At 57.2% G+C, this 57,671-nt stretch carries 50 protein-coding genes and 1 pseudogene (1 of these 51 running past the window's edge); 17 read left to right on the forward strand and 34 right to left on the reverse strand.

All coding sequences use genetic code 11. The annotated features are described in order from the left end of the window. Positions 1 to 218: lipid A-modifier LpxR family protein (locus NLU14_RS09520; RefSeq protein WP_338040788.1), on the reverse strand; the 218-nt coding region annotated here is incomplete at its 3' end. Between the two features lie 290 nt (positions 219 to 508). On the opposite strand from NLU14_RS09520, the gene NLU14_RS09525 reads away from it, so the two are divergent. Then, a complete protein-coding gene (locus tag NLU14_RS09525) occupies positions 509 to 760 on the forward strand; it encodes a hypothetical protein (RefSeq protein WP_275706003.1) in 252 nt (83 codons plus the stop codon). Positions 761 to 852: 92 nt separating this feature from the next. Here NLU14_RS09525 and NLU14_RS09530 read toward each other — a convergent pair whose 3' ends face one another. Beyond that, on the reverse strand, positions 853 to 1,950 hold the full coding sequence (locus NLU14_RS09530; protein ID WP_275706004.1) for a CapA family protein: 1,098 nt from the start codon (positions 1,948 to 1,950) through the stop codon (positions 853 to 855). A 77-nt stretch (positions 1,951 to 2,027) separates the two neighbouring features. Then, a complete protein-coding gene (locus NLU14_RS09535) occupies positions 2,028 to 2,726 on the reverse strand; it encodes a glutathione S-transferase family protein (RefSeq protein WP_275706005.1) in 699 nt (232 codons plus the stop codon). Positions 2,727 to 2,842: 116 nt separating this feature from the next. Between NLU14_RS09535 and NLU14_RS09540 the strand changes: the two genes are divergently transcribed. Further along, a complete protein-coding gene (locus tag NLU14_RS09540; protein WP_275706006.1) occupies positions 2,843 to 3,730 on the forward strand; it encodes a LysR family transcriptional regulator in 888 nt (295 codons plus the stop codon). A 52-nt stretch (positions 3,731 to 3,782) separates the two neighbouring features. Here NLU14_RS09540 and NLU14_RS09545 read toward each other — a convergent pair whose 3' ends face one another. Together NLU14_RS09545 and NLU14_RS09550 are read right to left on the reverse strand one after the other, a co-directional pair. After that, the gene (locus NLU14_RS09545) at positions 3,783 to 4,538 is read right to left on the reverse strand and encodes an SDR family NAD(P)-dependent oxidoreductase (RefSeq protein WP_275706007.1); all 756 of its coding nucleotides are present in this window, start codon (positions 4,536 to 4,538) and stop codon (positions 3,783 to 3,785) included. 47 nt (positions 4,539 to 4,585) lie between these two features. After that, on the reverse strand, positions 4,586 to 5,329 hold the full coding sequence (locus tag NLU14_RS09550; protein WP_275706008.1) for an SDR family oxidoreductase: 744 nt from the start codon (positions 5,327 to 5,329) through the stop codon (positions 4,586 to 4,588). 173 nt (positions 5,330 to 5,502) lie between these two features. Here NLU14_RS09550 and NLU14_RS09555 point away from each other — a divergent pair, with 173 nt between their 5' ends. Then, on the forward strand, positions 5,503 to 6,399 hold the full coding sequence (locus NLU14_RS09555; protein ID WP_275706009.1) for an AraC family transcriptional regulator: 897 nt from the start codon (positions 5,503 to 5,505) through the stop codon (positions 6,397 to 6,399). 39 nt (positions 6,400 to 6,438) lie between these two features. Here the strand turns inward: NLU14_RS09555 and NLU14_RS09560 are convergent, their stop codons facing one another. Next, positions 6,439 to 6,978 carry a CGNR zinc finger domain-containing protein gene (locus NLU14_RS09560; RefSeq protein ID WP_275706010.1) on the reverse strand — a complete coding sequence of 180 codons (540 nt, stop codon included), beginning with the start codon at positions 6,976 to 6,978 and terminating at the stop codon, positions 6,439 to 6,441. Positions 6,979 to 7,180: 202 nt separating this feature from the next. Here NLU14_RS09560 and NLU14_RS09565 point away from each other — a divergent pair, with 202 nt between their 5' ends. Then, complete coding sequence (locus NLU14_RS09565) at positions 7,181 to 8,104, forward strand: alpha/beta fold hydrolase (protein ID WP_275706011.1); 924 nt, start codon at positions 7,181 to 7,183, stop codon at positions 8,102 to 8,104. Between the two features lie 39 nt (positions 8,105 to 8,143). On the opposite strand, the gene NLU14_RS09570 is transcribed toward NLU14_RS09565, so the two are convergent. Next, the gene (locus NLU14_RS09570) at positions 8,144 to 8,953 is read right to left on the reverse strand and encodes a thioesterase family protein (RefSeq protein WP_275706012.1); all 810 of its coding nucleotides are present in this window, start codon (positions 8,951 to 8,953) and stop codon (positions 8,144 to 8,146) included. A gap of 350 nt (positions 8,954 to 9,303) precedes the next feature. Next, positions 9,304 to 10,188: a LysR family transcriptional regulator gene (locus NLU14_RS09575; RefSeq protein WP_275706013.1), complete on the reverse strand. Its 885-nt coding sequence runs from the start codon at positions 10,186 to 10,188 to the stop codon at positions 9,304 to 9,306. A gap of 102 nt (positions 10,189 to 10,290) precedes the next feature. Between NLU14_RS09575 and NLU14_RS09580 the strand changes: the two genes are divergently transcribed. Further along, positions 10,291 to 11,463 carry an MFS transporter gene (locus NLU14_RS09580; RefSeq protein ID WP_275706014.1) on the forward strand — a complete coding sequence of 391 codons (1,173 nt, stop codon included), beginning with the start codon at positions 10,291 to 10,293 and terminating at the stop codon, positions 11,461 to 11,463. Between the two features lie 108 nt (positions 11,464 to 11,571). Continuing rightward, positions 11,572 to 12,843 (forward strand): MFS transporter, encoded by a 1,272-nt coding sequence (locus tag NLU14_RS09585; protein WP_275706015.1) that lies wholly within the window; start codon positions 11,572 to 11,574, stop codon positions 12,841 to 12,843. Between the two features lie 21 nt (positions 12,844 to 12,864). Here NLU14_RS09585 and NLU14_RS09590 read toward each other — a convergent pair whose 3' ends face one another. Next, positions 12,865 to 14,328: a malate:quinone oxidoreductase gene (locus NLU14_RS09590; RefSeq protein ID WP_275706241.1), complete on the reverse strand. Its 1,464-nt coding sequence runs from the start codon at positions 14,326 to 14,328 to the stop codon at positions 12,865 to 12,867. A gap of 13 nt (positions 14,329 to 14,341) precedes the next feature. Continuing rightward, entirely contained in the window at positions 14,342 to 15,274 is a 933-nt protein-coding gene (locus tag NLU14_RS09595) for a LysR family transcriptional regulator (protein ID WP_275706016.1), read from the reverse strand. A gap of 105 nt (positions 15,275 to 15,379) precedes the next feature. Between NLU14_RS09595 and NLU14_RS09600 the strand changes: the two genes are divergently transcribed. Further along, complete coding sequence (locus tag NLU14_RS09600; RefSeq protein WP_275706017.1) at positions 15,380 to 15,979, forward strand: FMN-dependent NADH-azoreductase; 600 nt, start codon at positions 15,380 to 15,382, stop codon at positions 15,977 to 15,979. 11 nt (positions 15,980 to 15,990) lie between these two features. On the opposite strand, the gene NLU14_RS09605 is transcribed toward NLU14_RS09600, so the two are convergent. The 9 genes from NLU14_RS09605 to NLU14_RS09645 all read right to left on the reverse strand — a co-directional run bounded on the left by NLU14_RS09605 (position 15,991) and on the right by NLU14_RS09645 (position 27,494). Next, entirely contained in the window at positions 15,991 to 17,223 is a 1,233-nt protein-coding gene (locus NLU14_RS09605) for a permease (protein ID WP_275706018.1), read from the reverse strand. A gap of 24 nt (positions 17,224 to 17,247) precedes the next feature. Next, the gene (locus NLU14_RS09610) at positions 17,248 to 18,237 is read right to left on the reverse strand and encodes an XdhC family protein (RefSeq protein ID WP_275706019.1); all 990 of its coding nucleotides are present in this window, start codon (positions 18,235 to 18,237) and stop codon (positions 17,248 to 17,250) included. A 5-nt stretch (positions 18,238 to 18,242) separates the two neighbouring features. Further along, entirely contained in the window at positions 18,243 to 20,579 is a 2,337-nt protein-coding gene (locus NLU14_RS09615; RefSeq protein ID WP_275706020.1) for a xanthine dehydrogenase family protein molybdopterin-binding subunit, read from the reverse strand. Continuing rightward, positions 20,576 to 21,037 carry a (2Fe-2S)-binding protein gene (locus NLU14_RS09620; protein WP_275706021.1) on the reverse strand — a complete coding sequence of 154 codons (462 nt, stop codon included), beginning with the start codon at positions 21,035 to 21,037 and terminating at the stop codon, positions 20,576 to 20,578. The genes NLU14_RS09615 and NLU14_RS09620 overlap by 4 nt, the downstream gene beginning before the upstream one ends. A gap of 179 nt (positions 21,038 to 21,216) precedes the next feature. Next, entirely contained in the window at positions 21,217 to 22,416 is a 1,200-nt protein-coding gene (fdhA, locus tag NLU14_RS09625) for a formaldehyde dehydrogenase, glutathione-independent (RefSeq protein WP_275706022.1), read from the reverse strand. A 161-nt stretch (positions 22,417 to 22,577) separates the two neighbouring features. Next, positions 22,578 to 23,861 (reverse strand): NAD(P)/FAD-dependent oxidoreductase, encoded by a 1,284-nt coding sequence (locus NLU14_RS09630; protein ID WP_275706023.1) that lies wholly within the window; start codon positions 23,859 to 23,861, stop codon positions 22,578 to 22,580. A gap of 50 nt (positions 23,862 to 23,911) precedes the next feature. Next, positions 23,912 to 25,432, reverse strand: coding sequence for an aldehyde dehydrogenase (locus NLU14_RS09635; RefSeq protein WP_275706024.1), 1,521 nt, complete (start codon positions 25,430 to 25,432; stop codon positions 23,912 to 23,914). Between the two features lie 20 nt (positions 25,433 to 25,452). After that, positions 25,453 to 26,358 (reverse strand): dihydrodipicolinate synthase family protein, encoded by a 906-nt coding sequence (locus NLU14_RS09640; RefSeq protein WP_275706025.1) that lies wholly within the window; start codon positions 26,356 to 26,358, stop codon positions 25,453 to 25,455. Positions 26,359 to 26,519: 161 nt separating this feature from the next. Further along, positions 26,520 to 27,494 carry a LysR substrate-binding domain-containing protein gene (locus NLU14_RS09645; RefSeq protein WP_275706026.1) on the reverse strand — a complete coding sequence of 325 codons (975 nt, stop codon included), beginning with the start codon at positions 27,492 to 27,494 and terminating at the stop codon, positions 26,520 to 26,522. 180 nt (positions 27,495 to 27,674) lie between these two features. On the opposite strand from NLU14_RS09645, the gene NLU14_RS09650 reads away from it, so the two are divergent. Continuing rightward, positions 27,675 to 28,727: a proline racemase family protein gene (locus tag NLU14_RS09650; RefSeq protein WP_275706027.1), complete on the forward strand. Its 1,053-nt coding sequence runs from the start codon at positions 27,675 to 27,677 to the stop codon at positions 28,725 to 28,727. 30 nt (positions 28,728 to 28,757) lie between these two features. On the opposite strand, the pseudogene NLU14_RS09655 reads toward NLU14_RS09650, so the two are convergent. From NLU14_RS09655 to dctP, 4 genes and pseudogenes are all read right to left on the reverse strand, one after another. After that, positions 28,758 to 29,390, reverse strand: a pseudogene (locus NLU14_RS09655) (Ldh family oxidoreductase); the annotation flags it as partial. A 40-nt stretch (positions 29,391 to 29,430) separates the two neighbouring features. Further along, complete coding sequence (locus NLU14_RS09660) at positions 29,431 to 30,729, reverse strand: TRAP transporter large permease (protein WP_275706028.1); 1,299 nt, start codon at positions 30,727 to 30,729, stop codon at positions 29,431 to 29,433. A gap of 45 nt (positions 30,730 to 30,774) precedes the next feature. Next, positions 30,775 to 31,290 (reverse strand): TRAP transporter small permease, encoded by a 516-nt coding sequence (locus NLU14_RS09665; RefSeq protein WP_275706029.1) that lies wholly within the window; start codon positions 31,288 to 31,290, stop codon positions 30,775 to 30,777. 72 nt (positions 31,291 to 31,362) lie between these two features. Continuing rightward, positions 31,363 to 32,394, reverse strand: coding sequence for a TRAP transporter substrate-binding protein DctP (gene dctP, locus NLU14_RS09670; protein WP_275706030.1), 1,032 nt, complete (start codon positions 32,392 to 32,394; stop codon positions 31,363 to 31,365). A gap of 253 nt (positions 32,395 to 32,647) precedes the next feature. Between dctP and NLU14_RS09675 the strand changes: the two genes are divergently transcribed. After that, a complete protein-coding gene (locus NLU14_RS09675; protein ID WP_275706031.1) occupies positions 32,648 to 33,676 on the forward strand; it encodes a GlxA family transcriptional regulator in 1,029 nt (342 codons plus the stop codon). 73 nt (positions 33,677 to 33,749) lie between these two features. Here NLU14_RS09675 and NLU14_RS09680 read toward each other — a convergent pair whose 3' ends face one another. From NLU14_RS09680 to NLU14_RS09725, 10 genes are all read right to left on the reverse strand, one after another. Then, positions 33,750 to 35,348, reverse strand: coding sequence for a BCCT family transporter (locus NLU14_RS09680; protein ID WP_275706032.1), 1,599 nt, complete (start codon positions 35,346 to 35,348; stop codon positions 33,750 to 33,752). A gap of 119 nt (positions 35,349 to 35,467) precedes the next feature. Beyond that, positions 35,468 to 36,100 carry a substrate-binding periplasmic protein gene (locus NLU14_RS09685; RefSeq protein WP_420845053.1) on the reverse strand — a complete coding sequence of 211 codons (633 nt, stop codon included), beginning with the start codon at positions 36,098 to 36,100 and terminating at the stop codon, positions 35,468 to 35,470. Positions 36,101 to 36,266: 166 nt separating this feature from the next. Beyond that, positions 36,267 to 37,064 carry an electron transfer flavoprotein subunit beta gene (etfB, locus tag NLU14_RS09690; RefSeq protein WP_275706034.1) on the reverse strand — a complete coding sequence of 266 codons (798 nt, stop codon included), beginning with the start codon at positions 37,062 to 37,064 and terminating at the stop codon, positions 36,267 to 36,269. Then, complete coding sequence (gene etfA, locus NLU14_RS09695) at positions 37,057 to 38,346, reverse strand: electron transfer flavoprotein subunit alpha (RefSeq protein ID WP_275706035.1); 1,290 nt, start codon at positions 38,344 to 38,346, stop codon at positions 37,057 to 37,059. Before etfA ends, etfB begins: the two co-directional genes overlap by 8 nt. Continuing rightward, entirely contained in the window at positions 38,346 to 40,274 is a 1,929-nt protein-coding gene (locus NLU14_RS09700; RefSeq protein ID WP_275706036.1) for a (Fe-S)-binding protein, read from the reverse strand. The genes etfA and NLU14_RS09700 overlap by 1 nt, the downstream gene beginning before the upstream one ends. Before the next feature lie 170 nt (positions 40,275 to 40,444). Then, positions 40,445 to 42,508 carry a dimethylglycine demethylation protein DgcA gene (gene dgcA / locus NLU14_RS09705; protein WP_275706037.1) on the reverse strand — a complete coding sequence of 688 codons (2,064 nt, stop codon included), beginning with the start codon at positions 42,506 to 42,508 and terminating at the stop codon, positions 40,445 to 40,447. A 2-nt stretch (positions 42,509 to 42,510) separates the two neighbouring features. Next, positions 42,511 to 43,044: a DUF5943 domain-containing protein gene (locus tag NLU14_RS09710; protein ID WP_275706038.1), complete on the reverse strand. Its 534-nt coding sequence runs from the start codon at positions 43,042 to 43,044 to the stop codon at positions 42,511 to 42,513. A gap of 2 nt (positions 43,045 to 43,046) precedes the next feature. Further along, on the reverse strand, positions 43,047 to 44,024 hold the full coding sequence (locus tag NLU14_RS09715; protein WP_275706039.1) for a dipeptidase: 978 nt from the start codon (positions 44,022 to 44,024) through the stop codon (positions 43,047 to 43,049). 218 nt (positions 44,025 to 44,242) lie between these two features. Then, on the reverse strand, positions 44,243 to 45,394 hold the full coding sequence (gene gbdR, locus NLU14_RS09720) for a choline metabolism transcriptional regulator GbdR (RefSeq protein WP_275706040.1): 1,152 nt from the start codon (positions 45,392 to 45,394) through the stop codon (positions 44,243 to 44,245). 202 nt (positions 45,395 to 45,596) lie between these two features. Then, positions 45,597 to 46,724: an FAD-binding oxidoreductase gene (locus NLU14_RS09725; RefSeq protein WP_275706041.1), complete on the reverse strand. Its 1,128-nt coding sequence runs from the start codon at positions 46,722 to 46,724 to the stop codon at positions 45,597 to 45,599. A 283-nt stretch (positions 46,725 to 47,007) separates the two neighbouring features. Here NLU14_RS09725 and NLU14_RS09730 point away from each other — a divergent pair, with 283 nt between their 5' ends. From NLU14_RS09730 to purU, 8 genes are all read left to right on the forward strand, one after another. Next, positions 47,008 to 48,279 carry an aromatic ring-hydroxylating oxygenase subunit alpha gene (locus tag NLU14_RS09730; protein ID WP_275706042.1) on the forward strand — a complete coding sequence of 424 codons (1,272 nt, stop codon included), beginning with the start codon at positions 47,008 to 47,010 and terminating at the stop codon, positions 48,277 to 48,279. A gap of 196 nt (positions 48,280 to 48,475) precedes the next feature. Further along, the gene (glyA, locus tag NLU14_RS09735; RefSeq protein ID WP_275706043.1) at positions 48,476 to 49,738 is read left to right on the forward strand and encodes a serine hydroxymethyltransferase; all 1,263 of its coding nucleotides are present in this window, start codon (positions 48,476 to 48,478) and stop codon (positions 49,736 to 49,738) included. A gap of 64 nt (positions 49,739 to 49,802) precedes the next feature. Further along, complete coding sequence (locus tag NLU14_RS09740; protein ID WP_275706044.1) at positions 49,803 to 51,185, forward strand: L-serine ammonia-lyase; 1,383 nt, start codon at positions 49,803 to 49,805, stop codon at positions 51,183 to 51,185. A gap of 205 nt (positions 51,186 to 51,390) precedes the next feature. Next, entirely contained in the window at positions 51,391 to 52,644 is a 1,254-nt protein-coding gene (locus tag NLU14_RS09745) for a sarcosine oxidase subunit beta family protein (protein ID WP_275706045.1), read from the forward strand. 14 nt (positions 52,645 to 52,658) lie between these two features. Continuing rightward, entirely contained in the window at positions 52,659 to 52,961 is a 303-nt protein-coding gene (locus NLU14_RS09750) for a sarcosine oxidase subunit delta (protein WP_275706046.1), read from the forward strand. Between the two features lie 11 nt (positions 52,962 to 52,972). Further along, a complete protein-coding gene (locus tag NLU14_RS09755; protein WP_275706047.1) occupies positions 52,973 to 55,993 on the forward strand; it encodes a sarcosine oxidase subunit alpha in 3,021 nt (1,006 codons plus the stop codon). Further along, the gene (locus tag NLU14_RS09760; protein WP_275706048.1) at positions 55,986 to 56,651 is read left to right on the forward strand and encodes a sarcosine oxidase subunit gamma; all 666 of its coding nucleotides are present in this window, start codon (positions 55,986 to 55,988) and stop codon (positions 56,649 to 56,651) included. The genes NLU14_RS09755 and NLU14_RS09760 overlap by 8 nt, the downstream gene beginning before the upstream one ends. A gap of 14 nt (positions 56,652 to 56,665) precedes the next feature. Continuing rightward, entirely contained in the window at positions 56,666 to 57,532 is an 867-nt protein-coding gene (purU, locus tag NLU14_RS09765) for a formyltetrahydrofolate deformylase (RefSeq protein WP_275706049.1), read from the forward strand. 28 nt (positions 57,533 to 57,560) lie between these two features. Here purU and NLU14_RS09770 read toward each other — a convergent pair whose 3' ends face one another. Next, positions 57,561 to 57,671, reverse strand: the final stretch of a protein-coding gene (locus tag NLU14_RS09770; RefSeq protein ID WP_275706050.1) for an MFS transporter. The gene runs 1,095 nt beyond the window's last position; the window shows 111 of its 1,206 coding nt (coding positions 1,096-1,206); its start codon lies off the right edge, out of view; its stop codon occupies positions 57,561 to 57,563.

The following is a 57,671-nucleotide window of genomic DNA, read 5'->3' on the forward strand; positions in this document are numbered from 1 at the left end:
AGAGCCTGGCTGACGCGGGAAACCGGGTTGCTGATGAATTCCTTCGAGTTGGAGGAATAGGTAATCGCCACGCCGGCGGTGTAATCCCGATCTGTCTGGGTTGGAGCGAAGAGATCGTTATCCATGGAGAGAGCCACTACCGAGTCAGCGGACTCAGCGTGGGCGCCCGAGGCCAGAACGGCGGCTGCCAGAGAAAGCGCCAAAAAACGAAAATTCATAGCCAGCTCCAAAAAATGCGTCGGTGAAGTTAGCTGCTATTTTTCGACTGACTGGCCCTCAGGACTAATTAAGCGTTGATATTCAAAACATCACTGAAACTTATGAATAGGTAGTTATACGTTCATTATGTTCGCTGTCAGGCTGAGGATCATCATAAGGAATGATGTGTACCATACCGTTTTAGAATTATCCCGCGCCATTCTCCGGTTCCATACTTCGCTCATCTGATATCAAGTCGATCCTCGACCTCGGTCTCAGCTGAAATCATTCAGACCCTGGAGAAATTAAAATGCGCAAAATTGCACTGTTTACTCTCGCTTCACTTTTTACCGTCGCCGCCCTGCCCGCACACGCTACCTTGGCAGACCGCAAATCAAACGAGCCCCGCTCCGAGCAAGCTCAGCCCGCTCCCTATAGCGGTCAGATGGTGATTCGCGGTGAAATTCAGGATCGCGACGCAAAAAATGATACTGCCGAACCGGCCCCGTACAGCGGTCAAATCGTTATCCGTGGTGAAGTACGTTCCAAAAGCCAAGGTTGATCTTTAGAGGTTTCATTTGCGTCCTGGCACCAGGGACGGTGCGTTTTATCTAACTCCTGCGGCGCTACCGGTGGCGATTCAGCGGGCCTGGGTCAGTAAAGCTCAAGCAAGTTATCTCCCCTGCTTCGCACATCAACGCCAAATTCCCGGCTGGCCTCCGCCAATCGATCGCCCAGCCACTCCAAGTCTTCTGCTGCGGGGTGATGCAGCGCAAAGCCGCTGGTTTCCAGTACTGCCATATCCAGGTGTTGGAGGTCGCCGCGTTGATCCAGCACTGGAAAATAGATTACCCGCAGCTCCGGACGAAACGCTTCGTGGCCGGAAATCCCCTCGTAGTCGTTGATCAGGTCGCCGCAACCGTAAAGGATCAGTTTATTGCGATAGACCTCGATACCCTTGGGGTGGTGGGATGAGTGGCCGAAGACCAGGTCCACGCCGGCTTCATCAATCAGTGCATGGGCGAATGCCTGGTGTTCTTCCGGCACATCGTAGCCCCAGTTGTCACCCCAGTGCACGGAATAGACGACAACATCATCATCCCGGCGCATGGATCGAACGACCCGCCCTATTCCGGATGCATTTCGTGCTGAGAGGCCCCGTAGTAAATGGACGCCGGGGCCACGGGAGGTGGCTGCCCAGCCTGGGTCAATTCCACTATCGGTGTGTCCTCCAGCAAATACCAGTACCCGCCCCTGCCCTGTTGGCTGTACTGCCGGTGTCACCGCTTCCTTGAGTTCGGTTCCCGCGCCTGCGGTCTTGATCCCGGCACCGCGAAGAACGCCCAGCGTTTCCAGCAGTCCGTTCTCACCCCAATCCAGTACATGGTTGTTTGCCAGGGTACAGACATCCAGTTGCGCCGCCTGCAAACACGTCACGTTGGCCGGATGCATGCGGTAGTTGATGCCTTTGCGCTGGTGATCGGCACTGGTGGTGACCGCCGTTTCCAGGTTGGCAATGCTTACATCCGGCGACATTGACTGCATCAACGGCAAGGCATCACCCCAGATATAACCGGGTTCGACATTGCGGGGAATTGGCCCGTGGCGCCTTTCCGCCAGGACAATATAATCCTCAGCCGACCACACCACGGATTCAAACAGGATGGGGTCGACGGACCTGGGCATGATCTGGTCGATGCCTCGGCCAGTCATCACGTCACCGCATAATAGTAGGCGCAAGCGATTCGTCATCCTTGTTGCCAGGCGGTGAGCAGTTTCCGTAAAGGTACGGAGTGTCACCGCTCGGGGCGTTGATCTACGTTGCTGGTTTAGGCTCTTTTAACAGTACTGTCGACATCGGTGCAAGCCATCAGTTGCGACATATAACTACCCCTCTTCCGAACAAAATCCAATAGACGATCCGGGTAATCAAAGGTGACCGCTTGCCCGACTGACTCGCGAGCCCTTAAATGGCTTCTCCACACCTGAATTTTCTCTACGTTGTCCAAAATACCCAGGTCCAACGCAGACTCAAACACGTCGAAATACCTGAAAATCGGGCCGTAGACGGCATCAATGATCTGAAAGTTCTCCCCGTAGAAATAAGGACCGCTGCCCAGCCGTTCCTCTAATTGCCCGAATCGTGCCCGTAACGTGTTACGTGAGGCATCAAACTCTTCCAGTGTCGGTGCGTTATATAGTTGGGCAATGCCACTCAACAGGCTGGATCCGAATTCTATCCAGGCTCGGTGATAGGCACGCTCCAATGGGTCCTCCGGATGCAGCGAGCCCGGTGTAACCTCATTGAGGTATTCGCAGATCACAGCAGACTCGAAAAGGGATTGTCGTTCGCCCACCACAAGCACGGGCACCTTACCCAGCGGGGAAATCTCCTGAAACCAGTTTGGCTTGTTGGCCAGGTCAATGTCGGTGCGACGATAGGGAATTCGTTTTTCACTCAGAACGATGACCGAGCGTTGGACGTATGGGCACAGTACATGGGTGATTAGCTCGAACTCGCGAGTCATAGACGGTTCTCCTTGTTGGATTCAGGTCAGGTTCAGTATCGCGCTTGCACTGGGCGAGTAACATTCGCAAAATCGGAAAGGTAGAATTGCAAGTTTGCAAATTCAGGGAACATCAAATGGACTGGAACTCACTCAAAGTCTTTCTCGCCATTGAACAAACTGGCTCGCTGGCTGGCGCGGCCCGAGTACTGGGCGTGAACCACTCGACCGTGTTTCGACGGTTGAACGCCTTCGAGAAAGATTTGGATGCCCGCCTGTTCGAACGCCTGCCTGGCGGTTACGTGCTAACTCCTCTGGGCGAGGAGTTGAAAGACATCGCCAATCGCGTTGACGGGGCCTTTAACGATATGGAACGTCGAATAGCGGGTCGCGATGTGCAGCCAAAGGGCAAAGTCCGGATTACCGCGCCCAACAACCTCGCTTATCGATACCTGCCGGATTATCTGGCCGAGTTGAACCAGGATTATCCGGAGATCACGGTCGAATTGCTGGTCAGCAATCTGGAAGTCAACATGAACAGCCGACAAGCAGATATCGCCGTCAGGGTAACGGATGTGCCACCAGAACATCTGGTTGGCCGGCAAGTGTGCTCCATTGGGTGGAGTGTTTACGGCAGCCCCAGCTACCGGGATAACCATGGCTTCCCGACCGGCCTGGACGGCTTGCAGTATCATCTACTCATCGGCGCCAGCGGCAGCATGCAGGGACTACCGGCATTTGTCTGGTTGGAGCGCACACTCGCGCAATGCATTGCTGCGCGCAGTGACGACCTGGTGGCCATGTCCTGGTTAGCCCAGAGCGGCCATGGTTTGGCTCTTTTACCGGATGATCAACAGCGACCGGAACTTGAGGCCCTGTTTGCTTTCCCTCCGGGGAAGACATCAAATCTGTGGCTATTGACGCATCCTGATCTACGCGAAGTGGAGCGCATCAAGCTGGTTATGCGATACCTCACAAAGGCTTTCGCCGAGGACCAACGTCTTGGAGGTTTGGGCACAAATTAAAACTGGAGGGTCTAGAAAAAGACCCTCCGACGGCTTTCTATTGCCTGACCGATCAGATCCCCTGGCCACCCGACACTTCAATCCGCTGTGCATTGATCCAGCCGGCGTCGTCATCAAGAATCGCAGCTACCGCACCGCCGACATCATCCGGTAAGCCGACGCGGCCCAGGGCGGTCATGGCGGCCAATTGTTCATTCACTTCTGGCGTGTCACGCACATAACCTCCACCGAAATCTGTCTCAATCGCTCCCGGAGCGATCGTGTTCACGGTAATGCCTCTTGAGCCAAGTTCTTTCGCCATATAAACGGAAAGCGTTTCGAGCGCGGCTTTCATCATGGCGTAGGCTGAAAAGCCGGGAATCGCCATGCGCGTCAGGCCAGAGGACACATTCAGTATACGGCCACCGTTTTTCACGACAGGCAGCAACGTTTGTGAGAGGAAGAAGGGCCCCTTGATATGCTCATTCACCATGCGGCCGAACTCCTCCTCCGTAATGTCCAGGTAGTCCTTGAATACCCCGGTACCCGCATTATTGATCAGGTAGTCAAAGTCCTTGCGGCCCCAGTGCTTATTGAGTGTATCGCTGACCTGCCTGGCAAACTGAGAAAAGCTCTCTGAATTGCCCACATCAAGTTGCATGGCCACTGCTCTCCGCCCCATAGACGTGATGGTCTCAACGACGGCTTCCGCCTCATCCTTCCGGCTATGATACGTCAGGATGATATCCCTGCCTTTTTTGGCCAGATGCAATGCCATGTTTTTACCGAGGCCGCGGCTGCCGCCGGTGATCAGTGCTATTTTCGTCATGGTTATCTCCTTGGATTTAATGAAGACAGTCTTGAGTTGTGTTGGCGTTAAAAGGCATGACCGTGGGAAGCCACTGTTCGTACAATCATCTCGTTCACGTCCACTTCGGCTGGCTGGGATATGGCAAAAAGCACTGCATTGGCAATTGCCTGTGGCGAAAGCGATGAGCCCCGCAGCTCTTGCAGCAGTTCGGCTGCGCCTGGGTCGGTGATATCGTGACCCAGCTCCGTGGTGGTTACTCCGGGCGAGATCACAGTGACCCGAATGTTGTCGGTTTCCTGCCGGAGCCCCTCGCTGATCGCTCGGACAGCGTATTTACTGGCACAGTACACACCGCAATTTCCGCCAACTGCATGTGCGCCCGTAGACGCGGTATTGATGATCTGGCCACTGCCCTGTGCTTCCATAATGGGCAGTACCGCCGCTATTCCGTTAAGCACGCCTTTGATATTGACGTCGATAATGTCGTTCCATTCATCTGTTTTCAGGGCGCTCATTGGGGAGAGCGGCATGATGCCTGCGTTGTTGAAGAGAACGTCAACACGCCCGTATTCACCCTGAGCAAATTCAACAAAGCGCTTTACACTCTGGGGATCAGCCACGTCCAGGGCCTGGAAAATGGCGGTGCCACCGCCCTGACGAATGTCGTTGGTGATCGCTTCCAGCCTGTCGGTTCTGCGTGCACCAAGCACAACCCTCGCACCTTCCTTGGCCAGTACTCTTGCGGTTGCTTCACCAATTCCGCTGCTGGCGCCAGTGATGAGAACGACTTTCTGTTGTGGAGTTACCATTGCCTTGCTCCTTTAACCTTTGTGGTTTGATGGACAAGGCCAGATTAGCGGGAGAGAGCGATCTTTCGGATACACAGAGCTACAAGGTTATTGCCTTTTTCTACAAATGCGTGGAGGTTGATGAGGGGCGGTGGTAGAGTTCAGATAGTCAAAGACGGAGTATTACCGTACCCATGAGCCTACATCAAAGAGATGAACTAGCCGCTATTATTGCCAGGTTCTCCAGCGAAGACGGCATTCACACCACCGCCATTCCTGGCGTGAACTGCATCCGCTTCAGCAAACCGAATGCGCGTTTGCCAAGTGTTTATAACCCGTCTCTATGCGTCATTGTTCAGGGGCAGAAGCGCGTATGGCTGGAGGATGAAATCTATGACTACCAGCCTTCCGAGTTTCTGGTGGTTTCGGTTGACCTGCCCGTTATCGGAGAGGTAACACAGTGCAGTTATGATAAACCCTATCTATGTCTGCAGATTGAGCTGGACCAACATCAACTGGCGGAGTTATTGGTACAGTTCGGCACTCCCGGGGAGGATGGGGACGGAGCCAGAACGGAACGCGGGATATTCGTCGGCAACATGGATTCCACTCTCAATGACTGCGTTTTGCGCCTGGCGCGGTTGTTGGACGCGCCCCAGGACATCCCTTTGCTGGCACCCATGATCAAGCGTGAAATCTATTATCGTCTGTTGAATGGCCAGTACGGCGAGGTGATCACACAACTCGCCCGAACCGGAAGCCATATGCAACGTATTGCGGTGGCCATAGATCATCTCAAGTCGAATTTCGACAAGTCAGTCAAAGTGGAAGAACTGGCCAGACAGATCGGCATGAGCGTGTCGTCCTTCCATGCTCACTTCAAAACCGTAACCGCCATGAGCCCGCTTCAGTATCAGAAGCGGTTCAGGTTACTGGAAGCCCGGCAAATAATGCTGGTGGAAATGCAGGATGCCGCCGCCACCGCTTACCGAGTTGGTTATGAAAGCCCGTCGCACTTCAGCCGCGACTATGCTCGCATGTTCGGCAACCCGCCGGGTCGGGATATCAACCGGCTTATGGCAGAGACGTGAGAGTGAGAGTGATATTTCGCGACCGGAGGTGGTTGGGGCTTATACTGTTCCTCCGCCACTTCTTCTGTTCCTGAACTGGGCCGCCTTGTAGCGATTTCCACACAACGCCATGCTGCACCATCGACGCTTGTGTGCCTTGGTGCGATCGTAGAACCATAGGATGCAGTCAGGGTGTTCGCACTGCTTGATGAGGCTGAAATTTCTTTCGACCAGTAACTGCGCCACTGCCTCGGCGACCGGTCCGAGTAAAGACGCGGTCGCCCCGCCGCGTGCGGTGCGGATCAGTACCAGGTTGCCTTCTTTGTCGCGTTCCAGATGCGGGGCGGTGAGGTAGGCGCCCAGATACTTGTTCAAACCACTGACGTCGCCTACCTCGCCCTCCTTGCGTTGAACGATTAACCGGCGCGCCAGTGTTCGTAGTGCCCTTCCCTGTGCAAGTAACTCGTCAAGGTCAACCTCCTTGCAGGCCGATGTTAAAACAGCACCACAACGCTCCAGCCACTTGAGCACATCGTCACCGCTGTTCCAGTAGTCAATGACGTTGCCGTTTTTTTGTGCCTCCGTGTTCAGCAAATCCATTGCGAGATGATCTCCCAACATGGGTGCCCCGGCCGAGTTGCCGTCGCGCTGCGTTTGCGTTCCTGTCTCTGTCACTTTAGTAACCTCTAAAAAATATGTTGACAGGTTACTTTAAGCCAAACATACTCAGTTGAAGTAACCACTATTTTACGATTATAGAGGTTACTGGAATGCCATGCCAGCCTAAACTTCGAGGAAAATCATGAACACCAAAAATATGCAGCCTGCAGCCACTGCACCCACCACCAGCACTGTAGAAAGTCCTGTGCGGATCCACTACAAGACAATGGAAATCCAGGGTGTCGACGTCTTCTACCGCGAAGCCGGATCGTTGGATGCACCAGCTATTTTGCTGTTACACGGGTTTGCCGCGTCCTCGTACATGTTCCGCGACCTGATCCCACAACTGGCCGGGAAATACCATGTGATCGCCCCTGACCTACCGGGTTTCGGGCAGACAACCGTTATGCCTGGCGTTACATTCAACTACACCTTCGACAACCTGACATCGGTGATTGACGCTTTCACCGTGGCCAAGGGGCTGGACCGCTACGCGATGTATGTGTTCGATTACGGTGCCCCCGTCGGCTGGCGCCTGGCGGTGAAAAACCCTCAGAAGGTCACCGCGATCGTAACCCAGAACGGCAATGCCTACGAAGAGGGGTTGAGCGAAGGCTGGGCGGAAATGCGCAAGGCCTGGTCCGAGCCAACCGCTGCCAATCGCGAGGCGCTACGCCGGTTCAACACGCCCGAAATGATCAAGTGGCAATACACCGAAGGTGTCGACGACACTTCGCTGATTCCGCCGGAGACCTACCAACTGGCCTACGCGGCAATCGAGCGCATTGGTGTCGAAATACAAATGGATCTGCTGCTGGACTATGGACAGAACGTAAAACAGTACTCGCAGCTGCATGAGTTCTTCCGCCGCTACCATCCGCCAACGCTGGCGATCTGGGGCAAGAACGATCCATTCTTCCTGCCGCCCGGCGCCGATGCGTTTAAGCGCGACAATCCCAAAGCCGAGGTGCGTTTTCTCGACACAGGCCATTTTGCCATCGAAACTCATGGCAAGGAAATTGGGGCGGCAATGCTGGAGTTCCTGAACCGTAGCATCAAACCCTGACCGTGAGACAGCTTATTGGGCTAGAGCCAGCACCCGGCTTTAACTCACACGCCGTTCCCGCACCAGAAGGTTCTGGTGGGCAAAGCCCAGCGGTCCGCTCTCGTCATGCAGCACGGAGCGAGTAATTCCGATACCCGAGGTTTCGATCCAGGTACGGCTGTCCACCCCCACCCACTCGGATACCGGCGGCCGCTGGATATAAAGGGTGAGGTCGGTATTGGCGAACAAATAGCGTTCTAAAGGTAGCGTCCAGCTTAATCCGTTGCCGAAGTCCGAGGCGGCGGCGACCCGCATCAAGGGCGTGGTCTCCATGCCCTCCACCAGCGGTACAGTGAGCCGTAACCAGGCCGCTGCCGGGCCCGGCTCCAGGGTGCTGCCACCGGCGACCCTGGACTCCATGGCCGTGTAATGAAAACTCTCCTCATCGGTCATGCCGGGAATCCAGACCGGCTCGTGGCATTGTGCCGGCGGCGGTAGTGGGCGTTCATCGGCGGCGGCCCCCTCGCTGATGGGGGTGCCCCGGGCCATCACTGCCAGGCCGCTGGCCACGATCTTGTCACCGTGACGCAAAGTCACCCGCACCCGGCGTACCGCGCGGCCCGGCTCGGCGTCGACGGTGGCGCTTAGTTCCGCCACCGGCACCGGCCGAACTAGCTCCACGGTGAGACGTACCAGTTGATAGCCTTCCGGCGCTAGCGCCTCTTCGGCGAGCCCGACGATCAGGCCGGCAGGCGCGCCGCCATGTTGAGCATCAGGGCTCCAGGGGCCGCGTGACAGTACGGTGGGCAGAATACGCCCACCCTGGCGACGGAACACGCAGTCGTACGCGGAAGCAGTGATTTCAGGCATAGGTCAGCTCCAGAGTGTTGGCCGCCACGGTGATCAAGCGCTGTTCATTATTTGTTCACCACAGGTTAAAAGATGCACAGGTTCCCTGCAACAAGAGATGAATATTGATTCACTTATTTGGTTGCCGATACCGCCTTTCAAGGCGTATGAACAGCCAAGAATCATTTACTCGATTATGGATTTCTGGCGCGTCACCAATACTACCGGAGACAGGAACGAGAACACACCAATCTGCGATGCCCGGTAACGACGCAGCAGAGCGAACCACAGCAATAGAGCTCCGAATGAGATTACTACTGTCTGGAATGTCAGACTGGCAACGACCATGAGTGTGAGCTTGATTGATGATGTTAAATACCCTCCCACCGTTTCTCAAAGAAATCCAGGAACACCTGAATCCGGGCTGACAACGCCGTGTTTCGATAGTAAACCGCATTGACCAATTCCCGTGGGTTCGGGCGAACCAGGTGTTCGTCCAAAATCTCTAGTAGATTCCCCCGCCGGATATCCTCGCTGATCATGAACCGCGACAGATAAGCCAAACCATTGCCCCGCAGGCAAAGCTGACGCACTGCCTCGCCGCTACTGGCTCGGAGAGTCGGTTGAACACGGACACCTTCACCCAAGTGCCAGATATTCAGGGACTCTGGCGCCGTGAACCCGATGATGGAATGGTCTTTAAGGTCTGCGGGAGACTCACAGGCACCGTTCTGTTTCAGGTACCAGGGTGATGCAACGATGGAAAGCTGAGAACGCCCGAGTGCCCTTGCATGCAGGGTCGAATCTTCAAGTGGCCCGATCCTGATAGCGACGTCAATCCTGCGCTCCAGCAGATCCACAATCTGGTCGCTAGCGGTGAGTTCAAGTTCTATATCCGGATAGGTCTCCCGAAACTCCCGCACATGGGGAACGATCTGGTGCAACAAAAAAGGGTTGGCCGCATCGACCCGTAAGCGTCCGGCCGGTCTCTGTTTCCGTATTGCGAGTTGCTCTTCCGCTTCCTCCAGAGCTGCCAGTCCGGAGCGCACCTTCTCCACGAATAGACGCCCTTCTTCCGTCAGGCCGACCTTGCGCGTGGTTCGGTTGAGGAGTGTGGTGTTCAGTGACTGCTCCAATCTCGATACCGCCCGCGATACCCGCGTCACTGAGACCTCAAGTTGCTCAGCAGCTGCGCTGAAGCTGCCACTGTCTACCACCGAAAGCAGAAGGTTCAGATCGTCCGAACGGCTTTTCATGTTTATTTTCCGCAAAAGTATTTTTCAGTAATCGCCATTTATCGCAAAAGTATGGGGCGTCACACTAAGCGCCGTCAATCAAACCCATTGGAGAATCCTGCTATGCCCATTGCCCTCTTTGCACTGACACTGAGTGCCTTCGCAATCGGGACCACCGAGTTTGTCATCGTTGGCCTGGTCCCGACCATTGCCCAGGATCTGGGTGTGACTCTGCCTTCTGCCGGCCTTCTGGTCAGTCTGTATGCCCTCGGTGTTGCTGTCGGCGCACCGGTACTGACGGCCCTCACTGGCCGCTGGAATCGAAAGATGGTGCTGTTGTCGTTGATGGCTCTGTTCATCCTTGGCAATGTGCTGGCATGGATGGCGCCAAACTATGGCTCTCTTATCACCGCCAGGGTGCTTACGGGGCTTGCGCACGGGGTGTTCTTCTCGATTGGTTCCACCATTGCAACCAGCCTGGTTGCCAAGGAGAAAGAAGCCAGCGCCATTGCCTTCATGTTTACCGGCCTGACTGTTGCGCTGGTGACGGGGGTGCCGCTGGGAACCTTCATTGGCCAGACCTTCGGCTGGCGTGCCACCTTCCTGACGGTTGCTGCGTTGGGGGCCATCGCCTTGATCGGAAGCGTGTTGCTGGTACCGAAAAACCTCAAGCAGTCCGCGCCGGCAACCCTTCGCCAGCAGCTTGAAGTGATCACCCATCCAAGGCTTCTGCTCGTGTATGCGATGACCGCCGTAGGTTACGGTGGCACCTTTACCGCTTTCACTTTCTTGACTCCGATTCTTCAGGATGTCACCGGCTTTGCGCCAGGCATGGTGAGCCTGCTCCTGCTCCTGTACGGCGTTTCCGTTGCAACGGGCAACATCTGGGGTGGAAAACTGGCCGATCGTATAGGGCCAACATCCGCGTTGTTCATCATCTTCGGGGGACTTGCTGCCATTCTTTTCATGCTGACATTCAGCGCCTACAATCCGATTGCTGCGGTTATCACGCTGCTGGTCTGGGGTGCCTTTGCATTCGGTAACGTACCGGGGCTTCAGGTTTATGTTGTCCAGTTGGCTGAGCGCTACGCCCCTCATTCCGTGGATGTCGCCTCCGGTCTCAACATCGCCGCGTTCAACATTGGTATTGCCATTGGTGCTTGGCTGGGCGGCAGGGTTGTTGAAGACATGGGGTTGATGAACACGCCCTGGATCGGGGCCCTGATTGTCTTGGGTGCCCTGGTCCTGACACGAATCTCGGCGTCGCTGGACAGTCGGGAACTGACCACAGCCTGATATCGAATGCCTTCGGAAGGGGGCAACCTCTAGCGCTGTTCCCTTCCCTTTTACTGTTGCATGGTCTTATTGTACTGATCAGCCACTACAACAACCGAAGAGACCGGCATGACATCTGGAAACGTCGAGACAGGCCACCTCAGCCTTCCCTGGCCATTGCGCTGGCTTGGACCAGTGGCGACGATCGCCATCGCGCAATTGTTTGGCACCTCCCTGTGGTTCAGCGCCAATAGTGCCACGGAAGACCTGATGATCTCCTGGAATATCAGCGCAGCGGATATAGGCTGGTTGACCAATGCTGTCCAGGGCGGGTTCATCCTCGGCACTTTGATCGTGGCTTTCGGTGGTTTGGCGGAACGCTATCGTGCCAGCCTGATCTTCGTCTGCTGCGCGATCGCGGGCGCTTTGTTCAATGCCTGCTTCGCCTGGCTTTCCGACGGACTGGCCAGCGCCATGTTGTTCCGCTTCCTGGTCGGCCTGTCCCTGGCGGGCATTTATCCGGTGGGTATGAAGCTGATTGTCAGTTGGGCCCCTGAGCGCACCGGCCAGGCCCTAGCCCAGCTTGTTGCGATGTTAACCCTTGGTACGGCCCTGCCCCATCTGTTGCGGCAAATGGGTGCGGACCTGCCCTGGCAATACATTATTCTGGCGTCGTCCGGCCTTGCTCTGCTTGGGGCGCTCGTTATTCATATGCTTGGCGACGGGCCTCATCTGCCGAAGCCACGCAAACGGAACGACCCCGCCAACACCTCCGGGGAACGGCATGCAACCGTGCTTGATGCGTTCAGGGTGAACCGGTTTCGCGCGGCGGCATTCGGGTATTTCGGCCACATGTGGGAACTCTATGCCTTCTGGACCGTGGTGCCACTGCTGGTGGTGAACACGATGCTTGCAGGCGAGTATCCCCAACTCGGCGTTTCCGGCATGGCTTTTGGTATCATCGGTGTTGGAGCGCTTGGCTGCCTGATTGGCGGCGTTCTGTCACGACACATCGGTAGCGCGAAGGTAGCGCTTGGTGCCCTGGCCTGTTCCGGTATTTGCGCGCTTGTGTTTGTCCTTTTCTGGCGTGACCTGTCAGCCGTAGGGCTTGGCCTGCTCCTGCTCTTGTGGGGTGCGACCGTTGTGGCAGACTCACCCCAGTTCTCTGCCTTATCGGCGCAGGCTTGCCCACGAGAACTGGTCGGTGCGGCGCTGGCAATTCAGAACTCCATCGGCTTCGCGATCACCGTTGTATCAATCGCAGCCACGACCGCCCTGTTCGACTTTGTTGGCCTGGATGCAGCCTGGTTGCTGGTTCCCGGGCCCATTGTCGGATTGCTCGGGTTTGCCTGGGCATCCAGGCAGGCGATAAAGACAGATGAAGATCCCAGTGCGGCCTGAAGCGCTGGCTCTCAATGATGCTTATTGTTCCTGTGTCTGGGTAATCTCCAACCGTTTGTTGACTGCATCCCGAATCTCCCGGTAACGATCAGGATTATTGATTAAGGTATCCAGGTCATCCTCAGGGAAAATTTTACTTCTCTTTTCCCTGGCATCTTCTTTGGAAACAACAGCTGGTAACAATTGTTCCAGACAGCGCAACATAACCTCTGGCGAAACCGACGCCCCGGGCGATGCTCCCAGTAAAGTCCCGTAAGTCTTATCCTTGGATACGAGGATTTCAGTGCCCATCTGCAAATCCCCATCTTTGATGATTTGCACTCGTTGGCCCGCATGAACCGGTTTCCAGTCAAACTTCCTGCTCAAGCCCGGAGCAAAGCTCTCAAGCTCCTCGAACATGCTCTTTTCGCCTTTGAACGTCTCTGAAACCAGGTATTTGACCAACGGAAAGTGCTCCAGGGCGACATTCAGCAGGCCGGGGATATCATGCAGACGAATTGAAGTCAGGTAATCAAAGAACCCACGGCCTTTCTCGAGAACCGGTTTAAACGAGGCGAAAGGACCGAACAGTAAGTAGTGTTTACCATCCACAACCCGTAAATCCAGGTGTGGAACGGACATGGGAGGCGCACCAACCTTCGCTTTGCCGTAGGTTTTGGCCTTGTAATACTTGGCCTGCTCTTCACTGATCGGAGCCTGCAAAAATCGCCCACCCACAGGAAAGCCGGCGAAGCGACTCCGAAACGGCAAGTGGCTTTTCTTCAGGAGTGGGAATGCGCCGCCACCGGCACCGACGAAAAGCACATCCGCCTTATGCTGAACGGGCTCCCCGTTACGCTCAGCTTCGATAACCCATCGGCCGGTAGGGCTTCTGTGCACACGCTTCACATGGGTGCCATATTCCATTTTTACGCCCAGGTCTTGTACTGCATGCTCCGCCATCTGCTCCGTTAAAGCACCAAAGTTGATATCCGTGCCTGTTTCAATAACGGTGGCTGCCATTTTTTCGTGGCGGGGGCGGCCTTCCATGGTGTAGGGAATCCAGCTTTTAATCTCATCAAAGTCTTCCGAGTAACGCATGTGCTCGAAAAAGTGATGGGCCGACATTTCCTTGAATCTTAATTTCAGTTCTTCAATCGCGGACTCGGAAACAATGGTGCAATGTTTGGTCTGGTTGATAAATGTTTTGGGATCTTTGATGGCGCCCTTATCGATCAGGTAAGCCCAGAACTGCTTGGCAACATTGAACTGAGCATGGATCTTCAAGGCTTTTTCAACCGAAATGATCTCTTCATCCACTGGAGTATAGTTAAGCTCGCAGTTTGCTTCATGCCCCGTGCCGGCGTTGTTAAATGCCCATGAGTTTCCGGCCCCGGCCCTGTCCAGTCTCTCCAGAATGGTGATATCCAGATCCGGTGCCATCTCTTTTGCCAAAGTGGCAAAAGTGGTTCCCATAATTCCCGCACCGATGATGATTACGTTCATAAAGTCTACTCGCTTAAGTTTCTTTAGCAGTTTGCGTGTCATTCCTTTCCATGGTTTCCCGGATCACACGTGCCAGACACTCTACACCCGGGCCCATGGCTTCGCCGTCGGCAAAGGTCAGGTAAAAATCAACAAAACGTTCACGGCCACCACGCAAAGGCAGAGGCTTCAGGGTTCCCGCATTCAATTCATGACGGATCTTATCTTCCGCGAGCCAGGCAAAACCATACCCTCGCGATACCGCGCCAATGGAAGTTGCCATATTGGTAACTGTCCAGCGTTGTGCCACATCCACGGTGTAAGTCTTGTCGTTGCGCTTAACCGATGTATCACGCACAACTATATGCCGGTATTTACGAAGGTCCCGCAGAGACAGTTCGCGCTGGAGTTGGTGCAATGGGTGGTCGGGATGCGCAACCGGAACCACCTTCGCTGCCCGTCGCAGGACTTCACCATTATAGCCCTGCGGGACAGCAGGCAGAATGGCCAGGTCGACCGCCCCCTGCTGCAACAGGTCCCTGCCACCATCGAGTACGGTTTCATAGAGATTAACCCGGGTCTGCGGGCTGACTTCACCAAATGCGTCAAGGCATGCAAGCAGCAACCAGGTCGGGAAAAGCACCTCGACTGCGATGGCTATCTCGCTCTCCCAGCCAGCGGAAGCCTTGGCTGCTGCACGCTCCATACCCAGCGAGTCTTCCAGGAGCTGGCGTGCGCGCTGGTAAAGCATTTGCCCTACGGGCGTCAGCACCGCTTTTCGCCCCTGAAGCGTGAAGACCTTCACCGCCAGCACATGCTCCAGCTTCTGCACTGCGTAAGTGATAGACGACTGGCTTTTGTGGAGTGCCTCTGCGGCCTGGGCATAGCCACCCGCTTCAACGACGGCCACCAGGCTGCGCCATTGCTCCAGACTGATATGAGGGGTAGAGCTGGGGTCGGTTTTCATGTATCACTTAATTCGATGCTTTAAAGCAAATAATTGCATTTTTTTATCGAATTTACCAATGGTTAAATGACTCCTGTCGATCATCATCCTATCGGGAGTAACAACATGAGCACTTTACTCAAAATTCAAAGCAGTTTGTTCAACGGCCAGGGACAGTCGTCCGCCCTCGCCACTCGCTTCGCCGAGCAATGGCAGGAACAGTATCCAGACGGTAAAGTCGTCAGCCGCAATCTGGCTGAAGACCCGGTTCCGCACCTTAACCTGGACAGGTTCCAGGCATTCACAACCGCACCAGCGGAGATGACCCGTGAGCAACGCCAGGTTGTTTCATACTCGGACGCATTGATTGAGGAATTGAAGAGCGCCGATGTAATCGTGTTTGGCGTACCGATGTACAACTTCAATGTGCCCTCTACACTGCACGCCTATTTCGATCATATCGCGCGGGCCGGCGTCACCTTCCGGTACACCGAGGACGGCCCTGAAGGCTTGATTAAAGGGAAGAAAGCCTATGTTTTCATAAGCCGCGGTGGTATTTACGGCGAGGATCATTCCCAGACAAGTTTTGTCCGCCAGATTCTAGGCTTTATTGGTATCACGGATGTGGAGTTCATCCACGCCGAGGGCCTGGCGCTGAACGATAGTTCCAGGACTGAAAGCCTGGCCGCAGCGGAGAACCGCATCAACCAGGTATTGAGCGCCTGAGGAAACCCGTTTCAGAACAGCGGTATCGTGACTCCGCCGGCCAACCAGACCAATGCGATTACCACCAGTACCCTTAGGACCTTATCAGTTAGTGAGGCGCCGCCATGATCATGTTCGTGATGCTCATGGTGGGCGTGTTCCTTTTGGCCCTGGTGCCAGAACCAGGCCAATACGGCTGTTACTGAAAGGAATATGATATTAAGGACACTTTGATAATTCCATTTGAAAAACTCTCGGTCCCCCACCGCCGCCTGGCCACTGAAGTCCGGCAATAGGCCGAGAACAGCCAGGCTGTAGTGCATGATCAGGGAGACGCTGACAATGCCGATCAGCATCAGCATGAGGATATAGAGCGCCATTTTCCAACCATAGTAGGAAGCGTTGATCCTGAGGACAGGCAACACAACCAGGTCGGAAAAGATAAAGGCTATGACGCCGGCGAAGCTCACGCCCTGGGCAAACAGGACCGCAGCCAGCGGGATGTTCCCCATGGAGCCAATGAAGGTAAAGAAGGCTGCCAGCGGTCCTACCAGAGTCTGGGCGAGGACAGCAAGAAAGCCCGGGTTGGCCGCGTTTTCTCCACCCGATCCCAAGAACAGGGCCTGAAAAAAGCTCTGGGGCAGCATAGCCGAAATAATGCCGGCGACCGTAAAGCCAATGAGGACGTCCTTCCAGACCATCTGCCATTCCATGACATAGGTCTGGCCAATCTGTTGCCAACCTTCCCTGCTCCTGATTTTCTCCTTCCAGGTTTTGTCGGGGCCGTCGCCATCCTCGTCGCCTTCACCCATTTTTCTGCGGGCCTGGGCTTCCAGCCTGCGGGGACGGGTAATCCGAACAAGCAACCAGGTCACCAGGATCAGTAAAATGCCACCAACGTACTCCCCTACTACAAACTGCCAGCCGAGGAAAACAGCAATCACCATCCCCAACTCGATGACCAGGTTTGTAGAGGCCAGCATGAACGCCAGGGAAGGCGCCAGGCCGGCCCCCTTGTTAAAAATCGCTCGGGTAGTGGACAGGGCTGAAAAACTGCACGAGCTGGAGAGAAAGCCAAAAAAAGTGCCCAGCGCAATGCTACGCGGGCCATCCTTGCCCATGGTTTGCTGCATTCGTTTGCGGGTAACGAGGACCTGAATCAAACTGCTGATGATATAACCGAGGACAAATGCCCACAGCGCCATCCAGAAAAAGCCGAGACTGGTGGTTGCAGCTTCATGCCAGAGAGTTGCGAAGTTACTCAAGGTTTGCTCCTGTCTGGTCAGTGTTCATGAATCGATATGGATGCGCCCCCGCCTTATACGAACGATGTCGGCCATGATGGCCAATGCAATTTCGGCCGGGGTTTTACTGCCAAGGTTGAGGCCGATTGGCATGTGAATGCGCTCAATCTCTGCCTCGCTCAACCCGCCGGTGCGACGAAGGCGTTCAGCTCGGGCCCGGGATGTGCGAAGCGAGCCCATGACACCGATATAGCCGGCAGCGGTTTTCACAGCTGCCATCATGGCCAGGTCGTCAATGCGGGGATCGTGGGTGACTGCAACCACAGCGGTGGACGGGGTGCAGGCACCCTCAGACGCAATATATAGCGAGGGAAGCTGCGGAATGAACTCAACCCCCTTCGGCAGATTCAGGCCCTTGGTGACTTCTTCCCTCGGGTCGCAGAGTACGACCTGGTAACCGAGGCTGACGGCGAAACTGGCGCAGGCTTCCGCAACCGATGAGTACCCTGCAAGGATCAATCTGGCGATTGGACCAACACGAATGCAAACCAGTTCCGCACCCTCCTCCCGCACCACTCGAGGCCCGGTTGGCTCAACCTCCTCCAGCCAACTCACGCCATCGGTCAGCCTGACATGCCGAGCGAGCTCCTTCCTGCCCGACAAGGCATCCCTGACCTGCTCAAGGTGAGCCAGGTTCTCGGGTGTTGTCAGGATTCGCTCCACCAACACCTCCAGAATGCCTCCACACGGCAAGCTGATACGGGCGTTTTCGGGGCCGCCGCCGGGTGCGCCGTAGTGCACGATAACGGCAGGAAGCTGATACTCACCATCAGCCAGACGCGCCAGGAAGTCCTCTTCCACACAGCCGCCCGAGAGCGAGCCCAAATGGTCCCCGTCAGCGGTGGCAACCATGAGTGATCCCGGCTCCCTGGGCGACGAGCCGAAGGTGGACAACACTGTGCAAAGCCATACTGTCCTGCCGTCGATCAGCCATTCAATGGCCTGTTCAACTACTCGATAATCCAGGTTCTGCATGGTGATCAGCTCACCTGCAACTGGTTGCCGACAGGAAGGCGCCGGATACGTTTTCCGGTGGCGGCATAGATGGCATTACAAAGTGCAGGTGCCACTGGCGGAAGACCGGGCTCGCCCACTCCTCCCATGGCGTCATCGGGATTGTCGATTAAGTGCACCCGAACTACGTCAGGCGCATCCGGCATGCGTGGGATCAGGTACTTGTCAAAGTTACTCTGCTGGGCAACGCCATCCTTGAAGAACACCTCGCTTTGCAGGGCGATACCAATACCCATCACGCAGGAGCCCTCCATCTGTGCCCGTATTCGCTCCGGATTGGCCTGGGGGCCGCAGTCGAAAGCAATGTCCGCACGGTGAATGGTCAGTTCGCCGTCATCGTCCACTTCCACATCGAAGACAACGGCGGTGTAGGAGACGAAACTGTGGTGGAACGCCAGTCCCAGTCCCCGCCCCTTTTTCGTCTCGCGGCCCCAGCCGGCTTCTTCGGTGGCACGCTCAATCACCCTGCGCATCCGCGCCACATCGATAGGGTACAGGTCCGGATCCTCGCCGTAGTTCCAGCCATCGCCAACGGTCAGGTTGTGAACCTCGCGACCGGGGCCGAGCAACTCCAGCACATAGTCGCGGTGGTCCTTGCCGGCCGCTTCCGCCATCTCGTGGGCAAAGCTCTGGATGGCCCAGGCATGGGGCAGGTTGTAGACCGAGCGGAACCAGCCGATGCGGACATGGGCCGGTGCCGGCGGGTTTTCCAGCCGGATAGCGGGAATACTGAAGGGCATGGTGTTGAAGCCCATACCCAGCTCAAATTCCCCTTTGTGTTTGGGGTCCGGTGCAAAGAGTGACGCGATGCTGGGCGACAGGGTGCGGTGGCGCCAGCTGGTCGCTTTGCCCTCCCCGTCCAGGCCAGCTTCCAGATGATCGACAGAGACCGCATGAAAGTAGGCGTGTTGGATATCGTCCTCCCGGGACCACTGCAGCTTGATGGGCTGCCCTTCAAACTCCTTCGCCACGCGAGCCGCTTCAATCACGAAATCCGGCTTCGACTTGCGCCCGAAGCCGCCGCCAAGCAGTGTCTGGTGAACAGTGACGTTTGCCATGTCTATCTCAAGGAGTCCCGCGATGCCCTCGCGGGTGGCCCTCGGGTTCTGGACCGGGGCCCAGGCTTCGGCCTTGCCGTTTTCTACCCGCACTACGGCCACCGGCGGCTCCATCGGAGCCTGCGCCATATGGGGCATGTAGTAGGTGGCTGATACCCGTTTGTTGGCCTCTTTCAAAGCGACCTCGACATCGCCGGACTGGCGGATGACCTTACCGGGGGATTGCGCCGCCTTTTCCAGGGACTCCCGGTAAGCATCGGAGGTATAGTCGGCATTGTCCCCTGCCGGAGCGTTGTCCCACTCAATCTTAAGGGCCTTGCGTCCCTCCATGGCGGCCCAGGTGTTGCTGGCCACCACGGCAACGCCACCAAGCGGATTGAATGCCGCGGGCTGGCCGGTACCTTCAATGCGAATTGTCTTCTTTACGCCAGTAACTTTCAGTGCCTCGCTGTCGTCGACGCTTTTTACCTTGGCGCCGTACACCGGTGGACGGGCCACCACTGCATACAACGTGTTCTCCAGGTCTATATCGGCACCAAAAACAGCTTTGCCAGTGACAATGTCTTCACCGTCAATGGCCTTGGGATAAGCGGATTTCAGTTCGCCATTGATCAGGCCGGATTCCTTGCCAATAAAGCGCAGTTCGCTGTCGGATTTGAGAACCAGGGCGCTCCGGACGGGAACATCCAGCTCCCTTGCCGCTGCCGCAAGGTCTCCAAAGCCGAGTTCCCGGCCGGTGGCCGGATGCTCCATCTTGTGGATGCCGGCCCGGACTTCATGGACAGGGACTTTCCACTGGTCGGCGGCTGCCTGCTCCAGCATCATCCTGGCGGCCGCCGCCGCACGACGCATCGGGTCATACCAGTGGCGCATGCTGCGGGAGCCGTCGGTATTCTGGTTACCGTACTTGTCCTGGTCTGCGTTCGCCTGACGCGCCCGAACCCGATCCCAATCTGCGCCAAGCTCATCGGCGGCCACCATGACCAGGCTGGTGCGGATGCCCTGCCCCATTTCGGCACGGTTGTTGATGATGGTGACCGTGCCGTCGGGGTCGATGTGGATAAACACGTTCGGGTTATCCACCCAGCCACCCGGCATGGCGCCGGCACCGAATTGGGCCTGTTCATTGGCCAGCCCCAGATCCCATCGGGCGGCCAGCAAGAGAGCGGAGCCCCCTGCCAGCCCTTTTAAAAGGCCGCGGCGGCTGACATTGGCAAGCAGCAGTGTGTCGTCTGACTGGTTCATGAGCTGGCCTCCTTGTCCGCGGCCCGTTCTATGGCGGCAAGGATGCGATTGTAGGTACCACACCGACACAGGTTACCGGCCATGGCATCGACGATTTCCTGGGTATCTGGTTCCGGGGTTTTCTTCAGCAGAGCCGTGGCGTTCATGATCTGGCCGCCCTGGCAATAACCGCACTGGGCTACCCCCAGGTCCAGCCAGGCCTGCTGAACTTTCTGGCCAACGGCGTCGTCGGCCATGGCCTCAATGGTGGTGATCTCCCCTTGGGCGGCGGAAACGGGTGTCACGCAGGATCGCGTCGCCACACCGTCGAGGTGAACCGTGCAGGCACCGCACTGGGCGATGCCGCATCCGAATTTGGTGCCTTTCATTCCGACCACATCACGAATGGCCCAAAGCAGGGGCATGTTGTCGGGAACGTCCAGCTCGTGCTGTTGTCCGTTTATGGTCAGGTTGATCATTGGTCTCTCCCATCGTTATATCTTCGGGATCAGGCTGTCGCCAGCCAAACGCCCTAAGCATAGTAACGATAAGAGCCTATCACCAACCAGGATAAAGCAATATCACGCTCTTCGGCTTATCGCCGGGGCTCGCCCGTGAGAGCGGCCCCGGCGCCAATTGTTTACCGAAAGTTGAGACTTCAGGCAGCTACGGATGCGTGCGGGTCAATCACGAATTTCTTCGCTGCACCGCCGTCAAAGTCGGCGTATCCCTTGGGCGCCTGGTCAAGGCTGATCAATTGCACGTTAACCGCCTGGGCGATATCAATACGTTCGAACAGGATTGCCTGCATGAGCTGACGGTGATACTTCATAACCGGGCATTGGCCGGTGTGGAAGGAGTGAGACTTGGCCCAACCAAGACCAAAGCGCATGCTTAATGCGCCCTGTTTGGCGGCCGCTTCAGCGGCACCCGGGTCTTCGGTGACGTACAGGCCGGGGATACCTATCTCGCCCCCTGCGCGGGTAACCTGCATGGCGGAGTTGAGCACTGTGGCCGGTTGTTCGTGGTGATGGTGATGGCCGCAGGCGTGGGCTTCAAAGCCAACACAGTCAACAAAGCAGTCGACTTCGGGCTCGCCGATCACCTGTTCAATGAGCTCCGGCAGTTCGGCATCCTGTTTCAGGTCAATGGTTTCACAGCCAAAGCTGCGAGCCTGGGCGAGACGCTCCTCAATCATGTCGCCGACGATCACGCAGGCGGCGCCGAGTAGCCTTGCACTGGCTGCTGCCGCCAGGCCAACAGGCCCCGCACCGGCAATATAGACAGTGGAACCGGGGCCTACGCCCGCTGTGACACAGCCGTGGAAGCCGGTTGGGAAGATATCAGACAACAGGGTGAGGTCACGGATTTTCTCCATGGCCTGGTCCGAATCGGGAAACTTCAGCAGATTGAAGTCAGCATAGGGAACCATGACGTATTCGGCCTGGCCACCCACCCAGCCACCCATGTCGACGTAACCGTAAGCCGCACCGGGACGGGCGGGATTAACGTTAAGACAGATGCCAGTCCGGCCTTCCTTGCAGTTGCGGCAACGACCACAGGCAATGTTGAAGGGTACGGAGACAATATCGCCTTTTCTGAGGAATTCGACGTCCCGGCCGCATTCAATGACCTCGCCGGTGATTTCATGGCCCAGCACCAGGCCCTGGGGCGCGGTGGTTCGGCCGCGCACCATGTGCTGGTCGGAGCCGCAGATGTTAGTGGTGAGAACTTTCAGGATCACGCCGTGGTCGCATCGGCGCTTGCCGAGGGAGAGTTCGGGAAAGTCGATCGATTCGACGGATACATGGCCGGGGCCCTGGTAGACCACCCCACGGTTGGATGCGTTGCTGGTCATTGCGTCGTCCTTTTGTTATCGGGCTTTTGTAGTGGAACTTCCTCCTCTACTTTAATTGCCCTAGGGTCGGACACATGCCCGGAAACGACATCTTTGCTCCTACATTGGACACGGGCGACATTTGAAATGTGCCCGGCAATGAGGGGGACTCCAGGTTGGCTTCAGAGTTCTTTGCCGGCTTGCCATTCTTTTAATCGCATCGTCAGGCTGGCACCCACGGAAAGAAAAGGCTCTGGTGGTAATTGCCTGGGTGCACCGTGCGCCATGAAGTCATCCAGCATGTCGCTTTGCCCAAGTACCGCCAGTTCCGCCGCCATCATTCCGGAAAGGGTCCCCTTCACGGTGCCCAAGCCATTTTGGCAGCATGCAGAGTAGATGCGTTCATCCACCTCGCCGAACGCTGGCATGGAATTCCAGGACAGACACAACCGGCCACCCCAACGGTATTCCATGGGCACATCCTTTAACGTGGGAAAACGCGCCGCGAAGGACTGGTCATGCATCTCAGACGCATGATGCAGTTGCTTTTCGGTCACTTCCATCCCCTGGTTCAGGGTGAAATGATTGCGAATAACCAATCGGTGGCCACTACCCAGATAGTCCCGGCTGCGTCGCACTGTTGTACCCATGGGGTCCGCTGGAAGAATACCCCAGTCGTCCCGGCCACCCAGTTTCCTGCACTCGGCCCCGGTCAGAGCCCGCGTCATCGAGGAGTAGGTAAATACGTGCAACAACTGGCGCGGGAAATAACCGAAGGACTGAATGTGTCCATTTACCGCCAGTATCACTTTCTGTGCGCTGACGCTTCCGCCGGGGGTACAAACCTTATGCCGCTTACCCTGATCAATGGCCGTCACAGGACTGTTCTCGAAGATCCGGACTCGTGGGCTCAGGTTCCGGGCGACTTCCCGGACATAGGCAGCCGGCTGAATCAAGGCTACGCCTGGAGTGAAAAAGCCCTGGCGGTAGAACTCTGTGCCGGTGATGTCTTTTAAGTCACCGGCGCCCAGCAACTGAAAGGCTTCACCCAGCCCTTCAAGATGTTTGGTGTAACTGTTGACGTGTTTGATGCCACGATCGGTTGCCGCGCCGGTGATCCTGCCACAGGGATTGAAGATGTCCCTGGACAACCCGAATTCATCCGCCATGGTGGCGACGAATCTGATCGCCGCCCGGTTCAGCTTGATCTGTTTGCGGTCCGAGTCCGCCGAGCCGGCGTAGGTTTCGGAATTCAGATCGTGCGGCAGGTCGATCATGAAACCGCTGTTCCGGCCCGCCGGCCCCTCCGCCAGACGCCGGGCCTCCAGCAGAACGATGGTTTGATCGGGCGGCACCAACTGCGACAGCCGCCGGGCGGCAGCCAGTCCGGCAAACCCGGCTCCGACAATCACCCAGTCAGCCTCTAGCGCCTCATCCAATTCCGGGTAGCGCGGGGCTGCGGACAATATACAGTCCCATGCTGCCGGGCCCGGATCGCGGGGGAAACGTTTCACGGTCAGCGTGTTTGGCATTCGTCGACAGCCTCGGCGCTCAAGTCCACCCAGATTGTTTTCAGTTGGGTGAATTGATCGTGGGCGTGAATGGAATTATCACGACCACCGAATCCGGACTGCTTATAGCCACCGAAGGGTGTTGTGATATCCCCCTCACCAAAACAGTTCACGGTCACGGTGCCGGCCTGCAATGCCTGGGCGGCGCGCAACGACTTCCTGGCATTGGCAGTGAAGACCGAGGCGGTCAGGCCGTAGGGCGTGTCGTTAGCTACCTTAATGGCTTCGTCATAACTGTTGACGGTGATCACTGACAGGATCGGCCCGAAGATTTCTTCACGCGCCAGTCGGTCTTCGCTTGAGACATCATCGAAAACAGTCGGCAGTATGTAGGTTCCGTCCCGCGTTTCGCCCCCGAGGACCAACTTATGGTTGGCCTCCTTACCAATCTGCAGATACTCACTTACCTTGGCGAAGTGGGTTTTATCCACCAGGGCGCCGAGCTGGTTGGACGGGTCCAGCGGATCACCGGTGCGCCATTGACGGGCATGATCCAAAATGCGATCCATCAGAGCCCCCTTGACGCCGGACTGGACAATCAGCCTGGAGCCCGCGGAGCAATTCTCACCCATGTTCCAGAAGGCAGCCTGCACCACCTGCTCGGCTACGCGGTCCAGATCCTCGGCGTCGTCCAGGACAATACAGGGGTTCTTACCGCCCATCTCGAGTACGACTTCCTTGAGGTTGGAGTCGGCGGAGTATCTCAGGAAACGGCGCCCGGTCTCGGTCGAACCGGTAAAGGTGACCATGTCGATACCACTGTGCTGGCCGATGGCAGCGCCGACCACTGAACCGGAGCCTGTGAGGATGTTCAATACCCCATCCGGCAGACCGGCTTCGGACGCCAGTTCCGCGACACGTAAGGCGGTCAGTGAGGTTTGCGAGGCTGGTTTGACAATCATGGAGCAGCCGGACGCCAGAGCCGGGCCGATTTTCCAGGCCAGCATCAGCAACGGGAAGTTCCACGGCAACACAGCGCCGACAACACCGATAGGCTCGCGTACCACCATGGCAACGGCGTCTGGGCCGACAGGCGCGGTCTGATCATAGATCTTGTCGATCAGTTCGGCATGCCAGGCCAGGGTGTGAATCACTTCCGGGATATCGACAGTGACGCAATCCAGAATCGGTTTGCCGGAATCTAGGCTTTCCAGAACAGCCAACTCGTTGGCATTGCGCTTGATCAGTTCGCACAACTTGATCAACACTTCCTTGCGCGCGGTGGGGTGAAGCCTGCTCCACCGGCCATCTTCAAAGGCATCCCGTGCCTTTTTCACGGCGTAGTCAACGTCTTCGGCCGTGCAGGCGGCTACCTGGCCGATTTCCTCGCCCGTGGCCGGATTGATCGTAGCGACGGTTTCGCCGTTGCTGGCGGAACGGAAACCGCCATTGACAAAACTCATGGTCGCCGGTGTCAGATTGGCAGCGATGGAACGGTATTCTTCTTGGGTCAGTAAGTCAGTCACGGTTTGGCCCCCTTTAGCAATCAGGCTTCGGATTCGATGCGAGCTATCGTTGTTTTCAGCGTCTCAACCACCTTCTGCATGGCCTGCTTGTCTTCATTGTCCAGGCCACGCAACGGAGCACGAACCTCGCCGCCAAACCGACCGTCCAGGGTGACGCCGTACTTTACGCACTGAATGAATTGGCCGCCCTGTTCGAGTACCCGCATCAGCGGCATCATGGCAGCCATGATCCGCCGGCCCTTGACGAAGTCACCTTCAAGCACGCAGGCGCGGTATAAAGCCAGATGTTCCTGGGCCAGGAAGTTAGACCCGGCGCAGACCCAACTGCGTGCACCCCAGGCGAAGAACTCCAGAGCCTGGTCGTCCATACCACAGGACATCTGAATGTGGGGGTAATCGCATGCCAACATATGTGCCCTGTTGATGTCACCAGAGCTTTCCTTGATGGCGCAGACATTGGATGAACTGGCGATCTGGTCGAGGCATTCAGCCTCCATGTTGATGCCCATCCGATCCGGGTAGTTGTACAACATGGCTGGCAGATTCGCAGCCCGGTCAACGGTCAGAATATGTTGGGCCAGTTCACGCTGTGTAGGCAGGGAGTATGGCGGCGTAGCCACCAGGATAGCGTCGGCGCCGTTATCAGCTGCCTGTTCCGCAAGCCTGACGGATTCTCTGGGATTCATGGATCCGGTGCCGAACACCAGGTTCTGATCCGGACCCATGGATTCCCGCGCGAGGCGCAACAACTGGATACGCTCTTCATGGGATTCGACATAGTATTCGCTGGTGGTGCCACCAACCATCAGGCCGTGCACACCGGCCTCAACCAGGTATTGAATCTGCTCGGAGAAAGCGTCGTACTGAATATCGCCCTGGTCGTTAAATGGGGTGATCACAGGTGTGTATATGCCTTCGAATTGCATAAAACCCACTCCTTTCATTGTTTGTTGTTGAAGTATTGAGCTATAGGAATGTTACCGACAGCCTGGAAAACGCCACAATCAACATTTATTGCGTGAAAGGAATAACTTCAGGTTATGCAAAACGGCGGATTAATACGCCGTTTCAACAAGGCTTGGGTAATTCAGGGTGTTACCCGGGTTTCTTCCTTGTCGATGCGGGCCATGAACCATTCATAAAAGGTATCCAGAGCCTGGTTTTCCCTGTTCGACTCCGGGTAAGACAGATAGTGCAGTTTTTCCCTGAAAGCAGCGTCAGGCCCACAGGGCCGGACCAGGGCACCTGTCTCCAGAAGAGGAGCAATCAGATGGTGGTAGCCGAGACAAATGCCCTGTCCTCGCATTGTCATGGTAATCAGCAGGTTGTAATCGTTTGAACTGAAAGAGTGTTCCTGCTGTTTGCGCCGATCCAGGTCGATACCCTGAAAGGAAAACCAGGTGAACCAGTCAACGTGTTCAGCCACCTGGGAACGGCCGTAGGGTGACAGCTCCAACAAGGCTGCATCGGCCAGCTCTTCCAGTGATTCAATCTCCGGGTGGCGATCCAGGTAATCCGGTGAGCAAACCGGGTAAATAAGATCGTAAAACAGCGGTATCGAATGGTAACCATCACGAGGGTCGCTGACCTTGTTTATAAAAACATCCGGATAAACCCCAGGTTCCAGCGTAAGGAAGTTATTTGTTGAAACAACATTGATGTCAATGTGTGGATAACAGCTAAAAAATTCCGGCAGATGGTTGGCGAGCCAGAGCGCGGCGAATGCCGGCGAACAGCAGATCGTGAGCTCCTGTTGCCTGCTGCTACCCTCCGTTATTCGTTGGGCCGCCTGGGCAATGTTGATAAAGGAGAGCGAAACCGCATCGTAGAGGATTGAACCAGCCTCAGTCAGCTCTACAGCTCGCCCGGCACGTTTAAACAGAGGCACGCCGAGCGACTCCTCCAATTCCCGGATTTGCCGACTGACGGCTGCCTGGGTTACGCAAAGTGCTTCAGCGGCACGCGTAAAATTCTGGTACTTGGCGGCCGCGACAAAGGAGCGCACGGCGCGCAGAGATGGCATTTGAACCAATATCTGGTCCGGCCCTACATGCTTAACCATAACCTGGGGTTCTCATTTCTCCGAATTAAAAGTCGCTTTAATCCGCAATAGGCCAAAAATACACTCGTATAAAGGTCGAACCGCATTTTAGAGGCACCATCCCGATGCGTGTCTTCCGTTGTATTAGCTGATTCATAAAAGAACCCTATCATATATCAAGGTCAAAAGAGGCTGGTAAGAATGTCATTTAAAAGAACAATCCATGCTATTGACACACACGCAGGCGAACCCATGCGAGTTATCACTGGCGGTGTTCCAAACATCCCCGGAAAAACCGTGTATGAAAAGATGGTATGGCTGAGAGAGAATGACGACCAGCTGCGTAAACTAATGCTACGTGAGCCTCGTGGTTACCCACCTCTTTGTTGCAATATTATTGTTCCGCCCTGCCATCCCGATGCCGACGCAGGCTACGTAATTATGGAGCAGGTAGAGTATCCGGTCATGTCTGGTGGCAACACTATTTCTGTGGCAACGGTGCTGCTTGAAATGGGCATGCTGCCGATGCGGGAGCCTGTTACAGAGCTTGTTCTGGAATCACCGGCGGGGCTGATTCGCATCAGGGCTGAGTGCAAGGACGGGAAGGTAAAGAACGTCACTTTCAGGAATGTTCCGGCTTTTGCGGCCTACCTCGACGCAGAAATAGAGGTGCCTCATCTCGGCAAGGTGACTGTGGATGTTGGGTGGGGAGGCATGTTTTATGTCATTGCGGATGTCCGCCAGTTTCCCGGTCTGGAACTAATCCCCGAGCATGGCGCGGAGATAGCACGGATTTCGGCCATGATCAGGCAGGCAGCGATTGAGCAACTGCCCGTTGAGCACCCTGATTACCCAGGGGTCGGGATCACCATCTCACAACTTTCCGGGCCGGCAAGCAGCCCGGATGCCGATTGGAAGAATGCGGTAACAGTGGCGTCTGGTGGTTTTGATTGGGACAGACCCAGCACCTGGACCGGCGCCCTTGATCGGTGCCCATGCGGCACCGGCACATGCGCAAAAATGGCGGTTCTTCATGCCAAAGGGGAGCTCCCGCTGAACCAGGATTTTCGCCATCAGGGTATCCTTGGCAACGTGTTCACTGGACGGCTTGTCGAGGAAACGAGAATTGGTGAGAAGACAGCGGTTGTACCGACGATTACCGGAACAAGCTGGATCTACGGGATCAACACCTATGTGTTGGACAATGATGATCCATTCACCGAAGGATTCTGTGTGCAGGATATCTGGGCCTGACTACTGAGGTGAAGAGCACTCCCCCGCCGCTCACAAGGAGCGGCGAATCTCCTCAAGCACTGCCGTGTCAATTGAAACGCGCTTCTCCTGCGAAATACAGTCTTGTACCGAGCGGCGGCCGGGCACGTAAGCACCACGCTCTGCAAGTCGGTCAAGGTGTTCGCTCAGGCGGGTAGAAAAACCTTCGTCAATAACGGTGGGCAGGATTGTAATGATCGTCATTGCCGCATCGATCACCTGATCTCCCCTTTCAAGATCCGGCATATCGAGTGACCAGGAGGCACCGGATAATCCGGCGGCAAGGCACTCAACCATCAGGGCCACGTTCGCGCCTTTCGCACCACCGAATGCCAACAGTGCACCACGCAGGCCAGCTTTTGCGTCAGTGGTAACGTTGCCCGTCTCATGGATTGCCCAGCCTAAGGGAATCTCGCGCCCTTCTTCCGCCGCCTTCACCAGGTTGATAAACGCCGTGGCGCTGGACGCCTGGTCAAAAACAAGTGGCGCATTAACATCGGCCAGGGGTGCGGCAAACGCCATCGGATTGGTGCCAAAAATGATCTTGCCACCGGGTGCCCCCGCGACAGCAGGCGGACTGCTGGACACAGCAAAGGCGATAACGCCTTTCAGGGCCAGGCGCCGGACATAGTATCCGAGTTCACCGGTGGTTCTGCTGACCCAAGAAAACGTACCTCTCCCGTGATTAGTGCACGTATCCGAGCAGCTTCGGCAGAAAGAGCGACAGCGCTGGCCAGTAGGTCGTAATCAGCATCACCGGCAGCGCGGCAAGCAGCATGAAGCTGAAGGCGGGCCGAAGGACCTGCGACATCCCGACGTTGCCGATGCGGCAACTCATGAACAGAATGGGTGCCATGGGCGGGCTGTTGCAGCCAATGACGACGCTGGTGCCGACGATGGCGGCAAAATGCACCGGATGGATGCCAATACTCTCCATAACCGGCAACAACAGCGGGCTGAGGATAGCCACGACACTCACGTCGTCCATGATCATCCCCATCAGGATGAGGAAGACGTTGACCATGAGAAGAATCAGCAGTTTGTTGTGGAACAACTCGAGCAACAGGTCAGTCAACTGCTGCGGTACGCGCTCGAAAGTAAGAATGCGACTGGCCACGAAGGAAAAGAGCAGAATGATCATGATGACGCCGGTGGTCGTGGCGGCTTGGATGAAGCACCGCGCCAGGGCCTTCAGGTCGAGGTCGCGATAAACGAACATGCCCACGGGTATGGCATAGACAACGGCAATGGCGGCCGCCTCGGTGGGGGTAAAGATGCCACCGTAGATGCCGCCAAGGATGATGACCGGGAGCATCAAGGCGGGGAAGGCCTTCCAACCGGTGCTGCCGATATTCCGGAAGCGCTCACTCAGTACGAGCTTTTCCGGGCTGGCGTCGGGATTTTTGCGCGTTTTGATGGCGTTAATCACGCACAGGAATACCATCAGCAGAATACCCGGCCCGATGGTAGCCAGGAAAACGACCGCGACGGATTGCCGGGTTACGACAGCGTAAAGGATCATCGTGATACTGGGCGGAATCAACAGGCCGAGCAGCGAAGAGATCCCAACCAGCGCGGTGGAATACGGGCGGCTGTAGCCGTGTTTTTCCATCGGCCCTATCATGATGGTGCCAATTGCGGCCACGGCGGCCGAGGCTGTCCCCGAAATGGCTCCGAAGACGCCGCAGGCCACCACCATTGAGGTTCCCATTCCGCTGCGGGAAGAGCCGACAATGGCCTCGACAAAGCGTATGAGCCTGGCGGCAATTCCCCCTGACTGCATCAAATACCCTGTCATGATAAACAATGGGAGGGCGAGCAGAATAATGGAATTGATGGACCAGAAGCCGGTTGTCATGAGTGACGATACATCGACGCCATAAGCGAGAGAAAGTACGAGAGTCATGGCGGCGAACGAAAAGACCACCGGCACGCCTATGATCATTAACAGTATGACTGCACCTATCGCTAACAAGGCACCCATTTGTTTCTCCGATTATTGTCAGGAGGTCTCTTGATGAGAGACGTCTTATTGAGTTTCAGCTTTTCTGAATAGCTTGCTGATGTCGTGAATGAAGTCCCGGAGCACATAGAGCAACAGCAGAACACTCGCAACCAGGAGGCTTCCTTGTGAAAGGTATTGCGGAATACCGAACACCGGTGTGACCTGCCCCTTCTCGAACCCCCAGGAAAACAGGCTGTAGCTCCAGGAGACGAAAAAACCTGCCATCACCAATGAAACGATTGTGGCAATGAGCCTCATTGTGTCGTGCAAAGCCTCGCTGTCGGAAAACGCCTGAAAGAAATCGGCACTAAGATGGGTCCTCTCCCGCGAGGCCAGGGCTGCTCCGAGCATGTACACCCACATAGCCGCCATCAACACAAGTTCCTCAAGTCCAAATACCTGCACGTCAAGCAAGGCCCTGAATACGATGCCGACGACCATGGCAAAAGAAACGAAAAGGCCCAGCGCCGTAACGGCAGCCTTTAAAACAAACGCGAGTATATTATCGACGCGGGCCAGGCAATTCATAATTGTTTTCATTTTTACCCCCAAAAGGTATCGAGCATAGAGTAGCCCCCGTTAGCAGGGACCACTCCATGTCAATTGGCGGGATTATTTACTCGGGTCCGATGCATGCTCACGGACGGCGGCCATGACCTCTTCACCCATGGTTTCCTCGGCCTCGACCCACACGGTCTCGCGAACACGTTTTACCCAGGCGGCCATCTCCTCATCGGACGGCACGACGTATTTCATACCATCTTCCTGAGCCTTCTGGATCCACTTCTCATCCTCGGCCTTGGCATTCTGGAATTGCTCGTTGACCACAACCTCCACGGCACCCGCGATGATCCCGCGATCCTCGTCATCGAGAGCTTTCCAGGAATTCTGATTCATCAGGAACGTATAGAAAGAAAAGTTGTGCTTGGAGTGGACGAAATAATCGAGCAGGTCGTTGAAGTAGGTGTAGTCCCAGAAGATTACGTTACTCGAATCGCCATCGACGACCCCGGTCTGGATGGAGGTATAGACTTCGGACCAGTCGATGGGGACGGCCTGGAACCCCATGGCCTGTATGGTTTGAGGAAGCGGAAAGATAGGTTGGGAGCGGAGTTTGATGCCCTGTGCATCTTCATAGTTGGTAGCGTATGTTTCCGCTGTCGCTATGCCGCCAAAACCTTCTGGAAAGGGCCCCAGGTATTCCAGGCCAATATCCGAAAGGATGGGCTCAACGACTTCCGAGACCCAACCATCCTTGGCGTAGGCATCCAGTGCGTCCTCCCAGCCCAGGGTCATGTAGGGTAACTGCAATACACCAAGCCGCTCATCGTAGGATGTTTGTGGCCAACCCAGAAAGAGGTCTATGTTACCTCTGACCAACTGGTCGAAAAGTTCCTGTGGCCCACCAATCTCGTCCTGATAGAAGACGTTCATGGTGATTCTGCCGTCAGATTGCTTTTCGACAAGATCAGCAATTTTCTTTACTGCCTGACCATTGGGTGATTCCCGGTCCCCTGCCTCCGTTGCGATCGTAAACTTCAGTTCCTCATCGCTTGCCCAAGTGGAAGCTGAGAAACAAAGAGCAGCGATTACCAATGCTGCGATTATGCCTGAACTGGCCTTTGTTGGATTTTTTGACTTCATAACACCTTCTCCAAGAGAGTTATTTTTGTTGGATCTCATCTCGTGCCTGATCAGGATTACACCTGCATCGAGGCATAAATTTAATCTAGTGTTGTGGCGGAAGTAATGGAAACGACTTTTTTTCAGTGCAAAGCAAAACCTGAGGTTATCGTTACCGTGGCAATGAGGGGCGTAAGGTGGCAGGTTATCCACAGCAGTGGTTAACTGCGCTATTCTCTGCCATTCTTTATTGACTTGGATTTTGACGCTGCAAATGACAACCAAATCGATGTCGCCACAAGTCACGGGCACTTCGCCCCGGGTACCTCGTTTAAAGACGCCGTTACGTATCGGCTTTATCCTGCGCGAACATTTTTCCATGGTTGCCTTCACGGCTGCCGTTGATACGCTGGTGACCACAAACCTTGTCACGCCGGAACCCGCTTTCGAACATTTCACTATTGGCGCCGTTGGCCGGACCGTTCTGAGTGACCTCGGCATTGAAGTGTCCGCAGGAACAGACTTGAAATCCATCGTGGTTGATCCCTCGCAGGTGGACATGCTGATCGTCTGCGGTGGCTATCGCAGTCAGCTCGAGCCCGAACCTCACCTGCTCAGCATCCTGAAGACAGCCGACCAGAAAGGCATTCGCCTGGGTGGCCTGTGGAATGGAGGGATAACCCTGATTCAAGCCGGCCTGATGGAGGGTCATACCTGTGCCCTGCATCCCGACAACCACGCCTACGTGCGGGAGAATTACCCTGCGGTGAAGGTATCCGCCAACGCCTACGAGCTGGAGGACCATCACGCCACCTGCGCTGGCCCGGTGAGTACACTTGAAATGATGCTGAAGTTGATCGGCCAGCTGTTGCACAATCCGCACATCGTCCGGGCGGTACGTGAAATTCTCAGCTGCGACCAGGTCGCCGAGCAAGTGGGCCCAATGCCACTGAATGTTGGCGACGACCCTACCCTTCCTGAAGCGTTACAGACCCTGCTGGCGCTAATGCGGGCCAACATAGAAGAGCCGCTCACGCTCGTGGAGCTGGCCCAATGCGTCAACCTCTCCCGCCGCCAGATGGAGCGCCTGTTCCAAAGCCATCTGGATACCTCGCCTTCGCGCTATTACCTGGAACTCAGGCTGGTTCATGCCCGGCGTCTGCTGATGCAGACAAACCGGAGCATCCTGGACATATCCCTGGCCAGTGGCTTCGTCAGCAGCAGCCATTTCAGCAATTGTTTCAAGGACTGCTACGGCATCACCCCGTCAGCGGCAAGGCAAAACCCATCGACTCAGAAATGACCAGCAATAGAAAAGGGGCGCCGATCCGGCGCCCCTTTGGTTGGCTTCAAACGTTACAGCCAGTCATTCACTATCAGGCGGTTGCCAACCGACGAGTCTCCCCGCTCAACCCCTTATAGAGGCTGACGCACATCAGGATGAGGATGACGGTAAACGGCAGGCCTGCCGTGACAGCACCGGCCTGAAGGGCATTCAGGGCCTGTGCGCCGCCGCCAAACAGCAGGGTGGCGGCGATGACGCCTTCCATAGTGGCCCAGAAAACGCGCTGGGCGACGGGTGCGTCTTCCTTGCCACCGGCGGTGATGCCGTCGATGACCAACGAACCGGAGTCGGATGAGGTGATAAAGAACACCAGCACCAGAACGATGGCGAGGAAGGACATTATCGAGGCCAGCGGCAGGTGCGCCAGCATCTGGAACATGGCCAGCGGGACTTCGGTGAGGCCGTTGCTCAGTTCGCCGACATTGGCCTGAATCTGGTCAAGGGCGCTGCCACCGAAGGCAGTGACCCAGACACCACAGACGATGGTCGGGATGATGAGCACGGCGAGCATGAATTCACGCACGGTGCGGCCCCTGGAGACGCGGGCAATGAACATGCCGACGAAGGGCGACCAGGAAATCCACCAGGCCCAGTAGAAGACCGTCCAGCCGTGGAACCAGGTCTCGTCATCGCGGCCAACCCAGTTGCTGAGCGGCAGGATGTTCTGTGCATAGGAACCAAAGAGGCTGAGCAAATTGGAAAGGAAACCTGAAATCGAGCCCACGACGATGACGAACACGAGTAATATCAGGGCAATGGCCATGTTGATGTTACTCAGCAACTTGACCCCGCCATCCAAACCACGGACCACGGAAAAAATCGCAATGCCGGTGATGATCGTGATCAGGCCGATCTGGGTGCTGATGCCGTTTTCCACCAGACCGAGATAAGCCAACCCGCTGGCAGCCTGTTGTGCGCCAAGACCAAGCGATGTAGCCAGGCCAAAGATAGTGGCGAGTACGGCGACGATGTCGATGATATGGCCAATCGGTCCCCAGATCAGGTTACCCAACAACGGATAGAAAGCGGACCGGACCGTGAGCGGCAGCCCTTTGTTATAGGCGAAGAACGCAAGGGAGAGACCGACGATGCCATACATGGCCCAGGGGTGCAGTCCCCAGTGGAACATGGTGGCGCCGAGCGCGAGGGACTTGCCTTCCGCAGTGTTGGCCGCAACCCCCAACGGAGTGCCGTACCAGTCTGTAAAGTAGGCCACGGGTTCCGCCACGCTCCAGAACATCAAGCCGATGCCCATACCCGCAGCGAACAGCATGGCAAACCAGGAAAGAGTGGAAAATTCCGGCTTGGCATGTTCGCCGCCGAGGCGGATTTTGCTGACTGGCAGCACAATCAACGCCAGACAGAAGATCACGAAGAGATTGCCGCCGGCCATAAACAGCCAGTCGAAGTGGTTAATGGCCCAGTTACGGGCACCCAACAGCATGCTGTTCGCTGCCTCGGGTGCCATAAGGGTGCCGGCCACGAATATCAGAATGAGTATGGCACTGGTGCCGAAAACAGGGTTATGGATATCAAACCCGGCAATCTGAATGTTGTCTTGCCCGATCTGATAGTCAACGTCATCGTAAGGTTGTGCACTACCGACCGAAGGCTCTGAACGTTTGGTCATAAAAGCTCTCCAAGTTTTTTTTGTTATCGGGATAGATAGTAAGGGTTTGTGGGTTGGGGTTAATCCTGGCAGCGACATGGTTAAGCCGATTCATGTCCCGAAGCGGCAAGCCATTTGAATCATTGGTACTGCCTCAGGAACATGGACGCATGGATATCGCGGATGGATTGCAGCATGCCGCGCAACTCCAGCCTGCCGATGGAAATATTGATTCGATTCACCAACTCCTGGGCACCCTCGGCATTTTTTGGCACCAGTATGTGCAACTGCTGTCGTGAGAACACGAAAGTAAGCCGACGTACGGCATTCGGCTCATCAAAGACCCTGTGGATGGCACCCCTGGAGGAAAAGATATCCACCGGAACGACATCTACGTCTCCCGCTTTCAACAGCCTGAAACATTCGTCCAGGGTTTCGGCCATGGTCAGGCTGGTGCCTGGCTTCTCCAGCAAATCCGCCAGGTCGTGAGTGAAATATCCCTGGGGGCGGCAGAAATGATGCCCGGCTAACTCTTCCGGTCCCAGGGCCCGGACGTGGCTGTCGGTTAACACAAATGGCACGATGTAGTTGGACATCAGGGAGTCCGAGTAAAGGAAGCGCTCTGCCCTTTCTTTATTGAAGTACCAGGGAAACGTTGCCTGGTAGAGCCCTGCCTCCGTGTCGTCGAGCAGGGTATTCCAGGTGGGCTGGAACACGACTTCGTGCTCAAGCTCGGCTCCCCGCATTATGCGGTCCACGATTTCGGTAATCATGCCGCGGTTCCTCCAGTCCTCGCCGGTAAAGGGCAGGAAATTACCTGAGGTGACAAGGCGGACGGGATCGGCGTTGGCGGAATTGGTCAAGGTTAGGAGCAGAAAGCAACAGAAAAGACACTTCTTCATAATCTGTACCTGCGTTCAGAGTTTTTGTTGTCGGGAATCACCTCACGACGCCCTCCGCTACAAGTAACGCCATAATCGCTTCGGCTTTCTCCCGGTCCGTGCCGTCACGAATCACCTTGCCGCCCTGCCCTTGGGGCTTTGCGGTGGCGGCCTTGAATCGGTCCGCGGCGGATTTGGCTTTGACAACGTTTAGGCGCTTGGGTCTCGGTTTAGCCGGCAACTCCTGCCACTGCTGTCGTTCGTCATCGGCGGTCGTATTTGCCAGGGATACGGCGAAGTTCCCGCGGCGGCTGGGGCCGAAGGCGTATTGACGGGCTTCGGGGGCGGCATTGTCGACGGTGGCGACGAAGGGCAGCGGCACCCTGAGCAGTCTGCGCTGGCCACGCGGTAAGGCTTGCAACACCTCGGCCATGCCGTTGTCGATGGTTTGAATGTCAGCGATGCGGGGGATCAGCGGCCAGCCCAATCGCTCTGCCAAAAGGTACGGCACCATGCCAGAGGCTTCGCCGCTTTCAGCGCGGACCCCGGTCAATACGATGTCGGCCGGTTGCTCGTCGAGGTGGGTTGCCAGGGCAGGAACGGCGTCAGCGTCGGGCCCTGCCTGCAACACACTCAGTTGCGGCAGACCCATGCCCAGGTATTGGCGCAGGGCGGGTTCAGCCATATCACCAACATGAATCAGGCGTGAGGCTGTTCCTGCCATTTTCAGGCCCAACTCGACGGCTCGCGCATCCTGGCCTGCACGACGGGTACGGCCGGATTTTGGGTGCTGGCCAACCGAGACAAGGGTCGCGACCCTGATGTTGCGTTCGGGATTAACGTTAGAATTAGGCAACGTTACGTTCCTCCTCTCGTGTGTTGGCCGTTACCGGCGGCGTTTCTGTGCCGTTTTGGCGGGCTTCGGCCAGGGCCAGCAGTTCCCCCAGAATTCCCTGGCTGTCGCCGATCACGCTCAGGTCGGCACGCTTGATCATGTCGCAACCGCCGTCCAGGTTGATGGCGACGACCTTGTCGCATTGGCCAATGCCTTGCAGGTGCTGGATCGCACCGGAAATACCGACGGCAATATAAACCCGGGCGGTGACCCATGTGCCGGTCGCTCCGACCTGGCGGAAACGTGGCATGTTGCCGTCGTCAACGGCAACGCGACTGGCCCCTTCGGTAGCACCGAGTGCGGTGGCAGCCCGGTGGAACTGACCCCAATCCTGGATGCCGTTACCGGCGGCGAGAATGAACTCAGCCTCGCCCAGGGCGATCTTGCTCGGGTCGACCTCCACCGGGCCCAGGTCTTCGATCCGGGGTGCGACCGGCGGGATAGCTGCCAGTTCAATGGGCCTGGCTTCGTGTCGGGTTTCATCAATCGGCAGTGCGCACTCTTCGGCCAGTAGCAGGAGCCGGGCCGTGGGCCGTTGCCAATCGGTGCGATGGCTGCCACCGCGACACACTGTCTGCTCGGCATCCACCTGCCAGGCCTGAACCGCAGGACGTTCACCCAAACGGGCGCCCAGGCGCGCGCCGAGATCCGCGCCGCCATGGACGCTGTCAGGAAACAGCCAATAGCGCGGCGCCAGTTCGGTGTCGACCGCCCGCAATACGGCAAGTTTCAGTTCCGGGCAATAGCCTGTCAGGGGTTGGCCATGGACTTCGGTCAGGTGAATCAGACGATCGGCGCCAGTAGTGTCGAAGGCGGCGTCTCGAATTTCGCCGAGAGCAATGGCAACCACGGCGCCCTGGTCCGCCTGCGCCTTGACCAATTGATGCGCCTGTCCGAGTACATCCCTGTCGTGATTGCTCAGGCGGCCCGCGGCCAGGTCCACCACCACAGCCACGTAGAAGTCCGGCTGCTCGACACGGTGCAACGGCAAGGGGGCGGCCTCGGCCGAACGGCCCCGCGCACGCAATGACAGGCCACCGGCACCACCCTGGGTTCCGGCGCTGCGGTCGATGCGCTTGATGCCGTTCGGGCCGATGAAGCCAACGGCATGGGGGTTCTTGCGCAACAGGCCGGTAGGGCCACGCACCGGCCCCGACCCGGCTGTCAGTTCGTCGTGCTGCGGGTGCAGGCGATTGCGCAGAATCCATTCGTTACGCGGGTTCCGTCGGATGATGTCGCTCATCAGTGCACCTCCTCGGCAAGGGGTTGGGGTGCGGGGCCGGCTTCAACAACCAGGGCATCGGCCACCAGTTCAGCCAGGTCGCGGATCTCCGGTCGTGGCTCCACCACCCCTTCGAGCATGGAAGTGCACTGCTGGCAGGCCACGGCGATGGTCTCGGCGCCCACCTTACGTGCATCGTCCATGCGCATATCGGCGATACGATGCTCCCCGGGAACATCGGTGATGGGCGCACCGCCCCCGCCGCCACAACAGCGGGACCGGTAACCGGAGCGTTCCATTTCACTCACCTGAATACCCAGGGCGCCCAGCAGTGAACGGGGGGAATCGTACTCGCCGTTATAACGGCCCAGGTAACAGGGGTCGTGGTAAGTGACGGTGCCGCCCTTGAAGGCGTCCAGTTTGATCTTGCCCTGCTCCACCAGTTCGTTGATGAAAGTGCTGTGGTGCAGCACGTCGTAATGACCACCAAAGTCGCCGTACTCGTTTTTCAGCACATGGAAAGCGTGCGGGTCGGTGGTAACGATGCGCTTGAAGCGGTACCGGTTCATTGTGGCGATGTTCTGCCTGGCCAGGCTCTGGAATGTGGCGTCGTCGCCTAGGCGGCGGGCCACGTCGCCAGAGTCGCATTCTTCGTTGCCTAGCACGGCGAAGTCGACACCAGCGGCTTTCAGGATGCTGACAAAGGCGCGCAGAATGCGCTGGCTACGCATGTCGAAGCAGCCGTCACTGACCCAGAACAACACCTCGGCTTCCTGTTTGTCGGCCATCAGTGGCAGGTCAAGGTCGGCGGCCCAGTTCATGCGGCTGCCGGGCGCGTAGCCGCCAGGGTTGTCGGTGGCAATCAGATTGTCCAGCACCTCGGCGCCCTTGTTCGGGGTCTCTCCGCGCTCCAGCGTCAGGTGGCGACGCATATCAACGATGGCGTCGACGTGCTCGATCATCATCGGGCATTCCTCGACACAGGCGCGGCAGGTGGTGCAGGACCAGAGCGTGTCGGCATTGATCAGGCCCTCGACAATCGGCTGGTGCGGACTGCCCTGGGCCTTGCCCACCTCTGTGCCCGGGTACGGACTACCCGCGTACTTGGCATCGGTGCCTCCTGCCAGGCCAACAACCATGTCCTGAATCAGCTTCTTCGGGTTCAACGGCTGACCGGCGGCAAAGGCGGGGCAAACGGCTTCACAGCGACCGCATTGCACGCAGGCGTCGAAGCCAAGCAGTTGGTTCCACTTGAAATCCCTGGGTTCGGCAACGCCGAGCTTTCCGTCCAGGTCGACCGGCTTCAGACCGGTGGAGCGCCCCCCGCCAAAACGTTCCGGGCGCCGATGAAAGGCCAGGTGCAAGGATCCGGCAAAGGCGTGCTTCATCGGCCCGCCCCACCCCATGCCGAACAGCATTTCGGCCAGGCCCAGGGTTACCCCTACCAGCAGTACGGCCACCAACACCCAGCCACCGAAGTTCTCCGGCAGGAAACCGGAGGTCAGCAGGGTGAGCAGGAAAAACGAGCCGGAAAACACCATCAGGCTTTTCGGCAACCGCATCCAGGGGCCTTTGGACAACCGCGCCGGCGGGTTGAGGCGGCGTTTGTAGACAAAAACCGAGCCGGTAAACATCAGCGCAGTGGCGACCAGCAACGCTCCGTTCAGCCAGGGGCTGTCGATCCCGAACAGATGCACGACCAGAATGAGAATCATGGACAACACGAAGCCACCGGCGGTGGCCACGTGGGTGTTGGACATGACCTTGTCCCGCTCGACGACATGGTGCAGGTCGACAAGGTAGCGGCGCGGCATGGCAAGCAGACCGGCGATAAGGTTGACCGGTTCCGGCTGGCCCGCGCGCCACAGGTTGATGCGGCGAATAGCGCCGATCATCAGCAATATAAGGGCCGTGACCAATAATATCGGAGTGAGCCAATCGAGGGTCATGAGGTACCTCTTTTTGATGGGTGGGGCATCGCATTCAAGAAATCACCACCCGTAGGTTGGATTAGCCTGAAAGGCGTAATCCAACAACCTGGCCACTGGCGATGATCTTGCATTGCCTGAAGCTCAGGTGTCGGATTACGCTTCGCTAATCCGACCTACGTGGTTAGGGGTTATAGGTCTTTGCATAGCCGTAATGCATCGTAGATGGCTGCATGGGTATTCCGTTGGGACACGCAATCGCCCAATCGCCACAAAATCATGCCGTTGTCTGCGTCGGTCAAAACCGGCTGTGCCTGGCAGGCAAACAGGGCTTCGACATCGATCTGCCCTTTATTGATCGAACCTTCCTTCAGTTCGTAATACAGCGCTTCGTCTGGCCGGGTGCCGTTTTCAATAACGACCTGGTCCACCACCCGTTCTTCCTTCTGGCCGGTGTATTCGTTCTCCAGCACGGCGATTTTCTTGTCACCTTCCGCATAGACCTTTTCCAGCATCATGTCGGAGCTCATGATCACTTCACGCTCGTACAGGCTGCGGTAATACGTTGGGAAAGTGGTACCGCCGATCCCCACGCCGGGCTTGATGTCGTCGGTGACCAGTTCCACCTGCGAGCCCTTGGCAGCAAGGTAATCCGCAGCGGACATACCGGAGAATTCACAGATGGTGTCGTACACCAGCACGTTTTCGCCGGGTTCAACGCGACCGCTGAGGATGTCCCAGGAGGAAACCACCAGGCCGTCCTCAAACCCCCATTCCGGATTCTGTTCAAGGAACGGGATGCCACCGGTGGCGAGGATGCAGACATCAGGCCGGATGTCCCGAACCAGAGAGGCATCTCCGGCGGTGTCCAGCCGCAGTTCGACACCGAGGCGGTCGAGCTCGAGGGCATACCAGCGGGTGATCCCAGCGATCTGGTCACGTTGCGGTGCCTTGGACGCCAGGGTGATCTGGCCGCCGAGCTCGCTGGCCTTTTCGATCAGGGTGACGGTATGGCCACGTTCTGCGGCCACCCGTGCGGCTTCCATACCGCCCGGTCCACCCCCAATAACGAGAACCTTGCGGACGGGGCCATCGGTCTTTTCAATGATGTGTGGCATCCCCAGGTGCTCACGGGAGGTGGCGGCATTCTGGATACACAGAACGTCCAGCCCCTGGTATTGGCGGTCGATGCAGTAGTTGGCGCCGACGCATTGGCGGATCTGGTCAACCTGATTCATCTTGATTTTGGCGATGATATGCGGGTCGGCGATGTGGGCCCGGGTCATGCCAACGAAGTCGACATAGCCGGCCTCCAGGATACGCTCGGCCTGGTTCGGATCCTTGATGTTCTGGGCGTGGATGACGGGCACGTCGACCACTTCCTTGATGCCTGCCGCCAGGTGCAGGAACGGTTCCGGCGGGTAGGACATGTTGGGGATCACGTTGGCCAGGGTGTTGTGGGTATCGCAGCCAGAGCCAACGACACCGAAGAAGTCGAGCAAACCGGTGTCGTTGTAGTATTTTGCAATCTGTTTCATGTCGTCGTGATTCAGACCGTCGGGATGAAACTCGTCGCCACAGATGCGCAGGCCGACAGCGAAGTCTCGTCCGACTTCTTCGCGCACGGCTTTTAGCACTTCCATGCCGAACCGCATGCGGTTTTCGAAGGTACCACCCCATTGGTCAGTGCGCTTGTTGACGCGGGGGGACCAGAACTGGTCGATCATGTGTTGATGGACGGCGGAGAGTTCAACGCCATCAAGCCCCCCTTCCTTGGCGCGGCGGGCAGCCTGGGCGAAATCCGCGATGATCCGATGGATATCTTCCACCTCAATGGTCTTGCAGGTGGCGCGATGGACTGGCTCACGGACGCCGGAGGGTGACATCAGGTTGGGCCAGTTTTCACCGTCCCAGCGGGAGCGGCGCCCCATATGGCTGATCTGTATCATGATCTTGCCGCCGTGTTTGTGAACGGCGTTGGCCAGGTTCTGGAAGTGCGGGATGATACGATCGGTGGCCAGGTTTACAGAGCTCCACCAGCTTTGGGGGCTGTCGATGGAGACCACGCTGGAGCCGCCACAGATGCAGAGGCCGCATCCGCCCTTGGCTTTCTCTTCGTAGTATTTGACGTAACGATCGGTTGTCATACCACCATCGGTGGCATAGACCTCGGCGTGTGCCGTGCTGACAACCCGATTGCGGATGGTCAGTTGGTTGATCTGTAATGGGCGGAAGAGCGCTTCAAACTGGGACATTTCTAACCCCTTTTTGTTACTTCAAACAGACCGAATTCGACACCGTCTTCGGCGGCACTTTGAGTCTGGACAGCTATGGTGCGAACGTCGTATCCAAGGTCGGTGGCGATCTGGTCCATGGCGCCGGCGAACCAGCCGGTGAACATGTACTCGATCTTGCGACCGACCTTGCCGTAGTGGTAGACGAAGGCAGAGTGGTCAAGCCGAACCCGCGCCTCACCGCCGGCAATATCGAGATGTTCGGTGGCAAACAGCCCCCAGCCGCGCTGGGACAGGCGTTTCATGTAGTGTTCGAACACCTCGTCGCCTTTGAGGCCATGCAGGGCCGATTCTTTTTCACACCAGTGCCAGGCGGATTTGTAACCCGCCTTGTAGAGAATCTCGGCGTAGCGTTCAGGGCCGATTTCCTCTTCGATGGCCTGATGGTTGTTTATGAAGAAATGACGCGGGACATAGAGCATGGGCAACGCGTCCGTGGTCCAGATGCCGGTTTCGTCATCAACCAGGATGGGCATTTCAGGTGCGTGCGTTGCCATTCCTATTGCCCCCATACTTCTTTGAGAATGCGCATCCAGTTCTCGCCCATGATTTTCTGTGTCAGGCGCTCAGAGAAGCCGTTGCGCAGTAGGGCTTCGGTCAGGTTCGGGAACTCGCCGACGGTGCGGATGCCTTCGGGGTTTACAATTTTGCCGAACTGGGTCAGCTCGCGGGCGTAGCCCTTGTCGTGGGTAAGGTAGTCGAAGAAAGCTTTGTCCTGACCCTGGGTGAAGTCGGTGCCGATGCCGACCTGGTCTTCGCCAACGATGTCGACAATGTAGGCGATCGCTTCGACGTAGTCGTCGATGGTGGCGTCCGGGCCTTTCTTGAGGAAGGGCGTGAACATGGTGACGCCAACGAACCCGCCGTGTTCGGCGATGAACTTCAGTTCCTCATCGGACTTGTTGCGCGGATGCTCTTTCAGGCCGGATGGCAGGCAGTGGGAGTAGCACACCGGTTTGCTGGAGGCCAGGATCACTTCCTCGGAGGTCTTGCTGCCCACGTGGGAAAGGTCACACATAATGCCAACGCGGTTCATTTCGGCGACGATTTCACGGCCAAAGCCTGACAGCCCCCCGTCGCGTTCGTAGCAGCCGGTGCCAATCAGGTTCTGGGTGTTGTAGCACATCTGCACCACCCCAACGCCGAGGTCTTTGAATATCTGGACGTAGCCCAGTTGATCCTCGAAAGCATGGGCGTTCTGGAAGCCCATCAGGATGCCGGTTTTACCCGCCTCCTTGGCCTTGCGGATGTCGTCCGTGGTGTGCACCTTCATGACCAGATCGGAATTGTCTTCGATCAACTGGTTCATCTCGACGATATTGTCGACGGTGCGTTGGAAGTCATCCCAGACAGAGACTGTGCAGTTAGCGGCAGAGAGGCCACCTTTGTGCATGTCCTCGAACAGTTCGCGGTTCCATTTGGCGATGATCAGGCCATCGATAATGATGGATTGCTGGTGTAATTCGGTGGCATTCATGAGGTCCCCCTGGGATTTCACTGAGAGCTTTTCGACAACAGAGCTGGCAGTGTATCCACGGCGTGGTGAACCAAGTTCACTGGAAGCGACAGGGGTTGACCCAAAATCGGCAGAGGTGCTGGCTTACGGCAAGAAGTGTCGGGCAGAATAAAAAAGGCTTCGGAGGCTGGTTTTATACAGCCTCCGAAGCCTTTATTTTCACCGCTTTGTTAACCAGGTTAACCCGAAACAGCCACCTTTTGCCCATCCGGCTGCATGGGGGCAAACATAATATTCACAGCGCCATAGGTGGGCTCGGCCTGGGCGACGCGCAAAGCGGTGAAGGATGAGGTCGGCAATGCCGTGACCGAACCGTCACTCAGTACCCCCTCGGGGTGTTTTAGGGGCCATAGCGCGGCCCGTTCCTCCTTCGGTGAGATACCGATGTACTTACGGTAGCAACGGCTGAAGTGCGGGGCCGAGACAAAACCGCAGATGGAGGCAACTTCGATGATGGAACAGTTGGTCTGCTTGAGCAACTGACGTGCCCGGTCCAGCCGCAACTTGAGGTAATAGCGCGACGGCGTGCAGTTGAGATGCTTGAGGAACAACCGTTCCAGTTGCCGGCGGGAAATGCCAACGAAACTGGCCAATTCCTCCAGTTCGATCGGCTCTTCTATGTTGGCCTCCATAAGCTCGGTGACCTCCGCCAGCTTCGGCTGGGCAGTGGTGAGCAAACGGCGCAGCGGGGTACGCTGTTGCTCGTTGTCCGGGCGCACCCGGTCGCAAAGGAACATGTCGCAGATCGCGCTTGTCAGTGTCTTGCCATGTTGACGTGTGATCATGCTCAGGATCATGTCCATTGGCACACTGCCACCCGTGCAGGTCATCCGGTCCCTGTCCAGGGTATAGAAGTGGTTGGTGCAGTTTACCCGCGGGAAACGCTCCTGCAGGGCGGCCAGACATTCCCAATGCACGCTGCAGTTGTAACCGTCAAGCAGTCCGCCACTTGCCAATACGTAGGCACCGGTACAGACGGCGCCCAGCAGCACTTTTCTGTGTGCCTGGGATTGCAACCAACTGACTTCTTTCTGGGTGTAACTGCGGGTGATATCGACGCCGCCAACAACAATAACAATATCGAAGACCTTGTTGTCGGCGATGGAACCGTCCGGAGAAATCGTGATGCCGTCACTCGCCTTAACGGTTTCGCCATCACGGGACAGCAGTTGCCAGGTGTAGAGTTCACTGCCGGTTAGTTGATTGGCCATTCGTAACGGCTCAATGGCCGATGCCAACGCCACCAGAGTGAAGTTGTTTATTAGCAGGAACCCCACCCGGTAGGGCTGCGGGGCGTCAACGCTGGTTTTAGGTACTGTTCTCTCTGTCATGGACTTACCTGTAAGCCCAGTCGCTTTTTAGCGATGCGACTGCTCTTGTTATTGTACAGCAGAAACCAATTCCGCGCTCAAGAGGTCGCCAACCCCCGCACCGGAGCTCTCATAGTACGTCCTATCCGGATCACCCAGTTGCCTAAAAACGTCACGACAAACGACATCAACATCCTAATCACGACGCAGGGGGTTGGCCACCTCACCCTTCAATGGTGAGGTTCGAAGTGGGTACGCTGCAACAGGAGAGGATGTATCCGTCGGCAAGGTCCTCTTCGGTAATCCCACCGTTGTGCTGGATATCCACATTTCCAGACTTCTTCAATACCTTGCAGGTACCGCAGATACCAACGCCGCAGGCTTTGGGAATGTTCAGGCCCAGGCGGCTTGCGGCAGCGTGAATGGTTTCACCCGGCGGCACCTGAATGCTCATGCCGGACGAGGTGAAGTCCACCGTGAACATATCGCCGTCTTTAATCTCTTCAGCCTCTTTGACGGCGATCTCGGCTTGCTCCAGGGCGTCATGGGCAACGTCGTCCGGTGTGGCGCCGAAGGACTCTTCATGGTAGTAGTCCATGTTGAAGCCGCTTTCGATCAACAGCTTCTTTATCGCCCGCATGTAAGGTGTGGGGCCACAGCAGAAAATGCGTCGGCTCAGATAGTCCGGCGCCACCATTTCCATCTTGGATTTGTCCAGGTAGCCCCGGTAGCCGTTCCAGGCCTGACCAATCTCCATGCGCTCACAGATCACAGAGAGGCTGAAATTGGAGACCCGGGAGCACATGTGCTCAAGCTCGCGCTGAAAAATGATGTCGTTGGGGGTGCGGGCGCTGTGAACAAACGTCATGTCAACATCGGCGTTGGTATCGAAGAACCAGCGAGCCATGGACATCAGCGGGGTGATTCCAACGCCGCCGGACAGCAGCAGGACTTTTTCGGCGGTATTGTCAATGCAGTTGAATTGGCCGACCGGACCATGCACGGCCAGCTCATCATGCTCCTTAAGGTTGTCGTGAAGCCAGTTCGAAACCCGGCCGCCCGGAACCCGCTTAACAGTGATGGAGAAGCTGTAAGGCACTGAGGGAGAGCTTGATATGGTGTAGGAGCGCATGACCTGCTCTCCATCAATCTCAAGCTCAAGAGTGACAAACTGCCCAGGCTTGAAGAAAAACATAATCGACTGCTCGGCGTTAAAGCAGAAGGTTTTAACGTCCCAGGTCTCCTGAATAACCCGAACGCAACGGACCAGATGGCGGCCATTGGCCCATACCCGGGTGTTGAGGAGGTTGAACGGGGCCGAGGATTCGTTGGCTTCAATGACGCTGGTCATGCTTTTCTTCTCCGTCAAAAGCGGTTTACCGCAGTGGATCATTCACTCCGCCATTCTCATGAAAAGCGAGGGGGGCTGGTTAACCATTTGCGACAAAGACTTGATCAACTTCTCCAATCGCCGGTCCCTGCGACGACATCGGCTCTGGCGGAGTCGAAAAGATATCCGCGAATGTCGCGAATAGACAAATGGCAGACGTCGCCGTTCCCGAGAATGAGAGTATAAAAGCAAAGGCATCCATTGCCTGTACAGAGTCACGCTCGCCCTGATAGGAAACGCTCCAATGAATGAATTCGATTTACTTAACCTCAAGTACCTTCACCAGGAAGACGCCCGGCAGGATATGAGCCGGATATTGAGGGAGCGCTCCCACAACCTGTCGTTGCCGCAGCCGCTGTACAACGACCCCTTCCTGTTCCGGGTGGATATGGAGGAGGTTTTCATGAAGGAGTGGCTCTTCGTGGGCATGACCTGCGAAGTTCCTACGCCTGGGGCTTACATAACCGTGGAGGTGGGCCAGAACCCGGTGCTGGTGGTGCGCGACCGGGATGGTGAAGTGCGGGCATTCCATAATGTGTGCCGGCACCGTGGGTCGCGGATTTGCACCGGCAAGAAGGGCAAGGTGGCCACCCTGGCCTGCCCGTACCACCAGTGGACCTATGACCTGAAAGGCAACCTGATTTTCGCCGGTTCCGATATGGGCGAGTCGTTCGATAAGGGCGCCCACGGTTTGAAACCGGCCCACTGCAAGACGGCCGGTGGCTTTATTTATGTATGCCTGGCCGAGGGTGAGGCGCCGGAGATCGACCCGTATCTGGAGGCTTTGGCCGCCTATATGGAGCCCTACGATATGGAAAACGCCAAGGTTGCGGCGGAATCCACCCTCGAGGAAAATGCGAACTGGAAGCTGGTGATCGAGAACAACCGGGAGTGCTACCACTGCAGCGGCTCCCATCCGGAATTGTTGCGCACACTGCTGGAGTGGGACGACACCACGGACCCGCGTGCAACACCGGAGTTCAGGGCCCATTGCCAGCGACAGGCCGATGAATGGGATCGCGAGGGTATTCCCCACAAGCACATGGAGTTTGGCTTGCAGAACCGGATCGTTCGGATGCCGTTAAAGGAAGGCACCCAGGCAATGACGATGGATGGCAAGCCGGGATGCAGCAAGACCATGGGCCGCATCCGGAACCGGGAACTGGGCTCAATGCGGATCCTGCACCTGCCGAATTCCTGGAACCACATGCAGAGCGATCACGCAATCGTGTTTCAGGTACTTCCGATCTCGGCCCAGAAAACGCTGGTGACCACCAAATGGCTGGTGCACAAGGACGCGGTGGAAGGCGAGGATTACGACATCGAACGCCTGCGCCATGTCTGGGACCAGACCAACAAGCAGGACCGGGAACTGGCCGAGCAGAACCAGAGAGGCATTAACTCCCTGGCCTACCAACCCGGCCCCTACTCAGAAACCTATGAGTTTGGCGTTATCAATTTCCTGGACTGGTACGGCGATACCGTCCTGAACAATATGACCAAGGACAAGCTCTGATCGCCTAGCCGGCGGGGTGGGAAGCGCTGTCAGCGCTTCTACCCGGCCAGCACCAAAAGACCTCTGTCGCAAATCCTCGATCCTATGTCGTGCCCGAGCAGATCAACGATCGCCAACGGGCCTACTATCATTTTGTCCCTTTCAATAAACGATGCCTGGTTCGTCAGGTTTTTTTCACTACCCGGGAATATCTGCCATGTTCAGCAAAAACAAAACACTTTCCTCTTATGACGAAACACTCTGGTCGGCCATGCAGGACGAGGCCGTGCGCCAGGAAGACCATCTGGAGTTGATTGCGTCCGAGAACTACACCAGCCCCCTGGTGATGGAAGCTCAGGGCTCGTGCCTGACCAACAAGTACGCGGAAGGCTACCCGGCCAAGCGCTACTACGGTGGCTGCGAGCACGTCGACCGGGTGGAACAACTGGCAATCGACCGCGCCAAGGCCCTGTTCGGTGCCGACTATGCCAATGTGCAGCCGCATTCGGGCTCGCAAGCCAACGCGGCGGTTTACATGGCGCTGCTGAACCCGGGCGATACCGTACTGGGCATGAGCCTGGCCCACGGCGGCCACCTGACTCACGGTGCCCACGTCAGCTTCTCCGGCAAGATCTATAACGCTGTCCAGTATGGCCTGGACGAATCCACGGGTGAGATCGACTACGAGCAGGTCGAAGCGCTGGCAAAGGAACACAAGCCGGGCATGATCGTCGCTGGATTCTCTGCCTATTCCCGGATTGTTGACTGGGCGCGCTTCCGTAAGATCGCCGACGAAGTCGGCGCGTACCTGATGGTGGACATGGCTCATGTTGCAGGCCTCGTCGCCGCTGGCGTCTATCCCAACCCTATGCCCCACGCCCATGTGGTGACCACGACCACCCATAAAACCCTGCGGGGGCCGCGTGGTGGCCTTATCCTGTCTCTGGGCCAGCCGGACCTGGAAAAGAAATTCAACTCGGCGGTTTTCCCCGCCGGCCAGGGCGGCCCACTGATGCACGTTATCGCGGCCAAGGCAGTGGCGTTCAAGGAAGCCGCCGAACCTGAGTTCCAGGGCTACCAGCAACAGGTGGTGCGTAACGCCCAGGCCATGGCCGACGTATTCATCGAGCGCGGTTACGACGTTGTCTCCGGCGGCACCGACAACCACCTGTTCCTGCTCAGCCTGGTCAAGCAGGGGCTGACGGGTAAAGAAGCTGACGCGGCATTGGGTGAAGCACACATCACCGTCAACAAGAACGCCGTGCCGAATGACCCACAATCGCCGTTTGTCACATCCGGACTGCGCATTGGGTCACCGGTGATTACCACCCGTGGCCTGAAAGAGGCCGAATCCCGTGAATTGGCCGGTTGGATCGCTGATATTCTGGACGCATTGCAGGCAGGTTCCGCCGATACGACCATTACCGAGGTGCGCACCAAGGTAAGCCAGTTGTGCCGGGATTTTCCGGCTTATGAGTAACGGCATTTCCCCTCTCCCTTATGGGGAGAGGGCTCCAGAGTTGCACTAACCAAGAGAGTTTCCCATGGCCATCAGTCTGTTTGATATGTTGAAAATCGGCATCGGGCCATCCAGCTCCCACACCGTGGGTCCGATGCAGGCCGCCTGTCGGTTCGTCGGCGGGCTGAAAGAAGCCGGACGGCTGACCGACGTCGCCCGCGTCGATATTCAGCTGTACGGTTCACTGGGTGCGACCGGCAAAGGGCATGGCACCGGGCCGGCGGTACTGCTCGGGTTTGAAGGCCATCGGCCGGACACCATCGATCCCAGCATCCTGCGGCCCAGAATGGACGAGATCACCGCTCAGGGTGAACTCTGCCTGCATGGGGAACACGCCATTGCTTTCGATGAAAAGGCCGACCTCACCTACCACCGCAAGGAATCCCTGCCCTACCACCCGAACGGTATGACGTTTAGCGCTTTCGATGCCGACGGCGAGACGGTACGCCAACGCACCTACTACTCCGTGGGCGGTGGTTTCGTGGTTGATGAGAATGCCGCCGGCGCGGACCGGATTGTGGAAGACAAGACATCCCTGCCCTACCCGTTCAAGAGCGGCGCCGAGCTGCTCAGTCAATGCAAGACTCACGGGCTGAGCATTGCCGGGTTGATGATGGCCAACGAACAGGTCTGGCGCAGCGAGGCCGAGGTCCGGGAAGGGATTCTTCACATCTGGCAAGTGATGCAGGAGTGCGTACAGAACGGTATTACGAACGAAGGCATTCTGCCGGGTGGGCTCAAGGTTAAACGGCGGGCGGCGAAGCTTTATGCGTCTTTGATGGAAATGGACCGCCAGGACCTGATCTCGCCATCGCTGAGCGCCATGGATTGGGTCAATCTCTATGCATTGGCGGTGAACGAAGAGAACGCCGCCGGTGGTCGCATGGTGACCGCCCCCACCAACGGTGCCGCCGGCATCATCCCGGCTGTCCTTCACTACTACTGGAACTGGTGCCCCAATGCCAGTGAAGACGGCATCATCAACTTCCTGCTAACGGCTGCGGCCATCGGCATACTGTTCAAGGAAAACGCCTCGATTTCCGGTGCTGAAGTGGGTTGCCAGGGCGAAGTCGGCTCCGCCTGCGCGATGGCGGCGGCAGGTCTGGCCGCCGTAACCGGGGGTACGCCGGAACAGGTTGAGAATGCCGCGGAAATCGGTATGGAGCATCACCTCGGGCTGACCTGCGACCCGATCGGTGGCCTGGTCCAGGTGCCCTGCATCGAGCGCAATGCCGTCGGGGCCGTCAAGGCGATCAACGCCGCCATCATGGCGCTACGCGGCGATGGCTCGCACTTCGTCTCCCTGGACAAAGTAATACGCACCATGCGGGATACCGGGCGGGATATGCTTGATAAATACAAAGAGACATCCCGGGGCGGCCTGGCGGTCAACGTGATCGAATGCTGAGCACGCCAGTCCCCACTCGCCCTCCTGTCGCAAATCCTCACCAGGATGTCGTGAGCAAGCAGATGATGGGGGCGTGGTACGCATACCATCAGTCAACCAGTCCCGTATTAACCACCGGGGCACGCCTTGAAATCGAGTGCCGATTCCGACGGCGATACCAGTAGCTCACCCTTTAGAGACGGTTGCCACCGAAGAGGACCTGACAATGCAGAAATACTCCGGATTCGGACTGCTAAGACACGCGCTGACCTACCACGAGAACTGGCAGCGAGTCTGGCGTAACCCCAAGCCGAAAAAGAAATACGACGTCATCATCGTTGGGGGTGGTGGCCATGGTCTTGCAACCGCCTACTATCTGGCCAAGGTACACAACATAACCAACGTGGCCGTGGTCGAGAAAGGCTATCTCGGTGGGGGCAATACGGCACGTAACACCACGATCGTTCGTTCCAACTACCTCTGGGACGAAGCGGCCCTGCTCTACGAACACGCCATGAAACTCTGGGAAGGACTTTCGCAGGAACTGAACTACAACCTGATGTTCTCCCAGCGTGGCGTATTGAACCTCGGCCATACCCTGCAGGATATGCGCGACATTCATCGGCGGGTGAGTGCCAACCGCCTCAACGGCATCGACAGCGAAGCGCTGGATACCCAGGGCGTTCAAGAGATCGTGCCCATCATGGACTGTTCCGCCAACCGCCGCTATCCGGTGCTGGGCGCGTCCTGGCAACCTCGCGCCGGTGTAGCACGGCACGATGCCGTCGCCTGGGGTTTTGCCCGCGCGGCCGACGCCATGGGCGTAGACCTGATTCAACAGTGCGAAGTCGCCGACATCCTGACTGAGGACGGAGCCGCCATCGGCGTGGAAACCAAGCAGCATGGCGCTATCTACGGTGATCGTATTGGCTGTGTCGTGGCGGGTAATTCAGGGGTATTGGCGAAGATGGCGGGCTTCCAGCTGCCCATTGAGTCCCACCCGTTGCAGGCCCTGGTCTCTGAACCGATCCGCCCGATCCTGGATACCGTGGTGATGTCGAATCACGTGCATGGCTACATCTCCCAATCCGACAAGGGCGACCTGGTGATCGGCGCCGGCATCGACGGCTACAACGGCTACGGCCAACGCGGGTCCTACCCAACGGTTGAGCATACACTCCAGGCCATCGTTGAAATGTTCCCGATCTTCAGCCGGGTAAGGATGAACCGCCAGTGGGGAGGCATCGTCGATACCTGCCCGGACGCCTGTCCGATCATCTCCGATACCCCCGTGGAGAACCTGTTCTTTAACTGCGGATGGGGCACTGGCGGCTTCAAGGCCACTCCGGGGTCCGGTCATGTCTTTGCAAATACCCTGGCAACAGGCCGGCCGAATGAACTGGCCAAGCCATTCTCAATGTTCCGTTTCCACAACGGTGCCCTGATCGATGAACACGGCGCCGCCGGTGTGGCCCACTGATAGAGGACAAGCCCATGTTTTATATTTTTTGCCCCTACTGTGATGAGCATCGTGAGGAAGAAGAGTTCCACCCCAAGGGCCAGGCCCACCTGTCACGCCCGGCGGACCCGGATGCGTGTACCGACGAAGAATGGGGAAATTTCATCTACTTCCGCGACAACCCGCGCGGCATTCATCATGAGATCTGGGTTCATGCCATCGGCTGTCGCAAGTTCTTCAACGTCACACGCGACACCCAGAGTTATGAAATCCTGGAATCCTACCGGATGGGGAGTGCACCGCGCATTACCCAACTCACCGACAAACAGCAGTCCTGAGAGGCGCCGACATGACCCAATTCAACCGTCTCGACAACGGCGGCCGGATCGACCGCAGCAAGCTCCTGAGCTTTGAATTCAATGGCCAACGCTATAAGGGGTTTGCCGGCGATACCCTGGCCTCGGCATTGCTCGCCAATGGCGTCGACGTAATCGGCCGCAGTTTCAAATACAGCCGTCCCCGCGGTATTGTCGCCGCCAGTGCCGAGGAACCAAACGCGGTATTCCAGCTTGGAGCGACGGAAGCGACCCAGGTACCGAACGTCCGGGCCACCCAGCAGGAGCTGTTTGATGGCCTGGTCAGCCAGCCCACCAGCGGCTGGCCGAGCCTGAGTTTTGACTTCATGGGCGTTTTCGGCACCCTTCTGGGCCGTATGCTTCCACCAGGCTTCTACTACAAGACGTTCATGTTCCCCCAGGCTGCCTGGGATACCTATGAAAAATACATTCGCAAAGCGGCCGGCCTGGGCCGTTCGCCGCGTGAACCGGACGTCGACACCTACGATCATCTGAACCACCACACCGACGTGCTCATCGTCGGGGCCGGGCCTTCCGGGCTCTCGGCCGCCCTGTCCGCCGCACGTGCCGGCGCACGTGTCATTCTCGCCGATGAACAGGCGGAAATGGGTGGCTCATTACTCGATAGCAACGACAGGCTGGATGACAAACCCGCCGCCGAGTGGGTGAAGGCCACGCTGGAGGAACTGGCCAGGTACGACAACGTGTTGCTGCTACCCCGCGCCACCGTAAATGGTTACCACGACCACAACTTCCTGACCATTCACGAACGGCGTACTGATCATCGTGGCGACCGTGCCCCGGCGAACCTTTCACGCCAGCGTCTGCACCGGGTGCGCGCCAAGTGGGTAGTGCTTGCCACCGGTGCCCACGAGCGGCCACTGGTCTACGGCAACAACGACCTTCCGGGCTGTATGCTGGCCTCGGCGGTATCGACTTACATCAATCGATATGCCGTCGTGCCTGGTAGCAGATTGGTGCTAATGACCACCAACGACAACGCTTACCGCACCGCGTTCGACTGGCAGGACGCCGGGCGGGAGGTTGTCGCTATTGTTGATACCCGGGCATACGTTACCGGTGCCTGGCAGGAAGAGGCTGAACGGCGAGGTATCAAGGTTCTGAAAGGAAAAGCGGTGATCGAGGCGCGGGGTGGCCAGCGCGTAACGGGCGCCCTGGTGACCGGCTTGACAACCGACGGCAACAAGGTCGCAGGTGACAGTCAGCTGTTGCGATGTGACACTCTGGCAAGCTCCGGCGGCTGGAGCCCCGTGGTACACCTGTCCTGTCACACCGGCAGCCGGCCGGTGTGGGATGATGATGTTATTGGCTTTTTGCCCGGCAAAACAGTCCAGCGACAACTCGTTGCCGGCGCCGTGAATGGACGATTTGCACTCGACGATTGCCTCACGGATGGTGCCAGCATTGGCGCCGAGGCAGCCACCAATGCCGGTTTTCCAGCGGAACCCGCCATCGTTCCGTCTGCGAGAACACGGCCTGAAACCCGTGCCATGGCCCTGTTCTGCATACCGCACCACAAGCGGAACAGTCGGGCTCCGAAGCAGTTCGTTGATTTCCAGACCGACGTTACCGCCGCCGCCATCGAACTGGCGACACGGGAAGGTTTCGAGTCCATCGAACACATTAAACGGTATACGGCGATGGGTTTTGGCACCGACCAGGGCAAGCTCGGCAACATAAACGGCATGGCCGTTGCGGCCAAGTCCCTGAACCAGACCATTCCCCAAACCGGTACCACCATATTCCGGCCGAACTACACGCCGGTGACCTTCGGCGCTATTGCCGGGCGCCACTGTAACGACCTGTTTGACCCGATGCGCTATAGCGCCATGCATGAATGGCACGTCAAACACGGCGCCAAGTTCGAGGACGTGGGCCAGTGGAAGCGCCCCTGGTACTTCCCCAAGCCCGGCGAAACCATGCAGCAGGCGCTGGACCGCGAGTGCCTGGCCACCCGTGAAAGTGTTGGTGTCCTTGACGCCTCCACCCTGGGCAAGATCGACATCCAGGGTAAGGACGCACGGGAATTCCTCGGCCGCGCTTACACCAATGCCTGGGCCAAACTGCCAGTGGGCAAGTGTCGCTACGGCCTGATGTGTAAAGAGGACGGCATGGTCTTCGACGACGGTGTTACCTCCTGTATGGGTGAGAACCACTTCGTGATGACCACCACCACTGGTGGCGCCGCCGGGGTACTGGAATGGCTGGAGCTCTACCATCAGACCGAGTGGCCGGAGCTCGAAGTTTACTTCAATACCGTGACCGACCACTGGGCCACCATGACCATTGCCGGGCCGAACGCACGTAAGCTGTTGGCCGAACTGACGGACGACATTGATCTGGACAAGGACAACTTCAAGTTCATGGACTGGCGGCAAGGAACCGTGGCGGGTGTGCCAGCGCGGGTGTTCCGCATTTCCTTCACCGGCGAACTCTCCTATGAAATCAACGTACAGGCGAACTATGGCCTGCACGTCTGGGAGAAGCTGTTCGAGCATGGCGCCAAGTACAATCTGACGCCCTACGGGACAGAGACAATGCACATCCTGCGTGCCGAGAAAGGTTTCATCATATCCGGACAGGACACCGACGGCTCCGTTCATCCCTATGACCTCGGCATGAGTTGGGCTGTTAAAGAGGACAAGCCGTTCAGTTTCATTGGCAAGCGCGGTATGAAACGCGAAGACTGCGTGCGGGAAAACCGTAAGCAGTTGGTCGGTATAAAAACGAAAGACCCCAGTATTGTACTGCCCGAAGGTGCCCAGGCTGTGGACGATCCCAATCATCCTGTGCCGGTGCCAATGTTGGGGCACATCACCTCCAGCTACTACAGTGCGTGCCTCGGCCGTTCCATAGCGATGGGTGTGATCAAAGGTGGCCATAACCGCATGGGCGATACCGTCCACTACCCGCTGACCGACGGTCGGGTTGTCGAAGCGGAAATCTGCAGCACTATCTTTCTGGATCCAAAAGGGGAACGTCAAAATGTCTGAAGCAGTCAAAGAGGCAGTCGCTGAGCCGGCCCTGGTGGCCATCATGGAACAGTTGCCAAAGACAGAGGTTCCGGCCCGCAGTCCGCTGGCGCACCATACGGAAGTCTTGTCCAGACCAACCCACGAGAACCCGGGCGTCCGCCTGTGGGAGAACGCTCTGAGAACCCACCTGGCGTTACGGGGAGACGCCGGCAGCGCCGACTTTGCCCGGGGTGTGGAAGCCGCCACAGGGCTGGCACTCCCGGAACGGTTGCAGTGCCATCAGTCCGGGGAGTGGGCGCTGAGCTGGGTCGCACCCGACGAATGGCTACTGACTGGCCCGGGCGATCAGGCATTGGCCATGGAAATGTCGCTGCGTGAAGAGCTTGATGGCCACTATGCCGTGATCAACCTCAGCGGTGGCCAGACGATGCTGAGGTTGTCTGGCCCCAAAGCACGCCTGGTACTGATGAAAAGCTGCCCCTACGACGTGCACGACCGCCACTTCCCGGTTGGAAAGGTCGTGACTACGGTGCTGGCTAAATCCCAGGCTACGATTCGTCGCGTTGGTGAGGAGGATTGGGAACTGGTGGTACGCCGCAGTTTTGCGGACTACGTCTGGCGCTGGCTGGTGGATGCGAGCCAGGAATACCGCCTGAGCCTGGGCCATCCCGAATAAAAGAGGGTAAAGGTATGGGTGCCAAAGATAATCTCTGGATCCTGACGGCTCAATGTCCAAGCCGCCTGGGCACTGTCGATGTCGTCACTCGCAGCCTCGCCGAAAGCGAGAACTACGTTGTGGCGATGAACTCGTTTGACGACAAGGCCACCGAAAGCTTCAGTATTCGCGTGGAGTTTCGGCCGCTGGGAGGCGAAACCTCGCTGGAGAAATTCCGTGAACTGTTCGAACCCCGCGCGGAGAGGTTCGACATGCAATGGCAATTGACCGAACCAAATCACCGGACCCGTGTCGCCATCATGGTCTCAAAATACGACCATTGCCTGAACGACCTGCTTTACCGCTACCGTACAGGCGAACTTGCCATTGATATTCCACTGATCATCTCCAACCATCCGGACCTGAAGCCATTGGCGGAATGGCATGGCATCCCCTACTTTCACCTGCCGATCACCCCCGACACCAAGCCTGAGCAGGAAGAGCAGGTGTGGCAGTTAATTAACGAATACCGGTGCGAACTGGTTGTTCTGGCCCGCTACATGCAGGTTCTGTCAGCAGCCATGGCGGCCAGGCTCGACGGTTGGGCAATCAATATCCACCATTCCCTGTTGCCGGGATTCAAAGGGGCCAAGCCCTATCACCAGGCCTGGGAAAAGGGTGTAAAACTGGTCGGTGCTACGGCCCATTATGTGAACAACGACCTGGATGAAGGCCCTATCATCACACAGGGTGTTCAAGCGGTGGATCACAATCATTATCCGGAAGAGTTGGTGGCAAAAGGCCAGGACATTGAAAGCCATACCCTGGCCAATGCCGTTCGCTATCATATCCAGAAGCGAGTGTTTTTGACCGGAAACCGGACCGTAGTGTTTCCGGACTAAATGACCGCCATTATCGAGCGCGGTACTGTCACTGTTGCTGGCCATGCAAGCGGAAGATTGTGCGATGGAAGGCGATCAGCACAATGGTCAGCACGCAAATAATCGCCCCGACCAAGAATGGCAACGCCGGACCGCCCCA

It is taken from the genome of Marinobacter iranensis (assembly GCF_029207565.1).
In the GTDB taxonomy this organism is placed as follows: domain Bacteria; phylum Pseudomonadota; class Gammaproteobacteria; order Pseudomonadales; family Oleiphilaceae; genus Marinobacter; species Marinobacter iranensis.

Excerpts from the sequence above, each read along its gene's own strand:
- NLU14_RS09570 (WP_275706012.1), bottom strand. The coding sequence starts at position 8,953 with ATGCCTGAAATCACTGCTTCCGCGTACGACTGCGTGTTCCGTCGCCAG.
- NLU14_RS09680 (WP_275706032.1), bottom strand. The coding sequence starts at position 35,348 with ATGACCAAACGTTCAGAGCCTTCGGTCGGTAGTGCACAACCTTACGAT.
- NLU14_RS09650 (WP_275706027.1), top strand. The coding sequence starts at position 27,675 with ATGTCATTTAAAAGAACAATCCATGCTATTGACACACACGCAGGCGAA.
- NLU14_RS09665 (WP_275706029.1), bottom strand. The coding sequence starts at position 31,290 with ATGAAAACAATTATGAATTGCCTGGCCCGCGTCGATAATATACTCGCG.
- NLU14_RS09525 (WP_275706003.1), top strand. The coding sequence starts at position 509 with ATGCGCAAAATTGCACTGTTTACTCTCGCTTCACTTTTTACCGTCGCC.
- NLU14_RS09600 (WP_275706017.1), top strand. The coding sequence starts at position 15,380 with ATGAGCACTTTACTCAAAATTCAAAGCAGTTTGTTCAACGGCCAGGGA.
- NLU14_RS09555 (WP_275706009.1), top strand. The coding sequence starts at position 5,503 with ATGAGCCTACATCAAAGAGATGAACTAGCCGCTATTATTGCCAGGTTC.
- NLU14_RS09615 (WP_275706020.1), bottom strand. The coding sequence starts at position 20,579 with ATGAACCAGTCAGACGACACACTGCTGCTTGCCAATGTCAGCCGCCGC.
- NLU14_RS09640 (WP_275706025.1), bottom strand. The coding sequence starts at position 26,358 with ATGCAATTCGAAGGCATATACACACCTGTGATCACCCCATTTAACGAC.
- dgcA (WP_275706037.1), bottom strand. The coding sequence starts at position 42,508 with ATGTCCCAGTTTGAAGCGCTCTTCCGCCCATTACAGATCAACCAACTG.
- NLU14_RS09535 (WP_275706005.1), bottom strand. The coding sequence starts at position 2,726 with ATGACTCGCGAGTTCGAGCTAATCACCCATGTACTGTGCCCATACGTC.
- dctP (WP_275706030.1), bottom strand. The coding sequence starts at position 32,394 with ATGAAGTCAAAAAATCCAACAAAGGCCAGTTCAGGCATAATCGCAGCA.
- NLU14_RS09730 (WP_275706042.1), top strand. The coding sequence starts at position 47,008 with ATGAATGAATTCGATTTACTTAACCTCAAGTACCTTCACCAGGAAGAC.
- NLU14_RS09595 (WP_275706016.1), bottom strand. The coding sequence starts at position 15,274 with ATGAAAACCGACCCCAGCTCTACCCCTCATATCAGTCTGGAGCAATGG.
- NLU14_RS09660 (WP_275706028.1), bottom strand. The coding sequence starts at position 30,729 with ATGGGTGCCTTGTTAGCGATAGGTGCAGTCATACTGTTAATGATCATA.
- NLU14_RS09575 (WP_275706013.1), bottom strand. The coding sequence starts at position 10,188 with ATGAAAAGCCGTTCGGACGATCTGAACCTTCTGCTTTCGGTGGTAGAC.
- NLU14_RS09715 (WP_275706039.1), bottom strand. The coding sequence starts at position 44,024 with ATGAATGCCACCGAATTACACCAGCAATCCATCATTATCGATGGCCTG.
- NLU14_RS09610 (WP_275706019.1), bottom strand. The coding sequence starts at position 18,237 with ATGCAGAACCTGGATTATCGAGTAGTTGAACAGGCCATTGAATGGCTG.
- NLU14_RS09710 (WP_275706038.1), bottom strand. The coding sequence starts at position 43,044 with ATGGCAACGCACGCACCTGAAATGCCCATCCTGGTTGATGACGAAACC.
- NLU14_RS09685 (WP_420845053.1), bottom strand. The coding sequence starts at position 36,100 with ATGATTACCGAAATCGTGGACCGCATAATGCGGGGAGCCGAGCTTGAG.
- NLU14_RS09590 (WP_275706241.1), bottom strand. The coding sequence starts at position 14,328 with ATGAACGTAATCATCATCGGTGCGGGAATTATGGGAACCACTTTTGCC.
- NLU14_RS09565 (WP_275706011.1), top strand. The coding sequence starts at position 7,181 with ATGAACACCAAAAATATGCAGCCTGCAGCCACTGCACCCACCACCAGC.
- NLU14_RS09740 (WP_275706044.1), top strand. The coding sequence starts at position 49,803 with ATGGCCATCAGTCTGTTTGATATGTTGAAAATCGGCATCGGGCCATCC.
- NLU14_RS09540 (WP_275706006.1), top strand. The coding sequence starts at position 2,843 with ATGGACTGGAACTCACTCAAAGTCTTTCTCGCCATTGAACAAACTGGC.
- fdhA (WP_275706022.1), bottom strand. The coding sequence starts at position 22,416 with ATGACCAGCAACGCATCCAACCGTGGGGTGGTCTACCAGGGCCCCGGC.
- NLU14_RS09545 (WP_275706007.1), bottom strand. The coding sequence starts at position 4,538 with ATGACGAAAATAGCACTGATCACCGGCGGCAGCCGCGGCCTCGGTAAA.
- NLU14_RS09750 (WP_275706046.1), top strand. The coding sequence starts at position 52,659 with ATGTTTTATATTTTTTGCCCCTACTGTGATGAGCATCGTGAGGAAGAA.
- purU (WP_275706049.1), top strand. The coding sequence starts at position 56,666 with ATGGGTGCCAAAGATAATCTCTGGATCCTGACGGCTCAATGTCCAAGC.
- NLU14_RS09560 (WP_275706010.1), bottom strand. The coding sequence starts at position 6,978 with ATGGATTTGCTGAACACGGAGGCACAAAAAAACGGCAACGTCATTGAC.
- NLU14_RS09755 (WP_275706047.1), top strand. The coding sequence starts at position 52,973 with ATGACCCAATTCAACCGTCTCGACAACGGCGGCCGGATCGACCGCAGC.
- NLU14_RS09700 (WP_275706036.1), bottom strand. The coding sequence starts at position 40,274 with ATGACCCTCGATTGGCTCACTCCGATATTATTGGTCACGGCCCTTATA.
- NLU14_RS09550 (WP_275706008.1), bottom strand. The coding sequence starts at position 5,329 with ATGGTAACTCCACAACAGAAAGTCGTTCTCATCACTGGCGCCAGCAGC.
- etfA (WP_275706035.1), bottom strand. The coding sequence starts at position 38,346 with ATGAGCGACATCATCCGACGGAACCCGCGTAACGAATGGATTCTGCGC.
- NLU14_RS09725 (WP_275706041.1), bottom strand. The coding sequence starts at position 46,724 with ATGACCAGCGTCATTGAAGCCAACGAATCCTCGGCCCCGTTCAACCTC.
- NLU14_RS09675 (WP_275706031.1), top strand. The coding sequence starts at position 32,648 with ATGACAACCAAATCGATGTCGCCACAAGTCACGGGCACTTCGCCCCGG.
- NLU14_RS09530 (WP_275706004.1), bottom strand. The coding sequence starts at position 1,950 with ATGACGAATCGCTTGCGCCTACTATTATGCGGTGACGTGATGACTGGC.
- NLU14_RS09580 (WP_275706014.1), top strand. The coding sequence starts at position 10,291 with ATGCCCATTGCCCTCTTTGCACTGACACTGAGTGCCTTCGCAATCGGG.
- NLU14_RS09585 (WP_275706015.1), top strand. The coding sequence starts at position 11,572 with ATGACATCTGGAAACGTCGAGACAGGCCACCTCAGCCTTCCCTGGCCA.
- NLU14_RS09760 (WP_275706048.1), top strand. The coding sequence starts at position 55,986 with ATGTCTGAAGCAGTCAAAGAGGCAGTCGCTGAGCCGGCCCTGGTGGCC.
- NLU14_RS09745 (WP_275706045.1), top strand. The coding sequence starts at position 51,391 with ATGCAGAAATACTCCGGATTCGGACTGCTAAGACACGCGCTGACCTAC.
- NLU14_RS09620 (WP_275706021.1), bottom strand. The coding sequence starts at position 21,037 with ATGATCAACCTGACCATAAACGGACAACAGCACGAGCTGGACGTTCCC.
- NLU14_RS09645 (WP_275706026.1), bottom strand. The coding sequence starts at position 27,494 with ATGGTTAAGCATGTAGGGCCGGACCAGATATTGGTTCAAATGCCATCT.
- glyA (WP_275706043.1), top strand. The coding sequence starts at position 48,476 with ATGTTCAGCAAAAACAAAACACTTTCCTCTTATGACGAAACACTCTGG.
- gbdR (WP_275706040.1), bottom strand. The coding sequence starts at position 45,394 with ATGACAGAGAGAACAGTACCTAAAACCAGCGTTGACGCCCCGCAGCCC.